Source organism: bacterium (genome assembly GCA_008933615.1).
Classification (GTDB): domain Bacteria; phylum CLD3; class CLD3; order SB21; family SB21; genus SB21.
This window is the reverse complement of the sequence record WBUR01000018.1, coordinates 1-57671: the sequence shown is the minus strand read 5'-3', so window position 1 is coordinate 57671 and position 57671 is coordinate 1. Positions and strand designations below refer to the sequence as shown.

General features: G+C 45.1%; 51 protein-coding genes (1 of these 51 running past the window's edge). 30 read left to right on the top strand and 21 right to left on the bottom strand.

Features of this window, described 5'->3' with window-relative positions; genetic code table 11:
• Positions 1–470, bottom strand: partial view of a translation initiation factor IF-3 gene (locus F9K33_08415; protein ID KAB2879692.1) — the 5' portion only. 22 nt of this gene lie to the left of the window's left edge; 470 of the gene's 492 nt are visible here — the first part of the coding sequence; it begins with the start codon at positions 468–470; its stop codon lies off the left edge, out of view.
• 54 nt (positions 471–524) lie between these two features.
• On the bottom strand, positions 525–2462 hold the full coding sequence (gene thrS, locus F9K33_08410; protein ID KAB2879691.1) for a threonine--tRNA ligase: 1938 nt from the start codon (positions 2460–2462) through the stop codon (positions 525–527).
• 228 nt (positions 2463–2690) lie between these two features.
• Here thrS and F9K33_08405 point away from each other — a divergent pair, with 228 nt between their 5' ends.
• The 10 genes from F9K33_08405 (at position 2691) to F9K33_08360 (ending at position 14066) form a co-directional block, all read left to right on the top strand.
• On the top strand, positions 2691–3377 hold the full coding sequence (locus F9K33_08405; protein ID KAB2879690.1) for a hypothetical protein: 687 nt from the start codon (positions 2691–2693) through the stop codon (positions 3375–3377).
• A gap of 4 nt (positions 3378–3381) precedes the next feature.
• Positions 3382–3777, top strand: a complete 396-nt coding sequence (locus tag F9K33_08400; GenBank protein KAB2879689.1) for a DUF393 domain-containing protein — start codon at positions 3382–3384, stop codon at positions 3775–3777.
• Positions 3778–3822: 45 nt separating this feature from the next.
• Positions 3823–5472, top strand: coding sequence for a cyclic nucleotide-binding domain-containing protein (locus tag F9K33_08395; protein KAB2879688.1), 1650 nt, complete (start codon positions 3823–3825; stop codon positions 5470–5472).
• Positions 5473–5761: 289 nt separating this feature from the next.
• Entirely contained in the window at positions 5762–6826 is a 1065-nt protein-coding gene (gene rsgA, locus F9K33_08390) for a ribosome small subunit-dependent GTPase A (GenBank protein KAB2879687.1), read from the top strand.
• Positions 6827–6897: 71 nt separating this feature from the next.
• Positions 6898–7275 (top strand): sulfurtransferase, encoded by a 378-nt coding sequence (locus tag F9K33_08385; GenBank protein ID KAB2879686.1) that lies wholly within the window; start codon positions 6898–6900, stop codon positions 7273–7275.
• Positions 7276–7324: 49 nt separating this feature from the next.
• Complete coding sequence (locus F9K33_08380) at positions 7325–8605, top strand: amidohydrolase family protein (GenBank protein KAB2879685.1); 1281 nt, start codon at positions 7325–7327, stop codon at positions 8603–8605.
• Positions 8606–8666: 61 nt separating this feature from the next.
• On the top strand, positions 8667–9113 hold the full coding sequence (locus tag F9K33_08375) for a DoxX family protein (protein KAB2879684.1): 447 nt from the start codon (positions 8667–8669) through the stop codon (positions 9111–9113).
• A gap of 40 nt (positions 9114–9153) precedes the next feature.
• On the top strand, positions 9154–9588 hold the full coding sequence (locus tag F9K33_08370; protein ID KAB2879683.1) for a hypothetical protein: 435 nt from the start codon (positions 9154–9156) through the stop codon (positions 9586–9588).
• Between the two features lie 106 nt (positions 9589–9694).
• Positions 9695–12187, top strand: coding sequence for a PIG-L family deacetylase (locus F9K33_08365; GenBank protein ID KAB2879682.1), 2493 nt, complete (start codon positions 9695–9697; stop codon positions 12185–12187).
• A 169-nt stretch (positions 12188–12356) separates the two neighbouring features.
• Positions 12357–14066: a sodium:solute symporter gene (locus F9K33_08360; protein KAB2879681.1), complete on the top strand. Its 1710-nt coding sequence runs from the start codon at positions 12357–12359 to the stop codon at positions 14064–14066.
• A gap of 40 nt (positions 14067–14106) precedes the next feature.
• On the opposite strand, the gene F9K33_08355 is transcribed toward F9K33_08360, so the two are convergent.
• The 3 genes from F9K33_08355 to F9K33_08345 form a co-directional block, all read right to left on the bottom strand.
• On the bottom strand, positions 14107–15201 hold the full coding sequence (locus F9K33_08355; GenBank protein ID KAB2879680.1) for a DUF2911 domain-containing protein: 1095 nt from the start codon (positions 15199–15201) through the stop codon (positions 14107–14109).
• A gap of 114 nt (positions 15202–15315) precedes the next feature.
• Positions 15316–15861, bottom strand: a complete 546-nt coding sequence (locus tag F9K33_08350; GenBank protein KAB2879679.1) for a DUF2911 domain-containing protein — start codon at positions 15859–15861, stop codon at positions 15316–15318.
• 153 nt (positions 15862–16014) lie between these two features.
• Positions 16015–16845 carry a DUF2911 domain-containing protein gene (locus tag F9K33_08345; protein ID KAB2879678.1) on the bottom strand — a complete coding sequence of 277 codons (831 nt, stop codon included), beginning with the start codon at positions 16843–16845 and terminating at the stop codon, positions 16015–16017.
• Between the two features lie 155 nt (positions 16846–17000).
• On the opposite strand from F9K33_08345, the gene F9K33_08340 reads away from it, so the two are divergent.
• The 3 genes from F9K33_08340 (at position 17001) to F9K33_08330 (ending at position 20321) form a co-directional block, all read left to right on the top strand.
• Positions 17001–17678, top strand: a complete 678-nt coding sequence (locus tag F9K33_08340) for an NAD-dependent epimerase/dehydratase family protein (protein KAB2879677.1) — start codon at positions 17001–17003, stop codon at positions 17676–17678.
• An 80-nt stretch (positions 17679–17758) separates the two neighbouring features.
• Positions 17759–19147 (top strand): MBL fold metallo-hydrolase, encoded by a 1389-nt coding sequence (locus tag F9K33_08335; protein ID KAB2879676.1) that lies wholly within the window; start codon positions 17759–17761, stop codon positions 19145–19147.
• Positions 19148–19529: 382 nt separating this feature from the next.
• Positions 19530–20321: a 5'-nucleotidase, lipoprotein e(P4) family gene (locus F9K33_08330; protein ID KAB2879675.1), complete on the top strand. Its 792-nt coding sequence runs from the start codon at positions 19530–19532 to the stop codon at positions 20319–20321.
• Between the two features lie 30 nt (positions 20322–20351).
• Here F9K33_08330 and F9K33_08325 read toward each other — a convergent pair whose 3' ends face one another.
• From F9K33_08325 to gatD, 7 genes are all read right to left on the bottom strand, one after another.
• Complete coding sequence (locus F9K33_08325) at positions 20352–20666, bottom strand: antibiotic biosynthesis monooxygenase (protein ID KAB2879674.1); 315 nt, start codon at positions 20664–20666, stop codon at positions 20352–20354.
• A gap of 130 nt (positions 20667–20796) precedes the next feature.
• Positions 20797–21585: an alpha/beta hydrolase gene (locus tag F9K33_08320; protein ID KAB2879673.1), complete on the bottom strand. Its 789-nt coding sequence runs from the start codon at positions 21583–21585 to the stop codon at positions 20797–20799.
• A gap of 198 nt (positions 21586–21783) precedes the next feature.
• A complete protein-coding gene (locus tag F9K33_08315) occupies positions 21784–22230 on the bottom strand; it encodes an SRPBCC family protein (protein KAB2879672.1) in 447 nt (148 codons plus the stop codon).
• Positions 22231–22512: 282 nt separating this feature from the next.
• Entirely contained in the window at positions 22513–23463 is a 951-nt protein-coding gene (locus F9K33_08310) for a hypothetical protein (protein KAB2879671.1), read from the bottom strand.
• A 308-nt stretch (positions 23464–23771) separates the two neighbouring features.
• The gene (locus tag F9K33_08305) at positions 23772–24752 is read right to left on the bottom strand and encodes a tetratricopeptide repeat protein (GenBank protein KAB2879670.1); all 981 of its coding nucleotides are present in this window, start codon (positions 24750–24752) and stop codon (positions 23772–23774) included.
• 29 nt (positions 24753–24781) lie between these two features.
• The gene (locus F9K33_08300) at positions 24782–24967 is read right to left on the bottom strand and encodes a hypothetical protein (protein KAB2879669.1); all 186 of its coding nucleotides are present in this window, start codon (positions 24965–24967) and stop codon (positions 24782–24784) included.
• Between the two features lie 267 nt (positions 24968–25234).
• Positions 25235–26620: a Glu-tRNA(Gln) amidotransferase subunit GatD gene (gene gatD, locus F9K33_08295; GenBank protein ID KAB2879668.1), complete on the bottom strand. Its 1386-nt coding sequence runs from the start codon at positions 26618–26620 to the stop codon at positions 25235–25237.
• 421 nt (positions 26621–27041) lie between these two features.
• Between gatD and F9K33_08290 the strand changes: the two genes are divergently transcribed.
• The 3 genes from F9K33_08290 to F9K33_08280 all read left to right on the top strand — a co-directional run bounded on the left by F9K33_08290 (position 27042) and on the right by F9K33_08280 (position 30599).
• The gene (locus F9K33_08290; GenBank protein KAB2879667.1) at positions 27042–28148 is read left to right on the top strand and encodes a M48 family metallopeptidase; all 1107 of its coding nucleotides are present in this window, start codon (positions 27042–27044) and stop codon (positions 28146–28148) included.
• A 28-nt stretch (positions 28149–28176) separates the two neighbouring features.
• Positions 28177–28563, top strand: coding sequence for a GxxExxY protein (locus tag F9K33_08285; GenBank protein ID KAB2879666.1), 387 nt, complete (start codon positions 28177–28179; stop codon positions 28561–28563).
• A 122-nt stretch (positions 28564–28685) separates the two neighbouring features.
• A complete protein-coding gene (locus tag F9K33_08280; protein ID KAB2879665.1) occupies positions 28686–30599 on the top strand; it encodes an ABC-F family ATP-binding cassette domain-containing protein in 1914 nt (637 codons plus the stop codon).
• A gap of 216 nt (positions 30600–30815) precedes the next feature.
• Here F9K33_08280 and F9K33_08275 read toward each other — a convergent pair whose 3' ends face one another.
• The gene (locus F9K33_08275; GenBank protein KAB2879664.1) at positions 30816–31490 is read right to left on the bottom strand and encodes a CAP domain-containing protein; all 675 of its coding nucleotides are present in this window, start codon (positions 31488–31490) and stop codon (positions 30816–30818) included.
• Between the two features lie 162 nt (positions 31491–31652).
• Between F9K33_08275 and pbpC the strand changes: the two genes are divergently transcribed.
• The gene (gene pbpC, locus F9K33_08270; protein ID KAB2879663.1) at positions 31653–33950 is read left to right on the top strand and encodes a penicillin-binding protein 1C; all 2298 of its coding nucleotides are present in this window, start codon (positions 31653–31655) and stop codon (positions 33948–33950) included.
• 20 nt (positions 33951–33970) lie between these two features.
• On the opposite strand, the gene F9K33_08265 is transcribed toward pbpC, so the two are convergent.
• The 3 genes from F9K33_08265 to F9K33_08255 form a co-directional block, all read right to left on the bottom strand.
• Positions 33971–34504, bottom strand: a complete 534-nt coding sequence (locus tag F9K33_08265) for a hypothetical protein (protein KAB2879662.1) — start codon at positions 34502–34504, stop codon at positions 33971–33973.
• A 157-nt stretch (positions 34505–34661) separates the two neighbouring features.
• Positions 34662–35123, bottom strand: coding sequence for a nuclear transport factor 2 family protein (locus F9K33_08260; GenBank protein KAB2879661.1), 462 nt, complete (start codon positions 35121–35123; stop codon positions 34662–34664).
• A gap of 14 nt (positions 35124–35137) precedes the next feature.
• The gene (locus tag F9K33_08255; GenBank protein ID KAB2879660.1) at positions 35138–35761 is read right to left on the bottom strand and encodes a hypothetical protein; all 624 of its coding nucleotides are present in this window, start codon (positions 35759–35761) and stop codon (positions 35138–35140) included.
• A gap of 397 nt (positions 35762–36158) precedes the next feature.
• On the opposite strand from F9K33_08255, the gene F9K33_08250 reads away from it, so the two are divergent.
• From F9K33_08250 to F9K33_08235, 4 genes are read left to right on the top strand one after another with little or no spacing between them, the layout of a single operon-like run.
• Positions 36159–37712, top strand: a complete 1554-nt coding sequence (locus tag F9K33_08250; protein KAB2879659.1) for an acyl-CoA carboxylase subunit beta — start codon at positions 36159–36161, stop codon at positions 37710–37712.
• Between the two features lie 21 nt (positions 37713–37733).
• Positions 37734–38075, top strand: a complete 342-nt coding sequence (locus tag F9K33_08245; protein KAB2879658.1) for a hypothetical protein — start codon at positions 37734–37736, stop codon at positions 38073–38075.
• A 1-nt stretch (position 38076) separates the two neighbouring features.
• Positions 38077–38469 carry an acetyl-CoA carboxylase biotin carboxyl carrier protein subunit gene (locus F9K33_08240; GenBank protein KAB2879657.1) on the top strand — a complete coding sequence of 131 codons (393 nt, stop codon included), beginning with the start codon at positions 38077–38079 and terminating at the stop codon, positions 38467–38469.
• 3 nt (positions 38470–38472) lie between these two features.
• On the top strand, positions 38473–39603 hold the full coding sequence (locus F9K33_08235; GenBank protein ID KAB2879656.1) for a sodium ion-translocating decarboxylase subunit beta: 1131 nt from the start codon (positions 38473–38475) through the stop codon (positions 39601–39603).
• Between the two features lie 12 nt (positions 39604–39615).
• Here the strand turns inward: F9K33_08235 and F9K33_08230 are convergent, their stop codons facing one another.
• On the bottom strand, positions 39616–40593 hold the full coding sequence (locus F9K33_08230; GenBank protein KAB2879655.1) for a deoxyhypusine synthase family protein: 978 nt from the start codon (positions 40591–40593) through the stop codon (positions 39616–39618).
• 161 nt (positions 40594–40754) lie between these two features.
• Between F9K33_08230 and F9K33_08225 the strand changes: the two genes are divergently transcribed.
• Entirely contained in the window at positions 40755–41075 is a 321-nt protein-coding gene (locus F9K33_08225; protein KAB2879654.1) for a winged helix-turn-helix transcriptional regulator, read from the top strand.
• A 28-nt stretch (positions 41076–41103) separates the two neighbouring features.
• On the top strand, positions 41104–41913 hold the full coding sequence (gene arsM / locus F9K33_08220) for an arsenite methyltransferase (protein ID KAB2879653.1): 810 nt from the start codon (positions 41104–41106) through the stop codon (positions 41911–41913).
• 46 nt (positions 41914–41959) lie between these two features.
• On the opposite strand, the gene F9K33_08215 is transcribed toward arsM, so the two are convergent.
• The 3 genes from F9K33_08215 to F9K33_08205 form a co-directional block, all read right to left on the bottom strand.
• The gene (locus F9K33_08215; GenBank protein KAB2879652.1) at positions 41960–42691 is read right to left on the bottom strand and encodes a hypothetical protein; all 732 of its coding nucleotides are present in this window, start codon (positions 42689–42691) and stop codon (positions 41960–41962) included.
• A gap of 124 nt (positions 42692–42815) precedes the next feature.
• Complete coding sequence (locus tag F9K33_08210; GenBank protein KAB2879651.1) at positions 42816–44675, bottom strand: HAMP domain-containing histidine kinase; 1860 nt, start codon at positions 44673–44675, stop codon at positions 42816–42818.
• A 108-nt stretch (positions 44676–44783) separates the two neighbouring features.
• On the bottom strand, positions 44784–45788 hold the full coding sequence (locus F9K33_08205; GenBank protein KAB2879650.1) for a hypothetical protein: 1005 nt from the start codon (positions 45786–45788) through the stop codon (positions 44784–44786).
• Between the two features lie 185 nt (positions 45789–45973).
• On the opposite strand from F9K33_08205, the gene F9K33_08200 reads away from it, so the two are divergent.
• The gene (locus F9K33_08200; protein KAB2879649.1) at positions 45974–46327 is read left to right on the top strand and encodes a hypothetical protein; all 354 of its coding nucleotides are present in this window, start codon (positions 45974–45976) and stop codon (positions 46325–46327) included.
• 228 nt (positions 46328–46555) lie between these two features.
• Here F9K33_08200 and F9K33_08195 read toward each other — a convergent pair whose 3' ends face one another.
• Complete coding sequence (locus tag F9K33_08195; GenBank protein KAB2879706.1) at positions 46556–49189, bottom strand: glucosidase; 2634 nt, start codon at positions 49187–49189, stop codon at positions 46556–46558.
• Between the two features lie 448 nt (positions 49190–49637).
• On the opposite strand from F9K33_08195, the gene F9K33_08190 reads away from it, so the two are divergent.
• The 6 genes from F9K33_08190 to F9K33_08165 all read left to right on the top strand — a co-directional run.
• Positions 49638–51443 carry a sodium:proton exchanger gene (locus F9K33_08190; GenBank protein KAB2879705.1) on the top strand — a complete coding sequence of 602 codons (1806 nt, stop codon included), beginning with the start codon at positions 49638–49640 and terminating at the stop codon, positions 51441–51443.
• The gene (locus tag F9K33_08185; protein KAB2879648.1) at positions 51410–52633 is read left to right on the top strand and encodes a hypothetical protein; all 1224 of its coding nucleotides are present in this window, start codon (positions 51410–51412) and stop codon (positions 52631–52633) included. Before F9K33_08190 ends, F9K33_08185 begins: the two co-directional genes overlap by 34 nt.
• Positions 52634–52648: 15 nt before the next feature.
• Complete coding sequence (locus F9K33_08180) at positions 52649–53155, top strand: cyclic nucleotide-binding domain-containing protein (GenBank protein KAB2879647.1); 507 nt, start codon at positions 52649–52651, stop codon at positions 53153–53155.
• A 35-nt stretch (positions 53156–53190) separates the two neighbouring features.
• A complete protein-coding gene (locus F9K33_08175) occupies positions 53191–54783 on the top strand; it encodes a sodium:proton antiporter (GenBank protein KAB2879646.1) in 1593 nt (530 codons plus the stop codon).
• A 114-nt stretch (positions 54784–54897) separates the two neighbouring features.
• Complete coding sequence (locus F9K33_08170; GenBank protein KAB2879645.1) at positions 54898–56565, top strand: amidohydrolase; 1668 nt, start codon at positions 54898–54900, stop codon at positions 56563–56565.
• A 236-nt stretch (positions 56566–56801) separates the two neighbouring features.
• The coding region (locus F9K33_08165) for a hypothetical protein (protein ID KAB2879644.1) at positions 56802–57671 on the top strand (870 nt) is incomplete at its 3' end.

Here is a 57671-nt window from a genome sequence, read left to right as displayed (position 1 = left end):
ACCATATTGCGTCCTTCAAATTTCATCTGGTCGTCCAGTTTACCAACCTCGTCGAGGTCCTTTACCATGCGCTCGGCTAACTCGATACCAAATTCTTTATTCGTAATTTCACGCCCTTTGTAGACGATAACCAATTTGACCTTATAGCCGTCTTTTAGAAAATTAAAAGCGTGTTTCATTTTAAACTGGTAGTCATGGTCATCCGTTGCCGGGCGAAACCGAAGTTCTTTTACTTCCCCCTGATGGGTATGTTTTTTCCGGGCGTCTTTTTCCCGTTTCTGGATCTCGTAGCGGTACTTGCCGTAATCAATGATCTTACAAACCGGCGGTTCCGCATTGGGCACAATCTCCAGCAGATCCAGATTTTCTTCGCGCGCCTTACGAAGCGCTTCGACGGTGTCGACCACGCCGATTTGTTCACCCGTCGATCCGATAAGGCGGACTTTCGCCACACGGATATGTTCGTTCATTCTGATTTTATCTTCTTTACTGATGGCGGTTCTCCTTTTTTAGAATGATCACTATTATTCCATAACTTTATTTTTGATTTCATTCGAAATTTTGTCCAAAAATTCACCTGTTGCCTGCGAGCCCAGGTCGCCTTTGCCGTGGCGACGAACGGATACCGACCGGCTTTGTAATTCTTTGTCGCCGACCACAAGAATATACGGAATCTTTTTTAATTCCGATTCGCGAATTTTATAACCGATCTTCTCATTGCGCGTGTCGATATCGGCTCGTACTCCGGCAAGGATTAGTTTTTCTTTCGTTTCTTGCGCATAAGCCGCGTGATGGTCGGAAATGGGCAGCAGAATGGCCTGCACGGGTGCCAGCCAAACCGGGAAATTGCCGGCAAACTGTTCGATCAAAATTCCGATGAATCGCTCCAGCGAACCGAACGGCGCGCGGTGAATCATGATGGGACGATGTTTCTGGCCATCCGCTCCGGTGTATTCTATTTTGAACCGCTCAGGCAATACATAGTCCAATTGAACGGTGCCCAATTGCCAGGTTCTGCCAAGCACGTCTTTGATCATGAAATCTATTTTAGGGCCGTAGAAAGCGGCTTCGCCAATGCCGACAAAATAATCTAATTTCATTTCGTCCGCCGCTTCCTGAATATCTTTCTGCGCGATCTCCCAAAGTGCAATCTCGCCGCCGTATTTTTCATTACTATCATCACGGAAAGAAAGACGCGTTCTGAAGTCTTTGAATCCGAGCGTTTTAAACACATACTGAATCAGCGATATGACGCGGCACATTTCTTCTTTGACCTGGTCCGGACGAACAAATAAGTGGGAATCGTCCACGGTAAATCCGCGTACGCGGGTTAAGCCGTTCAATTCACCCGATTGCTCATACCGATACACGGTGCCAAATTCCGCCAGACGAATCGGAAGATCGCGATAACTCCGCGGTTTGGATGCGTAAATCTGAATATGATGGGGACAGTTCATCGGCTTGAGAAGAAATTGTTCGCCGTCTCCCATCGTGATCGGCGCAAATTGTGAATCCTTATAATACGGATAGTGTCCGGAGGTTTTATACAATTCAATATTTCCGATATGAGGCGTCACAACCGGCAGATAGCCTTGTTTTTTTTGTTCATCTCTCAGAAAGTCAACCAGCGTCTCACGTAAAGTGGTTCCGTTGGGAAGCCAAAGCGGCAAGCCTCCGCCAACTTTAGGCGAAAGATAAAATAATTCAAGTTCCTGGCCGAGTTTGCGATGATCCCTTTTCTTAGCCTCCTCGAGCATGTGCAGGTATTCATCTAACTGCTTTTTATTCGGGAAACTAATGGCGCGCAAACGCTGAAGCTGAATATTATTTTCATCGCCTTTGTAAAATGCGCCCGCCACGGACATGATCTTGAATGCTTTGACCATCCCTACATTCGGGATATGCGGGCCGCGGCACAGATCGGTAAACTCGCCCTGCGTGTAGGTGCTGATCGTATCGCCTGAAGGAACATTTTCTATAATCGGAATCTTAAAGTCTTCACCGATGGATTTGAAAAATGAAATTGCTTCTGTTTGTGAAAGTTCTTTTCGTGAAGTTGAAAATTTTTCCTTCACGATATTCGCCATTTCCGCTTCGATCTTCGGAAAGTCGTCCTGACTGATCGGTTCCGGAAATAAAATATCGTAGAAAAATCCCGCTTCCGTCGGAGGTCCGTCTTCCAGCTTCGCTTTGGGCCAAAGGCGTTTTACTGCCTGCGCCATCACGTGCGTCGAAGAATGCCAGAAAATCTGCATGCCTTCGGGCGTATCTGTGGTCAATAATTTAACGGATGCATCCTGCTGGATCGGATAGCTCAGATCAACCGTTTTGCCGTTGATCTCCGCGGCAACGCACTTTTCCGCTAAGCCGCGGCTGATGGACGCAGCGATACCTTGCGGCGTAATACCTGCGTCGAACTGTCTTACCGATTTGTCGGGAAAGGTGATATTAATTTGTGCCAAACTCTCTATTCCTTCACCTGAATTATTTGTGACCCAAGAACCAGTAGATAGCCTTGGGTTAATCAAGGTAGTCCGCTTAAGGCGAACATTTTAATTTATTTAGCCCGAACGTGGGTTCAAGCGAGGCCATTATACAGGATTTGCAATCAAAAGTCAAATATAAAATGGCCTTTTTATCCTGTCGACATATATGTATCTTCTTTAAGCAAGAACCCCGGATTTTAGTAAATGAACTACCTTACTCATTACTATTTTAACACTCAACAGCCCGTAGATACCCCCGCTTCGGCTGAATTTCATTTCGGCGTCGTTTTGCCGGATATACTGAGCGTGTACGATCGAACGTTACGCTTTCATGCATCTCAAATTCATGCGAACCATAGCGAACTGTGGCAGGGAATTCTCAACCACCTGGAAATGGATACGTTTTTTCATCGTTCTGATTTTTTCAAAAACTCCTACGACGGCACTCGCAATATTCTGAAGAAGGAAATTTCTGAAAAACTGAACATACGGCCTTTTTTTTTGGCTCATGTTCTGGTCGAGATACTATTGGATCACTTACTGTTGACACAATCATCAGATCTTGCGCGGCGATTTTATGAATCAATCGGCGCAATTCGGGTAAAAGACATAGTTCATATACTGGAAAAACATTTTGATCACAAGCTCGACGGGTTAGATGATCTCATTAATAAATTTCTTGTAACTCGATTTCTTGAAACTTATATTGACCTAAATAATCTTATCTATCCTGTTAATCGTATGCTGACAAGAACGCGCCAAGAGGCGTTTGACGTTCACGACAAAACCTTAGTTGGCAACATTCTGCAGCCGTCGCTGCTCATGGTTAGGGATCATTTTCCGAAACTGATACACCAATTCGGCAAGACGTTTTTGAATTCCCAACAATAGGCGTATGGCTCAAAAACCAATCATTTTTTTTGACGGCGTGTGTGGGTTATGCAATCGCGCTGTAGATTTTCTTATACGGCATGATAAAAACAGAATTTTTCTTTTTGCGCCGCTGCAGGGCGAAACGGCTTTACGCGAATTGCCCGGCTCTTTAACGAATAACCCGGAAACGATCGTATGCAAAGACTGCGGAGCCCTGTATTATAAATCGGATGCTATTCTGCATATTATGATTAAAATTGGCGGAATCTGGAAGTTAACAACGGTGTTCTACATCCTTCCTAGGTTCCTTCGCGATTTTTTTTATGACATTGTAGCGAATAACCGCTATAAAATATTCGGAAAGAAGGCATCGTGCCGAATGCCCAGTCCGGAGGAGCGGGCTTTATTTTTGAATTAAAATTACAACGTTGGAATTTTGTTTATCAAACAAGCAAAACCGCACATGAGTAAAACAGACCCAGCCCAGGCATTGCAAAAACATCCGAAATCTGAAGTGCTTAAAAGACTGAGCCGAATTGAAATTCTTCGCGCACTGCCTGCCGAAGAAATTCTTTCGCTGGTACCGTTTGTGGAACAATTACCGTACGCTGCCGGAACCGTTCTCATGAGCCAAGGCGATTTGGGCGACGCGCTGTATTTTATCGAACAGGGGCTGGCGCGCGTGCATCGAACAGATTCCACTGACGCATGGCATGTAGGCGCCGGCAGCGTAGTCGGCGAGATTGCGCTTCTGACCGGCGACAAAAGAACGGCGACCGTTACCGCTGAAACCGATATGATCGTGTGGAAAATAAATAAGGATTCATTTGATGTTGCCGTAGCGGAGTCGCCGGAACTCAAACGCGCTCTTGAGGAACTTATGGTACAACGGCTCAAGGGCATTGCGGTCACCTTACCCAAAAAGAATGTCTGGTTGTCGACAGCCATGCGCGCGCTCGAGGCCCAGTACCGCGGTATCACCATGTGGCAGCGCTTCATGGGCATCGGTATGATCATGTGGGCCATGGTATTGTATAACGACCTTTTCCCGGTGATTTCAGTCAAAGCATATGAAATAGAATTTGCCGTTTTTCAACTGATCTGCGGTATGTTCATTCTGCAGGGTTCATGCGAAGGTTTCATTATCGGCGTCGAGCGAATAGGCGCGAGATATAAATGGGACGGATTTATTTCAGGTACCGTCGGCTCGATGCTGAGTACGCTGCCGGAATTTGTCGTGATTGCATTTCTCATTCTTATCGATCCATTGGCGGCCTATGTTACCACGATCATAACGATCTTTAACAATGCGCTCGCCTATTCAATTTATTCTTTCTTCCTGCCGAAAGATCACGACGGTTGTTATACCATGCCCCGCTCACTCACGAGGGCCGGAGGCGAACTGCTTATCGCCGGCAGCGCGATCACGTTGATCATCGGTATTGTGATGCTGGTTATGCGCGTGGAGATGTCACGGACGACATTTGTAGGATTTGATCTTATCCTGATCGGAATTATTCTCTTTGTTATTTACGGTTATTATGTGCTGATGCTGGTTCGCTATTACGGCGAAGGTAAAGATGACGCAGAATCCTTTCCTCCCGATCCTGAAAATCTTGGACATGACACAAGCTGGAATGGCATTGCCACAATGTTCCTTCTCGGCGTCTTCGGAGCGTACTGCGGCGGCGACAGTATCGGAGGTTTTGCAGAGACCGCTCTCAATAGCATTGGTTTACCAACTGTTCCGACGGCCGCACTGCTTGCACTTTTCGCAGGTATCAGCGAATACATCATCGTATACAAAGCGCATAGGCGGGGCGAACTCGGAATCGCGCTGAGCAATGTATTCGGCGGACTTACTCAGGTCATGTTTCTTCTGCTTCCATTTGCCCTTCTTCTTATCGGCATCAGCGGCCTTGTTACGGGCAATGCAATATATTCTATTCCGATCAATATCACGACCTGTCTTCTGATGTTGCTGTTATTCCCGTTATTTCACACCCTGCATCAGTACCTCGAACAGGAAAAATCCGTGAACAATCTGGACGCGGCCTCGATGACGGGAATTTATGTTCTTTTGCTGTACTTTTTATTCACGTACACAAATTAGTATTTATTAATTGCTTTAATTCACCCGCTTAAGTAACCTACTCGAAACCAACAAAGGAGTATCTATGCTTGCCGTAAATGTCCGTACCCAAATAATTTACTCAGTTACGGGTAATTGATACGAAATAGGGTTTGAGGCAAATTCTCATTTCACGCATTCCTACTGCGTATGCTGAGATCAGCATACAATTGGACATCGTAATGAAACCAGCTTTTCTTGTCCTTTATCCATTCAATACAGCATCTTCCGTAACTGAAAAACACACAAATTTATAGCGGAGGATACACCGGTGAATTTAAAATCCTTAGGGTGGAACTCTTTTTTTGAAAAACATTTTCAGTCGTTTCATTCCGAGAACTTTTCGGTTGGGCGGGTATTGGTTGAACATAAAGAACGTTATGAGATATATACTGAAATTGGCCAGCTGACGGGCGAAGTGACAGGCAAATTCAGATTTGACGCGGAACGGCGCGAAGATTTTCCGGCCGTCGGCGATTGGGTTGTTATTCATGCCATTCCCGATGACAGCTACGCATCGATCCATGCCGTCTTGCCGCGACAAACCAAGTTTTCGCGAAAAGTTGCCGGCGAGACAACGGAAGAACAAATCGTTGCCGCAAATATTGATATCGCTTTTGTCGTCTCAGGATTAGACGAAGACTTTAACATACGGCGGATCGAGCGTTATATCATCATGGCTCGGGAAAGCGGCGCTGAGCCCGTTATTTTGCTTAACAAGGCGGATATTTGTTCCGACGTCGATGCAAAATTAACGGAAGTAAAATCTATCGCTCCGGGTATTCCGGTTCATGTGTTGTCTGCGATGCTGCACGAAGGTATGGATACGATTCCTTCGAGTATCGGCCATGGGAAAACGGCGGCATTGCTCGGTTCTTCAGGCGTAGGAAAATCGACGATCATCAATAAACTGCTTGGAAGCGAAATTCAACAAGTTCAGGAAGTTCGCCATATCACGCATACGGGAAAACATACGACCAGCCGGCGGGAGCTATTCATCTTACCCGGCGGTGGATTACTGATCGATACGCCGGGCATGCGTGAGTTGCAGTTATGGAGCGGTGAAGAGAGTCTGAGCAGCGCCTTTGACGATATCGAATCCTTGGCGCGCGAATGCCGCTTCAGGGATTGCCGGCATCAGACCGAGCCCGGATGCGCCGTTCAAACGGCTTTGAACGATGGCGTTCTGGATCAGGCGCGGTTCAATAATTATTTAAAGATGCAGAAAGAAATCCGATATCTTGAATTACGTCAGGATGCGAATGCCGCGCGGGCAGAAAAAATACGCTGGAAGAAAATTACCTCGGCGCATAAGCACAGTTACAAAAAAAAATAACGGCGGCAAGGAGCGGGACAGCCGTCCCGCTCTGTTTTTATTTCATATGAAACCATCTGAAGGAACCGGCAATGAAACACCACTCCCCTGCATTTCTGAAACTGATACACGATTCCAAACAACATATCAAAGAAGTCAGCACGGAAGAAACGCTTTCTGCGATGGAAACCGATCCGCAGGTTGCACTGATCGATGTTCGGGAAGAAAGTGAGTATGCCGCCGGACATGTTAAAGGTTCGGAACATTTGGGGAAAGGGATTATTGAACGCGATATCGAAAAAAAACATCCCGACATGGCGCAGCCGCTGTATTTGTATTGCGGCGGCGGTTTCCGATCAGTGCTGGTCGCCGATAACCTCCAGAAAATGGGTTATACCAACGTGTTTTCAGTTGCAGGAGGCTGGGGCGCTTTTAAAGAAATGAATGTAGATATTGAAAAAGGAAAATAATTCAGGAAGAATCGTTTTTTTTCATTTTCACTAATTATGGGAGTTTGTTATGAAAATCATTGAATATATTCTTTTCAGTCTAGTTCTCGCTTTTCCTGCACTTGCGCAAAACACGACTGCCATCAAATGCGGCAGACTCATTGACGGAAAAAAAGATCAGGTTACAGAAAACGCCGTGATCATTGTTGAAGAAAATATAATAAAACAGGTCGGACAGAATCTCTCCATTCCTAAAGGAGCTAAAATTATCGATCTGTCCGGATATACCGTATTACCGGGGCTTATCGACGGACACACACACGTTTTGCTTCAAGGCGACATTACCGAAGAGGATTATGCGGAACAAATACTGAAGGAATCTATCCCCTATCGCACCCTGCGCGCTTCGCTCGCATGTAAAATCGCGTTGATGAACGGGTTCACCACGCTGCGCGACGTCGAAACCGAAGGAGCTATGTATGCTGATGTGGATCTAAAAAAGGCGATCAACAACGGCGTAATAGACGGGCCGCGCATGTATGTTTCGGGGCGCGCAATTAACACCACCGGACACTATATCTTGAGCAATAAGACCTATGCCTGGGAATTACACATGCCGAAGGGCGTGCAGGAAATTACCGGCGCTGACGAAGCGCGAAAAGCGGTTCGTGAGCAGATTTCCTATGGCATTGACTGGATCAAAATTTATGCCGACCGCGGTTACTATCGCCTGCCCGACGGCTCATTCCGCAGTATACCCAATTTCACGAACGAAGAGATCACCGCCATCGGCGATGAAACCAAGGTTTCCAGAAAAAAACTGGCCGCGCATGCGGTAACACGGGACGGAATCATTTATGCGATTAATGCCGGCGCCAATTCCATCGAACACGGCTTCGCGATGGATGACGAGTGTATGCGGCTCATGATCGAGAAAAACATATACTGGTGCCCTACCATATATGTAAATGTCTGGGTCGCGGAAGGACGCGCGGCGGCAGGTAGTCCGATCAATAAACAATTTAATGAAATCCTGCCCACGGTCTTCAATAAGGCATTAAAGTCCGGCGTAAAAATCGTCTTCGGAACGGACGTTGGCGGTTTCCCCTGGACTGAAAATCAGGCGAAGGAATTTTCCTACATGGTTAAATGGGGTATGTCGCCGATGCAGGCGATCAAATCCGCAACCAGCATGGCCGCCGAGATGCTCGACGCCTGGGGAAAGATCGGGGAAATTTCACCCGGCGCATATGCGGATATTATCGCCGTGAAAGAAGATCCGTTAAAGAACATTTCCGTTCTTGAAAATGTAAGTTTCGTTATGAAGGATGGTAAAATATATAAACAATGACCGGGCGCCGCTGCCCTAATAAATCTTTCCTGTCTATTAACTTATTCGCAAAGGAGGATCAATGAAAAAAATGAAAGATATGATCGATTGGATTGAAAAACATCGTGATTGGTGTTTTGACCTTATGCGAATATATTTGGGGATCGGTTTACTCGTCAAAGGAATTTATTTTTTATGGCAGCCGGATTATGTAGCTTCTCTGGTAATGGAGTCCGGCAATTACAGCGCATGGAATACCCTGCTCGTTCACTATGTTGCTATGGGACATATTGCCGGCGGACTTCTCATGGCCATCGGTATGATCACACGCATCGGCGCGGCGATACAACTGCCGATCCTTTTTGGAGCCGTTTTTTTAGTGCACTTGAAAGAAGGCCTTTTTTCAAAAGATCAATCTTTGGAATTTTCTGCACTGGTCTTGTTCTTGGTTTGCCTGATAACCATATACGGCTCCGGAACATTATCGGTGGATAGTTATCTTGATAAAAAAAAGGTCAACAGCATATAATTTAGCTTAAAAAGCTGCTTCTCATAAACCAGGAGATACCATGGAAACGCAGAATTATGCCAATCACCGGCGAATTGTTCCTCTTTTTCATTTCGTTGCTTTTGCTTTACTGCTGGCCCTGGGAATAGGCTCCATCGTACATTTCGGAAACGCTTACAGCCGGGGCCATGGAAGATTAGACGCCGCTATGATGGTGTTGACGTTCATCATCCTCACATTCATTTATTTCTATGCACGTTTGTTTGCTCTTCGCGCGCAGGATAGGGCGATTCGGGCTGAAGAGAATTTACGTCATTTTGTATTAACCGGAAAATTGATGGATCCCCGCCTCACGCTACAACAGGTTATAGGGCTGCGATTTGCCAAAGACGAAGAATTTATTGAGCTCTCAAAACGCGCGGCAGCCGAGAATTTGAGCCAAGATGATATTAAGAAATCAATCCAGAATTGGCGCGGCGATCATCACCGGGTTTAACTCCGGACAGAATGAACCAAACGGGTCAATTCTCACCGCACATGCAACAAATTATTGTTAAAAACGTAATGACTCTTCACTATTCTAAAATATAAATCAATTCATTATGCAAACATGTTTTCGTTTATTGTTTGGAGGTTTCCTGCTTCTCAATCTGATAAGCGCGCCTCTTCAAGGACAAATAATGCCCAATCCTGACGCCGCGCAACTTCAGGCTTCATTAAAAAAACTGACGGCTTTGGGCAGTGTATTATATATCGCGGCGCATCCTGATGACGAAAATACGGCCGTGCTGGCTTATTGCGCCAATCATCGCTTATTGCGAACGGGATATCTTGCCCTTACGCGAGGAGACGGCGGACAAAATCTGATCGGAACCGAGCAGAGCGAACTGCTTGGCATTATCCGAACGCAGGAATTACTTGCGGCGCGGAGACTGGACGGCGCGGAACAATTTTTTACGCGCGCGATCGACTTTGGATACACTAAATCTCCGGAAGAAACTTTCACAATCTGGGACAGACAGAAGGTATTATCAGATGTTGTCTGGGTTATCCGTTCGTTTAAGCCGGACATCATAATTACCAGGTTTCCTTCCACCGGCGAAGGCGGGCACGGTCAACATACGGCGTCTGCTATTATTGCGCAGGAAGCTTTTTCATTGGCCGCCGACGCTTCTCAATTTCCTGAGCAACTGAAATACGTCGAACCTTGGCAGGCCAAAAGGATTTTTTGGAACGCATGGCTTCCGGCATTGCAGGAACGAAAGGCAGATCTAAGTACATTGATACGATTGGATATCGGCGAATATGATCCGCTGCTTGGAAAGTCGTACACGGAATTGGCGGCGGAAAGCCGCAGTATGCACAAAAGCCAGGGATTCGGCGTAAGCGGACAACGCGCAGAAACATTAAACTATTTTGACCTGACCAAAGGCGAGCCTGCGGCGAACGATCTGTTCGACGGGATTGATTTAACCTGGTCGCGTATTCCTGGCGGTAAAGAAGTCGGAGCAATACTTGACGACATTTACAGGAAATTCAATCCTGAAAATCCTTCCGCTTCAATTCCGCAACTCATCAAAGCCTATCGACAGATGAATCAATTACCTGACAATGTCAGGGTCAAACAAAAGCAAAAAGAATTGCGTGAGGTTATCCGGTCATGCGCTGGAATCTGGATGGAAGCGATTGCCGATGATTATGCAGCTGCACCCGGGAACCAAATAAAAATAACGGCGGCGATCATCAATCGTACGACGTATCCGCTCGCACTCCAAAAAATTAATTTTCCGTTCCAGACTCCCGACACACTTGCATCAGTTGAACTTAGAAAAGGAAAATTCGTAAGTTCGTCGAACCAGGTAACCATTACCTCCGATGCAAACTATACAGAGCCTTATTGGATTGCTAAAGAACCAACGAAGGGCATGTTTGCAGTTGATGACCAAAAAAAAATCGGTTCAGCGGAAAATCCTTCGGCTCTGTATGTTGAGTTTATCGTTAAGGCGGACGGAGAACTTCTAAGTTTTCACATACCCGTCCTGTACCGGTGGACCGATCCTGTAAAAGGGGAACGTTACCGGCCGTTTGCCATAGTTCCATCCGTTGCTGTGAACCTCGAAGAAAAGGTTTATCTTTTTTCAAGCAACCTCCCGAAAACTATTACGCTAACATTAAAAAGCGGAGCGGCGAACGTCAACGGGAATCTGAGACTACAATTACCCAAAGGATGGGCCTTATCCCCTGAATCTATCCCGTTTGAACTAAAAAATAAATACGACGAAACGAAATTACAATTTTCCATTCAGCCGCCCGCTTCGAACTCCGACGGATTCTTTACGGCCGAGGCTGCGGTCGACGGAAAAATGTACACACAAAGCATTCAATCTATCCAGTATGATCATATTCCTATCCAAACTTTGTTTCCGCCGGCAAAGGCCAAACTCATTCGTCTTGATATTCAAACCGAAGCGCGGCAGATCGGATACATCATGGGCTCAGGCGATCAGATTCCCGAATATCTGGGCCAACTCGGAATCAACGTGAAGCTGATCAGCGATGAGGAGCTGGAACGCGGGCAATTCGAAGCATACGACGCCATAGTTGCCGGTATTCGCGCGTACAATACGCGGCCGAGATTAAAATTTGCGCAGAATAAATTGATGAGATATGTTGAGAACGGCGGAACGCTCATCGTGCAGTATAATACGCCGCGCGGATTGGCTGTTGATAATATCGGACCTTATCCATTTAAGATTACCAACGAGCGCGTGACTTTTGAGGATGCGCCCATCGGTATACTTTTAAAAGATCACGTCGTTATGCGTTATCCAAACCTTATAACAGAGCAGGATTTCTCAGGGTGGGTGCAGGAACGCGGTCTTTATTTCGCCAACCCCTGGGACGCTAAATATGAAACCGTATTTTCCGCTAACGATCCGGGTGAAACCGCAAAAAACGGCGGTATGTTATTCACCCGTTACGGAAAAGGCGTTTTTATTTATAGCGGCTACTCGTGGTTCCGCCAACTGCCCGCCGGCGTTCCCGGGGCGTATAAAATTTTTGTTAATATGATCTCATCAGGAAAAGCCAAATAATACTGAACAACTATAGCAGATAACCATGCGTGAGACAGAACCAAGTCCGGCTCCCTTTAAAACATGGCGATCATGGTATCTGCTTGTCATTTTCTTTCTGGTACTACTGATAATCATATTCTATCTTTTCTCATCAGCTTTTAATTAATCCCAATCAACCGGTTTTTGTATGACAACGTTCGACTGGATCGTTTTAGTATCATCGCTTGTATTTATTGTCAGCTACGGCGTCTGGAAAGGCCGTGGCAGCAAAGACATGCGGGGATATTTACTGTCCGGTAATGATATGAAATGGTACACGATCTGTCTATCGATCATGGCCACGCAGGCCAGCGCTATCACTTTCATGTCGACGCCGGGACAATCCTATATCGACGGAATGCGATTCGTTCAATTTTATTTCGGACTGCCGCTGGCGATGGTAATTTTATCCGTGACCGCCGTACCGATCTATCACCGGTTGAAGATCTACACGGCATATGAATATCTTGAAACTCAATTTGACCTGAAAACCCGGCTGCTTGCCGTCTTTTTATTTACTATTCAACGCGGGCTGGGCGCCGGATTAACTATTTACGCTCCGTCGATCATATTGTCGGTTTTGCTAGGATGGAACTTGTACTGGACCAATATCATTATGGGCGGACTGGTCATTATTTACACGGCCTCCGGCGGCACGCGCGCAGTGAGTTGGACGCAGACCCATCAAATGATCATCATTACGGCCGGAATGATAGCTGCATTCGGCACGATGATTTACCTTTTGCCGCCGCAACTGTCATTTATCGATGCATTGCACGTTGCGGGAAAAATGGAAAAGCTAAATACGATTGATTTTTCGTTTAATCTGAACGACCGCTATACTATATGGTCGGGAATTATCGGCGGCCTGTTTTTGCAACTCGCATATTTTGGAACGGATCAATCCCAGGTCGGACGCTATTTGACCGGACAATCCGTTACGCAAAGCCGCCTTGGATTGCTGTGTAACGGCCTGGTAAAAGTTCCCATGCAATTTTCCATTCTATTTCTTGGCGTCATGTTGTTTGTATTTTACCAGTTCGTCACGCCCCCTGTTTTTTTTAACACGGTCGAAACGCAAAAACTTCAAACCGGCCGGTATGCAGCAGATTACAAAAAATTAGAAGAACAGCATGTAACTGTTTTTAAAGACAAAGAAATTCAACTTAATAGCCTTCTCACAGCCATTCACGATAAGGACGAAAGTAAGATCGCCGCCATTCAACGGGAATTAAAAATGAGCAACGACGGGCTTCGCGCTATTCGCTCTGAGGCCACGGCTTTGATGAAGGTTAACGACCCGTCGGCCAATACGAACGACGCCAATTATATTTTTTTGAATTTTGTAATTACGTATTTGCCTGTCGGGCTTGTCGGCATGGTGATTGCAGCCATATTCGCGGCATCCATGTCGTCGACAGCTTCAGAACTGAATGCGCTGGCGTCCACGACGGTGGTCGATATATACAGACGTTTAATCAAAAAACAAATACACACTTCCGGCGATGAAAAACAAACGGTTCTTATTACAAAGCTAGCGACCGTTTTTTGGGGTATCTACGCGATCTTCTTCGCGCAGTTCGCAAGCCTGCTGGGGTCCCTGATCGAAGCGGTGAATATTCTGGGTTCTCTGTTTTATGGAACTATACTCGGAATTTTTTTAGTCGGATTTTATATGAAATTCATTCGCGGAACTTCGGTTTTTTTTGCCGCAGTTGTTGCAGAGATCGCCGTGATCCTATGTTTTCTTTTTACGGAAATTTCTTTTCTTTGGTACAATGTAATCGGGTGCGTGCTGGTCATGCTGCTCTCGCTTGCGTTCCAGCCGTTTACAAAAGAAAAAGCCCGTGAGTATTAGTACCTCACAGGCTTTTCATAACTTCAACCCAAATCAGATTCTACTTGCTTGCGTTTAATCTTTTCAGAATATCCCCGATTCTACCTTTATTCCCGTCATCCGTTACCAGCTTCAAAGCTTTATTGTAATTTTCAATTGCCAACTTCTTCTCGCCCTTCTGGTCATAACCGTCGGCAAGGCTGTCCCAGACATTCCATGATTTAGGAAATCTTACCGTATTGGTTTTAAAAATCTCAATTGCCTGATCGAACTTTTTCTGGCCGAGCATTTCATACCCGTAAGCGTTCATCTCAATTTCATTGGCATTCTCTGCAGTCGTCTTACGCAGAGCGTCCGCCTCAGCAATTTTACCTTGTTTCTCGAGTATCGTGGCCTTCGCAAATCGCGCCCCGTTACCGCCGCCAAACGCAAAGGCTCGTTCGGCCCATAGCGCAGCCTGATCCAGCGCTATATCGTTCTGAAGGCAGTAATTGGCTGCCCGAATCAACATTGCTCCGCTAAAAGCATTTCTGTTGCGTAATTGGTTCTTCAGGTTCTCGACAACAATAGCCGGTGTGTCAAAAGTTATGGTGAAAGGAACTTTCAGTTTTTCCCAGCGCAAATAAGCCGTGGTTTGTTTGGTATTAGTATTATCGAAACCGTAACTCAATCGATCTTGCGATTCACTTACTGCCACCGGCTTTACGGTCACGCGCAAAGCGTCTTCGGATTCCTCATAAAAGAATTGTCCCCAGGAGGTTGAATTCTTGCTGAATATGACCGTCCATTGATCCGGTCCGGTCACCATAAATAATCCATACGTGCCTGCGCGCAGAGGCTTGCCTTCAACCATCGCATCGTGCGTAAACGTAATGCTTGTGTTTTCATTTGCTCCGGCGCGCCATGGCGTTGCTTTACCGTTTCCAAAAGCAGTTGGCGCCTCCCAGCCATACGGAACCAGTTTGCCCCAAACCTCACGGCCATTGACTGCGGGGCTGTGGTAACTGATCTTTACTTTGGAAATACCGACCTCCTGCATGACCATGGCCGCGGGACTTGCGTCCGGCAGAATCAGCAATTCCTGCGATGACAAACTTGTTAGGCTCAGAACTGAGAGCATGGCTACGAACCATGCCGAGTGAATAATTACTTTCATTTTTTCCTCCTATTATTAGTATGTGATTAGTTAGGAACAAATACTTTCGATTATTGCGGTCAATTTTTTATTTTAAGCCCGCCTTTAACCGCTCCTTCATTGGTTAATGAATTACTATTCAACATTTTCTATGGTGAATGCAATTTTTAGTTTTTCCCAGGCCAATACGGCTTTTGCTTTTTTATTATCGGCCTTGTCAATGGTATAGACCAACTTTTCCTGCAATGCGTTTGCCTGCGGCTTCACCGTGACCCGAAGCGCATCACGTTCCTGTTTATATTTGTAACTGCCCCATTCCTTAGCATCGTTGCTAAAAATGATGATCCATTCGTTTTTTGATGGAATAGTATGAAAGCCGTACGTTCCTGCGACCAGTTTCTTACCTTCGATCATAACAGGTTTTGAAAACGAAATGGTGGTGTTCTCATTCGCGCCCGCCCGCCATACTTTATCGAAAGGAACCAATTTTCCCCATATCTCGCGGCCCTTAACGGACGGACTGGAATAGTCAATGACAATATCATTTCCATTTAAATTGAATGAAACTTTTGCAGGTGGGCTCGGCCTAACTTCTTTTTCCTGGCCAACCAATTCATACTGCATGATCGCTAAACACGATAGGATGACGATCCAAAAACTGAAATCCGTGAAACGCTTCATGATAACTCCTCATTTTAATGCGATGAAAAAAAGAATGGCATATAAGATATGAATTTATTTGAATGGCTAGTTTACGCCCACCGAGCGCTTTTGTTACAAAAAAAAAGCATACACACTGTCGTATGTATGCTTTTGACCCTTATGGGTTATGAATTATTTCTTCTTTTTCCATTCGGCCAGCATATCTTCCGTCTGTTTCATATTAAACGGCGGTTCGGGCATGGACTTCGCAAACTGTAATGCTTTTTCCATCGTCTTTACAGCATCTGCCTGTTTATTGAATTTGGTCAGCAATTGCGCTTTGACTCGGTGATTCCAGTAATTTTCCTGGATCGTTATAGAAATATCGATCCATTTCATCGCCTCATCGAGATTCACGTTGTTTTCTAAACAATAATTTGCTGCCTGCATTGTCGGCTGCCATGTAATGGCTGAGCGCGCTTTAGCAAGAGTAAAAACCTGGGTTTCAACTTCGATCTTGAACACAACTTTTAATTTTTCCCATTGCAACGTCACCATGGCCGAATTATCCGTAACATCTTCAAATGAGAATCGCATACGTTCTACTATTTCAGCAGACTGCGGCTTCACTTTAAAACGCAGAGCGTCATTTTCAGGTTTATAATTAAATGCGCCCCAAAGTTTAGCGTCTTTACTCAATACAATCGTCCATTCGTCCGTGTTCGGAATGGTTTGTAATCCGTACGTCCCGGGCGCAAGTTTCGTTCCCTCAATCTTCACGGTATCGCTGATCGTGAACGTCGTATTCTCATTGGCCCCCGTTCGCCATACTTCGTTGTATGGAACCAGTTTGCCCCAGATCTCTCTGCCTTTTACTGCAGGGCGGCAATACGAGATCGAGACTTCGGTGATACCGACCGTCTGTGTAACGGTAGCCTTTGGGCTCTGGCGGGGAATCGCAATCTGTGCATCCAATGATGGGATCAACGCGATGGCCAGCATGAACATAATCATGTTTCGCATGATAATACTCCTTTTGTTTACGATGTGAATAACTCTGTGTTTTGTGAATGACTCATAGTAATAAAACTTTTCTGAAAAGACAACTTTTTTACTGTAATTACTGAAAAAATTGTGTAAAATTTAATAAGTTTTTGATCAAACTATTCACGGTATATATGCGAACTGCTCTACTTGTCGGCGCCGGCGGGCTTATTGGAAGTTCGTGTTTAGATGCCCTTCTGCGAGAGGAACTCTATTCCAAAGTCATCGTATTCGTGAGAAAAGCACTGCCGCTCCAACATCCCAAGTTGCAGCAACAAGTGGTTGATTTTGATAATTTGGAATACCATGCGCACTTAATAAAAGCGGACGAGGTGTTTTGCTGTTTGGGCACGACCATAAAAACAGCCGGATCGCAAGATGCGTTTTACAAAGTTGATTTTACATACCCGTATAACATCGCAACCATTGCATCACGAAATGGCGCGGGGCAACTTCTCATTGTCACGGCGTTGGGTGCGTCATCCAAATCGGGTGTTTTTTATAATCGGGTCAAAGGCAACATAGAAGAAGCCGTTTCAGGATTGAAATTCAGCGCCATTCATATCTTCCGCCCGTCGCTGTTGCTGGGAAACCGCGCGGAATTCCGGCTTGGCGAAAAGATCGCCATGTTCCTTTTCAGGATCTTCGGCTTCATTCTCATCGGGCGATGGCGGAAATACCGCGCGATCCGGGCATTGGTTGTGGCGGAGGCAATGGTCACCATGGCGAAACTCGACTTGCAGGGCAAGCGCACCTATGAATCCGATGTGATCCAGACTATTTATGACGAAAAAATGAAAACGAAAACATAACCGCACAGTACGTCAAGCATTTTCTTAGCGGCCTTTGCGCTCTTTGCGGTTAGCCGTATTCACTAAATTTAGAGGAGATCATGGACATACAATTCTGCGGCGCTGCAAAAAGCGTAACCGGCTCACAACATCTTCTTACCATTGGAGGGAAAAAACTTCTCCTTGATTGCGGCCTTTTCCAGGGACGACGTGACGAAGCATTCAGCCGAAATAAAAATTTCCCATTCGATCCGGCGGAAGTGGATGCCATGGTTCTTTCCCATGCTCACATTGACCACAGCGGAAATATTCCGAATCTCGTTCAGCAGGGATTTAACGGAGCCATCCATTGTACCGCGCCCACGGTTGATCTCTGTACGGTGATGCTGCAGGATTCGGCGTTCATTCAGGAACGTGATGTAGAATTCATGAATAAGCGGCTTGCCAAAAAAGGCGAAATGCTCCGCAAACCGTTGTATACGATCAAAGACGCAGAGGCCTCGCTGAAACATTTTAAAGGCATCGATTACGGACAAACGTTTCAACCCATTCCGAATGTCAAGGTAACTTTTTTTAATGCGGGCCACATGTTTGGTTCCGCGATGCTTCTGCTCGAGATCGTTGAAAATAGCAAAACGTTGCGTATGGGATTCACCGGCGATCTCGGAAGGTCCAATCTGCCGATCATCGAAGACCCCGATCAGATCACATATTTGGATCTTTTGATCTCGGAAAGCACTTATGGAAATAAGCTTCACGATCCGGCAAAAGAAATTCAAGGCGATCTGGTCAGAGTGATCAAAGAAACCGTTAAGAAGAACGGAAAGATCATCATTCCGGCTTTCAGCGTTGAGCGAACACAGGAAATTGTATATCATTTAAACAAACTGTATGAAAATAAACTAGTGCCGGGGATACCTGTTTTTGTTGACAGTCCATTGGCGGTAAATGTGACCGAAGTGTTCAAGAAATATCCGCGATACTACGACGCTGAAGCGCAATACTTGCTCTCGAAAAACGATAACCCTTTTAGCTTTGATGGGTTGCGTTACATCAAAAAGGCCGACGAGTCTAAAAAGTTGAATGACCTCAAGGAACCGTGTATTATCGTATCCGCCTCCGGTATGTGCGAGGCAGGCCGCATTCTGCACCATCTCGCGAACAATATCGAGAATTCAAATAATACGATACTGATCGTAGGGTTCATGGCGGAACATACGTTGGGAAGAAAATTAGTAGACAAAATCAGTCCGATAAAAATATTTGGCGAGGAGTATGCAGTAAATGCAAACGTCGTGAAGCTCAATTCATTCAGCGGGCACGCGGATAAGAACGATCTGATGAAATTCGTAAAAAAAGTTGGCAAGCAGGCGTCTGTTTTTCTGGTTCACGGTGAAGAAACGCAAAGTCAGCCTTTCGCAGCGGCACTTCGCGTCGAAGGATTCAACAACGTTACCGTTCCGGATCGGTTGGGGACATTTGAATTTTAGTATGGGCATTAATTGCGCAATCATGAAACATTTCGGGAAAGCTTGAGTTTATTCGGGAAAGCTTGAGTTTATTCGGGAAAGCTTGATTTTATATTAACCGCTAAATTTTTGTACCCACTAATTCCCCCTTAGCAAAGGGTGTACACCCTTTGCTAAGGGGGAATAATACCGAAACCCTTTGCTGAGGGGGAATGATACCGAAACCCTTTGCTGAGGGGGAATGATACCGAAACCCTTTGCTAACGGGAAATAATACCGAATCCCTTTGTTAACGCGGAATAATACCGAATCCCTTTGTTAACGGGGAATAATACCGAATCCCTTTGCTAAAGGGGAAATAACACCAATACCCAAACCTAATATCACATAAGGAGAAACCGACATGAAACACATTTTCATACTGATCTTCTTCACATTTATTTCCTGCACAGCCTTGCGCACGCAGACAAATACCATCGAACGATCAAAGAACGCGATTGCGGTCAATGCTATGCTATGGCACCAGACATCGGGAGAATACCGCGCATTGTGTTATCAGGCCTACGCGCTGGCAAAGTTCAGGCTCGACGAAGCGCTTCAGAATAAATTCGATAAAAAACCCGCCGTGATCGTGGACATTGACGAAACGGTTTTGGACAACAGTCCATACAACGCAAACCTAATCGTTACGGATGGATCTTTTTCGCAGGCTACGTGGAAAGCATGGACCCAGGGCGCGCAGTCCATTCCGGTTCCCGGCGCATTGGAGTTCATGAACTATGCCGTATCCAAAGGCGCGGAAGTCTTTTATATTTCCAATCGTAAGTCCGAAGAAAAAGAAGGTACGCTGGCCAACCTCGTCAAAATGGGATTCCCGCAGGCTGATGACAGCCACGTATTGCTGCGAACAGAACCCGGCGGCAAGGAAAAACGCCGATTGAAAGTGGCCGAGACGCACGAGGTCGTACTACTTTGCGGCGATAATCTTAATGATTTTACGTACATTTTTGAAAAGAAGAGTATTGCGGAACGCTTTGACGGTGTGGAAAAACTGAAAGATCAGTGGGGCAGTAAATTTATCATCCTCCCCAACCCGATCTACGGCGACTGGGAAGAAGCAATTTACGATTACAAATACGGACTGCCGGATAGTACGCGGGATGCGAAACAAAGAGCGGCGCTTCGCGTGAAGTAAATATTGAGTTCTGTAAGGGTGACCGTTGGCTCAATAATCAAACGTCTCGCAATGAATAACGTTAGGTTCAAATTCTAATAAATAGTTCTTATCCTCTGGATAATAATGCGCCTTTTCGTAATCCTCGCCGGCGAATTTCTTGATATTCTCCACGCTGTTCCATCGCGTCACCGTCCAGAAATGACACTCTGCGCCGTCGATGCGCCTCAGGATCTGAACTGAAAGATTACCCGGCGTTTTTTTGTAATCCCGCACGCCCGTTTTGACAACAAATTCCAGATATTCCTCGGCATGCTCGGCTTTGGTCTTACCGTGCCAGATGCGCGTTATGACAGATCCTGACATATCTTGTCTCCTTTGAAAATGATATCTGGTAATAAACCGGCCAATAATATTTTTCGTATTCCGCTGCCAAAGAGTGACATTATTAATTCTCCGCCCTGCTTCGACAGGCTCAGCATGACGATCCGTCTATTTACTCATACAAAAACTCTTTGATCGAACGCCAATAAAAATCGGGGTAAACATAATCCAGGTTATTGTGTCCACCGCCCGGAATGGAAATAAATTTTTTCATGCCCGAATATGCCTTATACAGATCCAGGCCGAGCCTCTGCGGTATCACTTCGTCCGCGTCGCCGTGAATAATCAACAGCGGGCATTTTACATTATTTATTTTATCGATGGATGGAAAGGGCTTTCCTACCATGAATTCCAGCCACTCCAAGCCTTTCGCTTCTGCATACGCGGCGCCGGAAGATAGTGGTGTGATGAGAATAAGTTTCGCAATATCCAGCCCCTGCGCGGCGTCGATCGCAACCGTCGTTCCGATAGAGCGGCCATAGATCACTGCGTCGTTCATCTTATATCCGAGATCGCGCGTGACGAAATCCAACGCCGCCCTGCCGTCGGTATAGATCCCCTGCTCCGACGGGCTCCCTTCACTGCGCGCATAGCCTCGGTAACTCACGACCAGCACGTCGTAGCCCAACTCAAACAACTTCGCGCCTTCCGTAATTCGATGATACATATTCCCTGCATTGCCGTGAAAATAAACGATGATCTTCGACTTGACGGAATCGTTTTTATCCGAAAAATAAAGCCCCTGTATCGTAAGGCTGTCCGACGTGCGTATCTTAACTACATGAACATACTCCGGCAGGTCTTTTTCTGCTATATAGGTATTCGTGTCCGGGTGAAAGGACATCCAATTGACGATGCCGTCGCAGGAGGAGAGGCATAAAAAAACAATCATTACAGGCATGAATATTGACCATTCAAGCAATCCCCCTAACCCCCTTTGCAAGGGGGAATGGTTAATGCAGTATTCGGATTTGTCCCCCTTGAAAAGGGGGATATAGGGGGATTTCATTTCGGAAATTAGAATATTCATAACACACGACGTGCAGTTAGTTTTTATGAAATAATACTATTCCATTTGTTGATTTGTCGCCCGGAAAAATTAAGCATCCGGAATTTCCGGTTCAACTAACTTTGCTAATTTTTCTAACGACTCTTGCCAGCCGAGATAACACATCTCTGCCGGGATGACCGAAGGAATGCCCTCTTGAACGATTTTTAATTCGGTGCCGCAGGAAACTTTCGTGAGCGAAATCGACGTGATCATTTCACCGGGCAGGTTCGGGTCGTCAAATTTATCGGTATGTTTTATGAATTCATTCGGTTTTATTTCCAAAAACGTTCCTCCAAAAGAATGTCCGTTTCCGGTTGAAAAATTAATAAAGGACATTTTATAACTGCCGCCCACACGCACATCCATCTGATGCACCACGCATAAAAATCCATAAGGCGGGATCCAAAACGACATGGCATTAGCATCCGTAAAAGCCCGGTATACTTTTTCAGGAGTTACTTTAAGAACCCTATGCAAGGTTACGCTGTTGGTCATACTCATTCCTCAATTCGTCCTACTCGTTTGGCTTTTCGGTGTCGCCCGTTTTTGGAGTGGTCGCTGCTCCACGTATATTTTTAATTGTCGTTTTCTGCAAAGATAACGCTGAGCGGCTACACGCAGTAGCTCGCACGCAAGGAAAATTATAGTTAATTAAGAACATACTCAATACGTGAGCGAGCTACTGGCGAAGCAACGCCCACAATCTCTCTATCGTCAAATCAAAAGGCGTCGCGAAGCGGCTCGTGGAAGCCGCATGTTATACGCTGTGTGCCTCGCTTAATGTTTCATCTCGAAAACCGAAATGGGCGTGTCAGTCAAATAATGGAAACTTCCATTCTCAAATGTAATTGAATTTCTGATTGACGATTTTACGGTAGTTACTTGGTCGGTAGACCAACTTATTCGATTCAAAAAGTGAGTGAATAAATCAGATTTTCTTTGTTCAGTTTGCGACGGTACAGGTTTGATTGCACACTTTGCAAAATTAAACCCAAAATTTGCTATGGCATCAACCACTCCAATTCCAGGAGAAACTTTGTCCGATACAATTGAAAAGTTGGATATTTTGCATTGTTTTTTTAAGCCAAGTTCGATAAGGATATTTAATAACCGAGGAATTAATTCTGCCGCATTGTAAAAATTCGATACATGATGGCCAGATAAATATGTCTTCTTGTTCAGTATTGTTGAATCGAGTTCGTCTTTTCTATCAACTTGCAAGTTAATGCTAACAGTGCTGTCACAGTCTATTTTGTGTAAACTCTGATCTACTGGAAATGCAACATATTGATATAATTTCAAAATCTCTGTTGGGAGTGGTTTCCCACGCATTATAACACTGCTATCCTTGAGAGTATCAAAATGAAATTTGTTTACCTTATCAATTATCTTCTTAGAAGCTAAAATGGATCGTAGATAACAGTAATTGGCTTTTTCCAGAACACTAGCGAGGGAATCCAAAATAGTAGTGTAGAATGTATCGTATGTGTTCATATCATCAATTAATTGTCCTTCCTGATGTAATTTCATGGCATGGAGTTCTGTGATATTGAACTGTTTGCAAAGGGAAAAAACCTGTGATTCAAGTGATTGAAAAGAAAATTCGTCGATCAGCAAGGTAGTGAAACCATAATAGTCAGCTTCTCGTTGGCCTCCATCATCTAGGAAGATGTAAATCGTTTTTATCGTCGGACGATATAGTCCATCCTTGTATACAAAATCGGTCATGCACTAAGATGTTAGGATTGAGAGGCACATAGCGTATAACTTATACATTACCGAAATTGCGTGTATCGCTGTAAAAATGGGATATATACGCAATTTCGTTCAAACAAAATTTCGGTTTCTGAATTGATCATGATTGAAGTCTCCACGATGAAAAAGAACCACGATGAGACGCTCACAATGTACACACCCGACAGAGATTTGTCAAGGGATTCGTGGGCAACCGCCCCCTTTTCTCCCCCGCCTTGGCAAGGCGGGGGTCGAACTATTGAAGTTTTGAGAAATATTCCAAGTGGGGGCGGTTTGAATCGTTACTTATTTTTCTGAAAATCGACCGCATATTGGATCCAGCCATTCACATAATCCGTGGATCTTGGATCCATTTTCTTCACTTTTTCCCACAGTGAGATCGCTTTCTTGTAATCTTTTTTCCCGTAATAAGCGCGTCCTTTCATGAAAACGGCCTGCGCATTCTTTTCGTCATATTTGATCGCCAGGTCGAGGGCTTTCATCGCTTCGTCGTATCGTTTCAATTCTACCAGGCATGTCCCTTTGATAAAATGTGCTAGATACCATTCTTTGTCCAGTTCCAGTGTCTTATTCACATACGTAAGCGCGGTTGCAAAGCTGTCGATCTTCGAATACAGTTCACCCTTCAGATAATATATAGAAGGGTCGTTGGGATGCATGTGTTCCAATCTGATAAAGTCGGTCAGGGCGGAATCGTACATATTGAGGTGCTGCCGGGCCATACCTCTCTCAAAATACAATTCATCAAGGCCTAATTTAGGATTCCGAGCAGCAAATTCCTCTAAGTAATATAATTTCTCGCCGAGACCCTTTGTGTTCTTGGCAAGGATGAAAAAAATGTAAGTCGAATCCCCCGATCCCATTACTTGCGCTTCCGCTTTTTTATCTTTTTTATTATTGAGATAGTTCTCAAATGCGAGCTCACCTGCTGAAACAAACCGGGTCTTCATAACCATCGAGGTGTCATACACGGTTTTCAGTTCCATACTTTTTAGCATGAGGAGAAACTCTTCTTGTACAGTCGGGAAAAGATCCGTCGTTACATCGGCCACTATTTGGATTCCGTTCTCACCATTTACCGCGTAAACAGCATAGATCGTATGTTCAATGTCGTCGTATTTATAAGTTCCACGGTACCCAACGGCATATCTCAAACCCATCTTTCCGGATTCATGAATGAATGTTTCCTCCACGTTAAAATGCCGGTATTTCAGACTGTATTTGATCGGATCAAGGTTAACGGGTACTTTCTCAAAGACCATTGAAAATGTCGGTACGACGCTCCGGTTCTTTAAGTCGCTGAAGCTTCTCTGGCGATGGTCACAAGCCGTACTCCTTTATTATTTTCGTCGCCGGCCATTTTCCATTTGGCTGGTAGCGTCAGCTTAATATCACTGTCATTGATGTCGAGAGTGGTCTGGGATCGTAATACGTTTGTAAGTGTGAAAATAAGTAAGAGCAACAAAATCTTATTCATCGATCATTTCTCCTTAACCGTTAATGTTTTTAGGCAATTTCGTTTCAGCAATATTACAGTTATTAAATTTATCATGATTTTAAGTTCTACGATAAAATGGCGCCGACAGACGTTATGAATTTAACCATCCGATAGAGATTAGTCAGGGTATTCGTGGGTTCGGCAACCTCACCCTGTCCCTCTCCTTGGTAAGGAGAGGGCACGTACTAATCGAATTAGTACGACCCCCGCCTTGGTAAGGCGGGGGAGACAGGGGGCGGTTCGACCCTACTTATGCACCTTCCTCACAAACTCTTCTACCTCCGGCACGCCGCCCTGCAGGACGAGATAACCGTTGTACGGTTCGCGTTCAGTGATATCTGAACAGATCGGCGTGAGCATCATCTTTTTCACTTCGACGGGATCTTCGGCCTGCCCGAGCACCCAGCCGAGTTTGATGTACGCTGTCTCAGGTAACATATTGCCCAGCGGCACGACGCCTTTGGCCATCATGTCGCGCCCGGTATCGTACACAAACATGTGCACATAACCCCAGATCGTCTGCACCACCATGAATACCGAAACGCCTTCTTCTTTTGCTTTGACTATCGCCGGATACAGTTCCTTATTCACATGCCCCAGGCCCGTTCCGACGATGATAATGCCTTTATAACCCGCATCGATCATCGCGAACATCACATCTGGTTTCATCCCCGGATAATAATACAGCATCGTCGCTTTTTCGCTGAAGAATGGAAAAAGATCCACGTTCTTGTCTTTTCTGCGATGATTGTATTCCTTTTTGATGTGCGTGATTTTTTTTCTGGTAACCATTGCCACGGGCGTGTCGCCGATGGTTCTGAATGTGGAGCGATAGGACGAATGCATTTTTCTGACGCGCGTTCCGCGGTGAAGCAGTCCGTACTCGTCGGACGTCGGGCCGAACATACACACCATTACTTCGGCAATGTCCGACGTGCCGGCTGTAAACATCGCATGCATCAGATTCAGCGCGGCGTCGGAACTCGGACGGTCGGACGATCGCTGGGAACCGACCATGATGATGGGCACGGGAGAATTTTGCACCATATACGTCAGCACCGCGGCGGTGTGCTGCAAGGTATCGGTGCCATGGCCGACCACTATGCCGTCAATGCCGCTTCTGATCTCTTTGACGATGGCGTGAGCAAGCGCGATATATTGCTTCGGTCCCATATTCTCGCTGAACACGGCAAATATTTTCTCGGTATCTACATTGCAAATATCAGCCAACTCAGGCACCGCGCCGTACAGTTCTCCCGGAGAAAACGCCGGAATAACTGCGCCCGTCCTGTAATCGAGACGCGAGGCGATCGTGCCGCCCGTTCCGAATAATTTGACGTGCGGCAGTCCTTTGGTATTCGGAAACTGTTTTTCAGGAATCTGGTAATTGGCTTTTTTAAATCCGGTTTCATGTATATCGGTGATCGTATTGACGTCCAGGCCGATATTATATCCGGTGCTGATCTTCAAAACGATATGTTCATCGTCCGTGTTTTCCGCGCGCGGCAATATAGTTCCCTGAAAGAGTCCGCGCGTCGTTTCGACATCCACGGCCGCCCAAACTCGCGCGGTGTATTTTTTCAGTACTTCTAATGCGTGTCCACGGTAGCCTTGAAAAATATTATCGCTCATATTGTTTTTAATTCCACTTTACTGAGAATACGGTAAGTTTAAAAAGATTCTGGATTTTTTTTTGGCTTCGAGGAAGTAGATGAATTTTTTCATAGGAATCAATAATCATAAAATTAGAAAGAGCTACGATTTGCTCTTGAAAAATTTACAATGCCCGAAATCAAATGTCAATGAGATTTATGTCACAATCTTTGCATTGAGTCTTTCGGGCTTATTTCGCGATTTTAAGTCCACTCTATTAATCAGCCATTTGAACTGGAAACTGTATCTGTTCTAAGAAACTATATTGGTTTAATGCACAAGTCTAGCCCGTTAATGCCGAAGTTTCCATGGAGTATCTTCGCGTACCCTCTTTCAAGGTTTTTTAGTTTGTTATTGGCTGATATTTTTTTAAATTGCGCCCTCAAAAAGAAGGAAGCAAATGAACGCGGATACCGTTGACAAAAAAAAATATAACCGAATCAAATTAACCCTTTCTTTATTCAGTACGGCGCTCGGCATCGCTTTTATCATAGCCATCGTCATGACCGGATTCAGCAGTGCGATCAGCCGCTACGTGGAATCTTTATCCGGCAATATGTACACCCGGTTCGTGTGGTTTGTGGTCATCATCGGATTTATTGAAAGTGCGTTGACATTTCCGATCAGTTACTACACCGGATATCGGATGGAACATCAATACGGTATGTCCAATCAGACTTTTTATCAGTGGATAAAGGAAAATCTAAAAGGCGTCGGAGTTGGAGCCGTTATCGGTCTGCCGCTGCTCCTGGTGTTTTATTATTCCCTAAACGTTTTTCAGGGTAATTGGTGGTTGCCCGTTGCAATAGTTTTCTTTTTGTTTTCCGTTCTGCTAGCGCGAATTGCGCCGACCGTGATATTCCCGTTGTTTTATAAATTCAAGCCCATCGAAAACGAATCGCTGAAGAATAAATTGATCCGGCTTTGTTCCGGCGTAAATATGAACATCTCGGGCATATTTGAATTTAACATGAGCAAAACCACCAAAAAAGCGAACGCGGCTTTTGCAGGAATCGGGAAATCCAAAAGGATCATTCTGGCGGATACGTTACTCGAAAATTTTTCCGATGAGGAAATCGAAGTTGTTTTCGCGCATGAAGTTGGCCACTATTATCATAAACATATTACCAAGAGCATGCTGCTGAGCATGGTCAGTATTTTTCTCGGGCTTTTTGTTACGTCATGGTTATACGAACTTCTGCTTCCCGTTTTCGGGTTAACGTCTATCACGGACCTTGCCGCCCTGCCTTTGCTAGGATTACTTCTGATGCTGTTCGGCTTCATAACCGGCCCGATCAATAATGCGCTGAGCCGTGTGTATGAACGACAGGCGGATGCGTATGCACTGAATAAAACCAAGAACAAAACCGCCTTTATCAGCGCTATGCAGCGGTTGTCTCTAATGAATCTGGCAGACGACGAGCCGCATCCCGTGGTGGAATTTTTGTTCTATTCTCATCCGGCGATATCAAAACGTGTTCGCGCCGCAGAAGCTTTTGTATTGTAGGAGGCCACAGATTCACAGATCAGAAAATATGAAATACACCGAAGATAAATACCCGTTACAGGAACAAAGCTATCAGATCATTGGTCTATGCATGGAAGTTCACCGCACTTTAGGCAAAGGGTTACTCGAAATAGTTTATAAGGATGCCATAGAACATGAGTTCAATCAAAACAACATCCCGTATGCCCGTGAAAAACAATTCAAGGTTGAATATAAAGGAGTGATCCTGCCCCATTTTTTCTATGCTGATTTTGTAGTGTTTAATAAAATCATATTAGAAGTCAAGGCTCAAAAAGGAATAGTAGACGAACATTACGCTTGGGTGATAAACTATCTCGCCATATCGAAGTGTCCCTTGGGTCTAATTGTCAACTTTGGTGAAAATTCGTTAGTTACAAAAAGAGTTATCTTATAATCTGTAAGGTTAGTTTCGAATTTGGTTTTTAATAAAAAACTTTCTCTTAATCTGTGAATCTGTGGCAATTTGGTTTTCAATAACAAATTTTCTCTTAATCCGGGAATCTGTGGCAATAATATATGCTTCAACTTGTTAACATCACCGTCGACTTCGGCGGACGCGCACTCTTCCGCGATCTAAGCTGGCAGATCAACCGCAAAGACCGCGTGGCTCTCATCGGCGCCAATGGTGTGGGAAAATCTACCCTGCTCAAGATCATCAATAAACAATTTCAGCCTACCTCCGGAGTCGCGGCGCATAATAAAAATCTGCAGATCGGCTATTTGCCGCAAGACGGGCTGCATGCACACGGCAAGGAGTTGATCCATGAGGTAATGACCGCATTTGAGGAAGTGATCGACGTTCATGAAAGAATGAAAAAGATCGAAATCGCGATGACCACGATCGACCATGAATCGGACGAGTTTCATAAAATGATCGATACGTATGGAAATCTCCAGCACCGTTTCGAAGACCTCGACGGCTTTTCGATCGAGTCAAAAGCGGCAAAGGTTCTGGTCGGCCTCGGTTTTAAAGAATCCGATTTTACAAAAATGTGCGAACTCTTCAGCGGCGGCTGGCAGATGCGGATTGCGCTCGCCAAATTGTTACTGCAAAATCCCGATCTGCTTCTGCTGGACGAACCCACGAATCACCTTGATATCGAATCGATCGAATGGCTTGAAAATTATCTGAATAATTATGAAGGCGCTATCCTGCTCGTTTCACATGATCGCTACTTCATTGACAAAGTTTGCAATCGTATTACCGAGTTGGATCGCTTTGTTCTGACGGACTACTACGGCGATTACGAATCATTTGAAGAACAAAAAGCGATGGCCGAGGAACAACTGCTCAGTTCATACGAGCGCCAACAGAGCGAGATTCAGCGGATTCAGTTATTCATCGACCGTTTTCGTTACAAAGCTTCGAAAGCCCGACAGGCGCAAAGCAAAATAAAGTTTCTCGATCACATGGACAAGATCCAGCTTCCCGATGATGAAAAAAAAGCTATCCAGTTCCGCTTCCCTCAACCTCAGAAAAGCGGCCGCGTAGTACTGGAAATTCAGGATATCTCCAAGAGTTACGACGGCCGAACCGTTTTGAAACCTCTCAACCTGACGCTGGAACGCGGCGAGAAAGTTGCGCTCATCGGGGCCAACGGCGCGGGAAAATCTACACTGCTGCGCATCATCTCCGGTTTTGAAACGCCTGACAGCGGATCGGTTTCACTTGGGCATAACGTCACGCTCGAATATTTCGCGCAACAGCAGTCGGATAAATTGGATGCGGCGAAGACGGCCTATGAAGAAGTGGCTTCGTCGGGCTCCAATCAGCCCCCGCTGGTATTACGAACTATTCTAGGCGCGTTTTTGTTTTCAGGCGATGATATTTATAAAAAGGTCGGCGTATTGAGCGGCGGTGAAAAATCGCGTCTGGCTTTTGCAAAAATGCTTTTGAATCCGGCCAATTTCATCATTCTGGACGAACCGACCAATCATATCGACGCGCAATCCAAAGAAATTCTACAGGGCGCGTTAACGGAATTTCAGGGAACCTTGCTCATCGTTTCTCACGACCGGCATTTTATGAATAATCTGGTCAACAAAGTGATCGAGATAAGAGACGGTAAAATTAAAACGTATCTAGGAAACTTTGATTACTATCACGACTGCAAATTGAAAGAAGTTGAAGTGGTTGTTGAAAACGCCAAGATATCCAAGCCCGTTATCCCGGAAGACAAGGCTAAAAGAGCCGCAGAACGCGATGAGAAAAAAAAATTAGCGGCGGAAGAAAAAAAACATCAAAAGAAAATTGCCGATATTGAACGGGCTATTCAGGAACAGGAGAAACTAAAATTGGAAATTGAAACGGAATTGTCGGATCCTGAGGTTTACAAAAAGGCTGAAAAATCGCAACATTTGCAGAATCAATACCACGTGGTTACTGAAAAGATAACCAAACTCTACGAAGAATGGCAAAAACTGATGTAAAATAGAAAGCCCCGCAGTTTTAACGCCGCGGGACTTTCTTATGAGGAGGAGAGGAGAAATTTGAAGTCTTTAGTAAATCTAACTACTTCTACGAAAAATTATTCCAAAAGGTTTCAAAGTATTTATCATCGCTGAAAAACCAGCTTTAATACAAGTAACCCATAGGGGTCATGGCCGAGGAAGCAGAAATGTGATGATTGTAGTCTCTTCTCCCTTCTAATCTTCACCTCGCACAGTCGCGCCTGTCTTCTTAGCTTTAAATCCTCCCGCCAGATCCATAACACACATATAACGATACTGCTGATGCGGCCCGCACGCAATGCCAACCACTTTGAATTGCGGATTAAAAATGTTTTTTCGGTGGCCGCGCGACGGTACGCCGTCGTCGATAATCAACGATAAAACGATTCGACGCGCGATATTATTTCCATAGTCCACGTTCTCGCCTGCCGTTGAAAGCCATTGCCCATAGCGTTCGATCCGGTCAAACGGCGAGCTCCCGTCGCGGCCGGTGTGTCCTGTTTCTGTTGTCTCACCCTGATCGTCGGCATGATCCCTCGCCGCCATTGACAAGCCGCGTGATACGCGCAATGTATCGACTGGTTCTGCCGCCATCAAAAAATCATAACATTCTGCCGCCGCACTCTCGCCTTCTGTTGTCATGATCGCCGTTTCTCCGGGATACTTCATGAGATTACCGTCAAATAATCCCATGACTCTCTTAACATGCTTCGCATACTCTTTCGGGTTAGAGCGAACCCGGTTCAGTTCATAATAAACCTGTTTTTCTAAGTCACTCAAAAAATTCATCGATACGGGTTTCGCCTCATTCTGGGCAGGCAGATAAGTTGTATTAATTAAAATAAAAAGAGCGCCAAACCATGATTTCATGTTTTTTCCTCTCAAATAATGAAGATGATAAAACGACGCAATGTCTATAGTATTCCCGCAGATGACACAAATCTTCGTTGAGTACGTTTACCGCGTATATCAGCAAAATCAGCGGGTGATAAATTCGTGTTTTTTGCTTTTTAGATCAATCTCGTGTAATTTATGCAAATCTTCTCCCGATATGAAATGAAAAAAAATCAGAAAATTGATGTAGTTTTTGCCTGCTTACTGGGATTATTATCTTTTTTCTATCCGATTTCCGGAAGCGATCTCTCATTCGATGAAGTGGCTTCGATTAAAATCTTGGACCGTAACGGGTACTTACTAAGAGAAGTTCTGTCTATCCAACAGGGTAAAGGCCACTGGACGCCGCTGGCGGAGATCAGTTCACGCGCCGTCGAGGCCGCGATCACAGCTGAAGATAAGAGGTTTTACGCCCATGGCGGCATCGACCCGCTTGCCCTTGCGCGCGCCTTCTGGCAGAATCTGTCATCCGGTAAAATTGTCAGCGGCGGCTCGACGATTACGCAGCAAGTGATTCGTAACATGTTCCGCTTTCCCAGAAATATTTTTTATAAGACGATTGAAATGTGGTATGCCGTAAGACTCGAACATACGCTTTCAAAAAACAAAATTCTGGAACATTATTTTAACCGCGTTCCTTTCGGCAATCAAACGTTTGGAATCGAAGCGGCCTCGCAACTCTATCTCGGCAAAACAGCCAAAGACCTCACTTGGGCGGAAGCGTCTTTTTTAATAGCATTACCGAAGTCCCCGACGCATTATAATCCGTACAAAGACGCCTCCGCGTCAAGGCAGAGGCAATCTTTCATACTGACAAAGCTCTTTGAAGCTACAATAATTTCTAAAGACGAATGGGACCGCGCACGGAACGAGCCCGTCTTTTTGTTCCCTAAATCTTCCGCATTTTTCGCGCCGCACTTCTGTGATTATCTTATTCAAAACGGCTATGGAAGCGGCGGCAGCATTCACTCGACTCTCGATCTGTCGTTGCAAACAGAAGTTGAAAAAATCATACAGGGCCACATCACGAATCTGCAACCCGAAAATGTAACCAACGCCGCCGTGGTCATTTTAAACAATAAAACGGGCGACGTTTTGGCGCTGGCAGGTTCATCCGACTATTTTGATGAACGGCATGACGGGCAGTACAATGCTGTTTTTGCAAAACGCCAGCCCGGTTCGGCATTGAAGCCGTTCACGTATGCCGCCGCGATGAATAAAGGACTGACAGCCTCGACGATCGTTCCGGACATTGAAACGGTGATCCCGTCGGAAAAAGCTAACTTCACGCCGCACAATTATGACAATCAGTTTCACGGACCCGTTCGCGCACGAATGGCGCTGGCATGTTCCTACAACGTATCCGCCGTTCGCGTTCTGCAAAATATCGGCGTCGAATCTCTGCTTTCGACTTTGCATGCGTGCGGCGTAAACTCCCTTACTGAAACGCCGGAATTCTACGGACATGGATTGACACTGGGAAACGGTGAAGTTACATTGTTTGAATTGACGCGCGCTTATTCTATTCTCGCTAACCAAGGACGATGGATCGAGCCTCGGTTTATAATGGAACAACCGGTTCACACCGTACGCGATAATATTTTCTCACCGCAGATCAGCTTTTTGATCACTGATATTTTATCCGATAATAACGCGCGGACGCCTGCCTTCGGTTTTGATTCCCCTTTATCGTTGCCTTTTCCCTGCGCTGCAAAAACCGGGACGTCTTCCGATTTCAAAGATAATATGACCGTGGGATATACTGCGGATTATACGGTTGGAATTTGGGTTGGAAATTTTGACAATACGCCTATGCGCCAGATATCGGGAGTTACCGGGGCAGGGCCGATCTTTCATGATATCATGATGCATTTATACAAGGATCGCAATCCCACAATAATGACGGTGCCGGCAAGCATAGTGAAAAAAAACGTATGTTCTATGTCGGGAGATTTGCCGCACATCGGATGCAGCGCAGTGATCGAGGAATTTTTCATTGGAGGAACCGAACCGAAAACAATGTGTGCTTTTCACCAATCGAACGGAGTTTTGAATTACTCCGTTCTCACGCCGGTATACCAAAAGTGGCTGACCCAATATTCCGGCTATAATTTGACATCCTCCGAAGAGAAAAAGTTATCCGTGGACATACTACAAGAGAAAACGGGAATAAGAATAATTTATCCTAAAAATAAAGCCATTTTCAAAATCGATCCGAATTTGAAACGATCCTATCAATCTATTTATTTTGAAGCTTTGGCGCCCGAACAATTAAATGAAATACGATGGTATGTGAACAATAGCTATTATCAGGCCGCCTCTAAACCTTTCAGAGTCACGTGGAATCTGTCGCCCGGCACATACCGGATACGGGCAGAAGGAGATTTTAATCAAAAAACAATTGTAGATGAGTTGTCGTTTGAAGTTCTGCCCTAATCCGCCGCAGGAACGAATGTTTAGCCGTTTTTTCTCTTATAATGAATTTTCCAGGCGACCGTCCATGTTTTACCTTCGTCATCCGATTTTTCCCAATTCCAGTCCATTTCATTTTCCGTAATATTATAAAATATCATACGTTGGGAAATCTTCTTTCCTTTGGGCGTGGTAAAACTGCGTTCAAGAACCATCTTTCCGTCTTTGAACTCGCCAACAAAATCAAGGTAGGCTCCCTGATTATCGACCCATGTTTGCTGCCATTTATTCAATAGCGTACTGTACATGGACACACTCATGCCAAAAAAAGACTGCGTTGTATCTTTGAAATTTTCCTGAATCGCGCACCCGTCAAAAAGTTGCGTGACGGAATTAGAACCCACGGTCAGCCCGCCCTTCCCGTCGCTCCAAGTCAGTTCCCATTCGCCAACCCAAAAATCAAACTGGCGCGCTTCGGGCGTGGAACATGGCTTCACATTGGCCTGAGCAGCAGCATTTGAATATAATGCCTGCAAAGCGACAAGTAAGACCACGCATTTTGAAATAAATGAAATCATACAACATCCTTTCTTTTGAAGAAACAAATTGAACAGCCATTTGATATAAAAATTTATTTACAAGCAGCTTTGGAAATGGGTTGAGGCTGTTTACTGAAGAGAAGTGAGTTTTGTTTCATTTTTATTATTAACAAAAAGCAGGAAGTTCATGTAAGCTTCAATCGTTGGGTTGTGCCATTTGCATTTGGATTTTCCAGCTTCCGTCCGATTGTTGTTTCCAAATCATCAGATATTTACCGGACAAAGCAATGGGGCTTTTGCCCTCCGGATGCAGCGTGAATCCGTACTGAATTAATTCGTACGCCTGATTTCCGCTCACCGAGAAAGTAAGGCTGTTAAGCTCCCAATCTGTAAATTTCGACTTACTCATAATGCGCGCGACTTCGGCTTTTATATGTTCTTTTCCGCGGATCGGCTCCACGTTGGGATGAACGATCATACCGTCGTCGGTAAATAGTTTTGCAAACATCGCTGCGTCGCCCTTTTCATTGGCGCGGATGTAGGCAGCATTACCTTCGTTTACCGCCGTCTTAACTTCAGCCAGATTTGTATCCTTTTTATCTGAATTGCTGCACGAACTTAACAAAATAAAAAAACAGGTGAACGCCACAAATTTCATACAATCTCCTTAATTTACCAGTAGGGACTGATGGGGTCGAGCAAAGTTAGAATTAAACTGATAACTATCGTAACGGAAATCAGGACAACATTAAACACCGCCAACAAAGTCAAATTTCGAATATACGTTTTTTGAATTCTATTCACCATCTTCTTTGTGCTGATAATCGTCAGGAAAATAGAAATACTTACAAAAACCATGAGCAATGCAAACCGCGCCGTCGTGGATCTAAACATGCCCTCGAGAAACAACAATCCCGAATCCCGGGACGATCCTACAAAAACCGCATTAAAATAATCGGACAAGGAGGAAAATAAAATTCCGAGTACCACCGACTCGACAAAAACAATGCTCATAAAGACCGTAATATTGGACCGCTCCGATGTGCTATTGATCTCATTGTCAACTTCTCTGAGTAGGGAATTTACTTTTTCTAAAACAATAGGAGATGAATGCTCGGATTCCAGTTGAATTTTGATCTGCTTCAATTCTTCCCAGGATTTGACCAGTTCAACAAAATATTTTGTTTTTTGCAGTTTATCTTTTTTTTGAATCCATATGACGATGAGCGGCGCGAGCACCGCAAGAAAAGGCCCAATCGCTTTTAAAAAATCAATCGTCTCTTGAGTAGAATCCATTTAAACTATCCGCTTTGTATAATAAGCAAATGTATAAAGCTTCGGGATTTGAATCAAGAATTTCCTTCATCGCAAAGCTGCCTTTTCAGTTATCCCTAAAAAAAACGTGCTTATCGGGTTGGCTCACAAATAAAATAGCCTTCAGGCAGAGCGGAGTCGAAGGCTGAATTTACTGTACGTTGTCATGGTTCGACAAGCTTGTCCTGAGCCCCCGAAGGGCTCGCCATGATGCTTGTGAGTAAACCCGATAAGCACAAAAAAAAATTAAACCCAATATCACCTAACTATTTAATATATTTTAGCTTACCAATTATTTAAACCTGATTTATATCATTTTTTTTGAGACGGAAGATGATTACCTTGATTCCGCCAGCATGCGATATAAAGGAATATTAAAATGCCAACCGTAAAGAAAAAATTAGAACTGCTAAAATCAAAAAACGAACATATACAACTAAGCGGAGGTATTGATCGGATCGATACGCAACATAGCTTAGGCAAACAGACTGCGCGCGAACGGCTGCAACTTTTATATGATCAGGGGTTTTACGATGAACTGTACCGTTTTGCGGAGCATCAGTCCCATGCATTCGGCCTGGATAAAAGAGATCTGCCTGCCGACGGCGTGGTTACTGGATTAGGCGCCATTGGCGGGAGACTGGTGTATGCTTCATCGCAGGATTTTATGGTCATGGGCGGGAGCGTCGGAGGCACGCATGCGTGGAAAATATGCGAAATCATGGACATGGCTCTGAAAGCCGGCGCGCCGTATATTTCCATCAATGACAGCGGCGGTGCGCGAATTCAGGAAGGCGTGGATTCTCTGCGCGGATACGGCAGAATTTTTTACTATAATACCCTGCTCTCGGGCGTTGTACCTCAGATTGCTATCATTGCCGGACCCTGCGCAGGCGGTGCGGCGTATTCGCCGGCGTTGATGGATTTTATCATTATGGTCAAAGATACCGGGCAGATGTTCATCGCCGGCCCGGAAGTTATCAAGGCGGCAACGGGTGAGATTATTTCCGCCGAGGAACTCGGCGGCGCGGCGGCGCAAGCGTCTCAAAGCGGTAACGTTCATTTTATCGCCGCTAATGATCAGGAAGCTATTCACATTGCCCATACGCTTTTAAGTTATTTGCCGACCAATAATACGGAAGACCCGCCGTCATTGCCGATCGACAGTCTTCTCATGATCGAGGATGAGGCGTTAAATTATATAGTACCTGACGACTCGCGTGAGCCGTATGACATGTACGACATTTTGCGGCGCGTGTTTGATTCAGGATCGCTGTTTGAAGTGCACAGCCATTATGCCAAAAATATTATCTGTTCGTTTGCACGTATCAACGGCCGGGTTGTAGGAATTGTCGCAAACCAGCCGATTGTGAAATTCGGCGCCATTGATATTGACGCATCGGACAAATCCTCCCGGTTTGTCCGTTTCTGCAATGCATTTAATATTCCGCTGGTGTCTTTTGTAGACGTACCGGGATTCTTACCCGGTGTGGAGCAGGAATTCGGCGGTATTATACGCCACGGCGCAAAAATGTTATTCTCATTTTCAGCCGCAACCGTTCCGAAGATCTCAATCGTCGTTCGCAAAGCCTACGGCGGAGCGTATCTTGCTATGTGTGCCAAGAGTCTCGGCGCAGACCGTGTGGTGGCTTGGCCTACGGCGGAAATTGCCGTTATGGGCGCAGAAGGAGCGGTCGGCGTTCTCTATAAAAATGAAATCAAAGCGGCTGCCGATCCGAAAGAAAAAAGAAAAGAATTGATCAAAGAATATAAAGAAGAATTTAGTACGCCGTACGCCGCGGCTTCAAAAGGATTGGTAGATTCCGTGATCGAACCGAAACAAACCCGCGGATATTTATCCGTGGCGCTGGAATCGCTGCGCAATAAACGCGATCTGCGCCCTCAGAAAAAACACGGATTAATTCCATTGTGATCAGGATAACCTGAAACGTTTATGATCGAAAAATTATTAGAAGCTTCTTTATTACTCGTCGCCGGCATGACTTCGGTTTTTGTCTCATTGTCCGGACTGGCTTTCATGATCTGGCTTATAAAATCGGTTGATGAAAAAATCAATGCACTGCGCATTCGATGGTATTCAAAAAAAGTAGAAGTTCAGCCGGAAGAAGTTCACGATGAACTGGCGGCGGTTATCTCAGCAGCCGTTTTCACTACACTGAGGAAGCCTATAACAATTCGAAAAATCCGCTTTCTTGACAATAGAGGCGAGGACGCCTGGGCTGTCACCGGACGCCTCAATATTATGGCCTCCCGCCCCATACGAAAAAGGAAATAATATGAAACGACTGATGATCACCGTTAACGGCAAACGTTATGAAGTGGAAGTGGAAGTAGTTCATGACGATGATGCGATAGATAACCCGCAGATTTATCGTTCCCCTGTTCCAACTATCAATAGTTATGTATCGCCGGTGAATACCCCACTCCCAAAAAAAACGAAAACATCCGCTGCAACAAAAAAAACGCTGACGTCTCCGATTAACGGCGTCATACTGAGTATTCCGGTAAAAGAGAACGATGCCGTCAAGGCCAATGACGTTCTATTCACGGTCGAGGCCATGAAGATGAAGACCAACATTGCGTCCCCTCAGGACGGTAAAATAAAAACCATTCACGTCAAAGTTTCCGAGACCATCACGGCAGGGCAAATTTTGATCACCTTCGAATAGACGATGTTAGAAAATCTGGAAAAATTTATTCACGGAATGGGTTTTTGGTCGCTGACCTGGGGCAATGTCGTCATGCTCGCCATCGCCGTTCTGCTGATCTACCTAGCCATCAAACGAGGATTTGAACCGCTGCTGCTGCTGCCCATCGGGCTTGGCGCTTTTTTGGCCAATCTTCCGGGAAGCGGGTTAATGAATGAACCGACGGGGTCAGAGATCGGCGGATTATATTATTATTTATCTCAAGGCATCGAATTAGAGATTTTTCCTCCGCTAATATTTCTGGGAATCGGCGCTATGACGGATTTCGGCCCTTTGCTTGCAAATCCGAAAACATTTATTCTGGGCGCCGCCGCTCAATTCGGCGTTTTCATGGCGCTGATGATGGCTGTGATACTCGGTTTTGATTTGAAAGAAGCCGCAGCCATTGGCATTATCGGCGGCGCTGATGGACCCACGGCTATCTATCTCTCTTTAAAACTGGCGCCGCATCTGCTCGGTCCTATCGCCGTGTCCGCGTACTCCTACATGGCGCTCGTGCCTTTGATACAACCTCCGATCATGCGTTATATGACAACGGAGAAAGAGCGGCTTGTTGTGATGGAAACGCCGCGGCCGGTCTCCAAAAAGATCCGTGTTATTTTTCCACTGGCCGTAACTTTCGTCGGAGTTTTGATCGTTCCTCCAGCCGCGCCGCTGCTTGCTATGCTGATGGGCGGAAATTTATTGCGGGAAAGCGGCGTCGTGGAGCGATTGACCAACATGGCTCAAAATGAACTGATCAATATTGTTACCTTTTTTCTTGGAACCTGCGTTGGAATCACTATGAGCGCGGAAGTATTTCTGCGGATCGACACGTTAAAGATTTTATCGCTTGGAATCGTTGCTTTTACTTTTTCAACTATCGGCGGGCTTTTATTCGGAAAAATAATGTACCGACTCACCGGCGGTAAAGTGAATCCTTTGATCGGTTCAGCCGGCGTATCCGCCGTTCCCATGGCGGCGCGCGTATCACACAACGTCGGCCAGGAAAGCAATCCGCATAATTACCTGCTTATGCATGCTATGGGGCCAAATGTTGCCGGCGTGATCGGAACGGCAATTGCCGCAGGAATATTACTCGCTATTTTGGGTTAATCCAATTTTTCTTTACCAGCCTAACACATACGCAAAAATAAGCGGCGCAACGATTGTCGCGTCGGATTCAATGATGAATTTTGGCGTGTCCACGCCAAGTTTTCCCCATGTTATCTTTTCATTGGGCACGGCGCCGGAGTAGGAACCGTAACTCGTCGTCGAATCGCTGATCTGACAGAAATACGCCCAGAGCGGCACTTCTTCCCTTTGAAGATCCTGATGCAGCATCGGAACGACGCAAATCGGAAAATCGCCCGCAATGCCTCCTCCAATCTGAAAAAATCCTAACGAAGATTTTTTAGTCGTTTCGGTATAATATTCCGCCAATGACATCATGTATTCAATGCCGGTGCGAACGGTGTGAACGTTCTTCACATCGCCGCTGATGCAGTGTCCGGCATACATATTACCAAGCGTTGCGTCCTCCCATCCCGGAACGAACATCGGCAGATTTTTTTCCGCCGCGGCCACCATCCAACTATCCTTAGGATCAATTTGATAATGTTGTTTCAATTTGCCGCCTTGAAGTATCTTGTACATAAATTCATGCGGGAAGTATCTTTGCCCCTTTTTTTCTGCGGTAACCCACTCCTCCAGAACGGCAACCTCGATACGCCGCATAGCTTCCATCTCCGGAATACATGTGTCCGTTACCCGGTTCATGTGCCGCGATAACAAACCGGCTTCATCTTGCGGAGTCAGGTCACGGTAATGCGGAACACGTTCGTAATAATCGTGCGCAACTAAATTAAATATATCTTCCTCAAGATTAGCACCTGTACAAGTAATGGCATGAACTTTATCCTGCCTGATCATTTCAGCAAGGGATAGCCCCAGTTCCGCCGTACTCATCGCTCCGGCTAAAGTCATAAAAAATTTACCGCCATTATCTAAATGGCGTTTGTATGCTTTCGCGGCATCAACCAATGCTGCCGCATTAAAATGCCGGTAATGATGGTCTATAAATTGTGTTACGGCTCCGTTTGCCATGATTCCTCCTCTCACGTGTGTTAAGTACAATTACCCTACCGACAACAAAATACACGATTTTTTGTAAGAATAAATGTTTTTTGAAATAATTCTTGACAAAATGAAACTTATCCATTAATATATCGTATATCTACGATATACAATAAAGAAAGGAACGTGCCATGGCGGCGCAGAAAAAAGATGCTTTTGATGCAGAAGACATAAAGCTGGCGGCATTTGCCAAAGCCCTTGCCCACCCGGCCCGTATTGCCATCATGAAAAAGCTGGCGGAACAGAATGTATGCATTTGCGGCGAAATCGTCGACGTGATCCCGCTAGCGCAGGCCACCGTATCCCAGCACTTGAAAGAATTAAAAAACGCAGGTTTGATTCAAGGAACGATCGAAGGAGTAACTTCCTGCTACTGCATTAATACCAAAGCAGTTGAAGGATTTGATAAACTACTGACTAAACTTTTTAAGAAACTGGATAAATGCTGTTAACCTAACGTAAACCGAAAGGAATTGAAATATGGAAACTTCAGATAACGTAAAGAAAATGGTCAAAGAAAAATACGGCCAGATTGCCCTGCAATCTTATTCAGAAAATGCCGGCTCCTGTTGCGGAGCGGGTGGGTGCGGCACAGTGGACTATACTGTTTTCAGCGACGATTATTCCAAATTAGACGGATACAACCCGGATGCCGATCTGGCGCTGGGGTGCGGCATCCCGACGGAATTCGCACAAATTCGCGAAGGCTATACGGTGGTGGATCTCGGGTCGGGAGCAGGCAACGACGCTTTTGTCGCACGCAAACTGGTAGGACCTAAGGGCAGAGTGATCGGCATCGATATGACCGAGGCCATGATCGAGAAAGCAAATATAAACACCAAAAAGCTGGGTTTTACCAATATGGATTTCCGTCTCGGCGATATTGAGAACATGCCCGTTGAAGATAATTCCACCGATGTGGTGATCAGCAATTGCGTTCTCAATTTAGTTCCGGACAAAAACAAAGCGTTTTCAGAAATATTCCGTATTCTCAAACCGGGCGCGCATTTCAGCATATCGGATGTGGTTCTGGAAGGAACACTGCCGCCGGCCATAGAATCAGCCGCAGTAATGTATGCCGGCTGCATCTCAGGCGCTTTACAGAAAAAAGATTATACGGGAATAATTGACAGAACTGGGTTTACAGAAACAAAAATTCAAAAACAAAAACAGATCCATGTTCCTGACAGCATATTGCGTGAGTATTTGAGCGAAAGGGAATTAGAGGAATTCCAAAAATCCGGGGCATCGATCATTAGTATCACGGTGTTTGGCAAAAAGCCGGCTTAGAATTTTATGATACAAATGGCAGAGCTGGAAATCATTTAATCGGTGATCAAAACTCTGCCAATATTTTTTGAGTAACCTGTTTGCGCCGGGCGTCGCTCGCTAATTGAATCGGCATGGAGTTGGCAATTTTTAATTCTTTTTTTGCTTCCTCTTTTCTTCCCGATTCGTAATACAACATGCCAAGTTCAAAATGATGGCGTAAAACATTTGGAGAAATTTGTATAGCGTTTTTGAATGCCGCCTCGCCGTCTTTATAACCGCCGTCCGGTAAGCCGCCGAGCAAAAGATTAGCTAATTGATGTTCGACCCAGCTGATGCCTCCTAATGCGCGATAAAAGGAACCCATAATCGTGTAAGCCACATCGTCCTTTGGATTCAGTTTAACCGCGAGATCGAGTTCGCTCTTGATTTCACGGCACAATTCGACCTTTCTTCGGCTTCCTTCAAACATGGCAATACTTCCCAGGCTTGCAGCCAGCCATGAATGCCCTTCTGACTTTTCATAATTAGCTTCAATGCTTTTCCTGGCATATTCCACAGCCTTTCGATAGTAAGTTTCGCGCTGATGGTCCTGCGTAACATCGCCAATACACACATACACCCGCGATAATCGCCACAAGATGTCGGCGTTTTTCGGCGACTGCGTTAAAATGGAAAGATAAATGTCTTCAGCGGCGGGATAATTCATCCGGACAAATTCCTGATCGCCGTCAGACATCGTGCCGGCAATCGCCGATGTAGAAATTAATAAGAAAACAATTACCAAGTATTTAAACATTCCGAAACCTCACTATTAGTAAATTTCAACGCCGCCTAATTTAATACATTAGCGGAATTTTGCAATAAGAATCTGCATCATCCTCCGCTTCAACTCAACATGTTACGTTCTTAACTTCTTTTTGTTACAACACATCTTTCTCATGACGAGTCAAAGGCAAAGAGATACTGAATGTTGACCCAACGCCCTTGCGGCTTTCAACTTGGATGGACCCGCCATGTTTATCTAAAATCTTTTTCACTATCAACAACCCTAAACCAGTACTCGTTTCACCGCCGGTGGGCTTTGCGCTAAGCTTCTTAAAACTACGAAATATTTCTTTAAGATCCGTTTCGTCCAAGCCCAAGCCGGTATCGGATACGCGCATTACGATACTTCCCTGCCAAACTTGAAACGTCACATCAACCGAGCCGCCGGAAGCCGTATATTTAATAGCGTTATTCAGTAAATTATCAACCACGTCAATCATCCGCGTGCGGTCGAAATACAGATTGGGAACTTGCGTCCTTCTGTCAATGCTTAGTTTAATATTTTTCTGTTGCGCGTGCCGTTGATGCATTTCGATGGATTCAGACAGGATCGATTGTAAGTTACCGTATTCCATTTCTAATCGGATTTGACCTGACTCGATAGCTGATATATCTAATAATTCGTCCAACATACGGCCCATCCTGAGGGTGGACTTACGCATGCATTCAAGATCCATCAGGGTTGAATCGGGATCTAATTTCTCCTGCCGGATATCAGTGATCATCATGCTGATATATCCAGACAGACACTGCAGCGGATTCCTTAGATCATGCGCAGCCATACCGAGAAATTCGTTTTTCTTTCCGTTCAGATCGGTTAATTCCTCCAACATACGAATTTTAATCAGAGCAGAATGAATATGGGACTTCAATAATGCAAGAAGCCTTATGTCCTGATAGTCGAATGCGCATTGATCGTTCATGTTGTTAAAAATAAGATAACCCGTTACGGCTTCCTGAATTGTAATTCGCATAGCAAGTATGCTTGCCGGCAATCCGAGATGAGCAACCTTGTGCTCTGCGCATCGCCCCTTGACGTGTGAAATAATATAAATATCGTCATAAACTTCCTCATTACCTTCCACATATCTCGCGTGCGCTTCTGCCGGTGTCAACTCAATGTGCAGTTCTTTGTTGATCTCCGGGTCGGTGCTTGCCGTCAGTCGAAACGCCCCGGAGTTCTTATCGTACAGAATCGCGGTCGTTTTATCTACTCCTTGGATAAATTTAGTATGCTCCAAAACCGACTGAAGTAAATCTTTTGCATTCAATTCAGAATTGATAGCCGATACGATTGCATTAACTTTCTCCAACTCCTCTTTTTTCTTTTTCAATTCGGCTTCCGATTCTTTATAACGGTCTATCTGTTCCGCTATTCTTCGATCATCCTGCATGCGTTGCATTTCACTTTCAGCGCGCAACGCGAAAACATGCAGGACGTTCAGGATGAACGCTTCATCGTGGGCTACGTTTTCATCCAAAACGGCCAAATGTCCTTTAACTTTGCCGTCCTTATCTCTGATTGGGATACCGACGTAACTCCCCGCGTTCCATTCGGCCAGAATCAAGTCACGAGGATATTTTTTTTGTATATTATCGGGAATATAACAAACGTTTCCGTTGATGACGTCTTTGCACGGGGTGTCCATAACGTCATATTCGAAATTTTGACCGAATTCCGATCCGGTCCATACGGCAAGAGTTTTGACGCGCCCTACAGTCGTTTCATCACATTCGGTAATGTAGGCGTAGCGCATGTTCAGCGCATCGGCAAGACGACAGACTAATAACTGCAGGAATTCCGCACCCGTCACGCGCGAGGTCGTTTCCAATACATGCCGCAAAATTGTTTCTTGCCGTATGTAGGAATTTAGATCCTTTTCCAATTCAGTAGCCTTCATAGAAATGGCAGCCGCTTCATTCAACCTATTGGCCGTCAATATATATTCAATCATTCATAACCTTTTTTTATGATCGTCTCGTGCATAACAAGGGATAACAACCGTTGATCGGGTGGTTTATTCCCGAGAGAATAAAAATATTTCGGAAAACGGATCGGAAGGCTACTTTAGATAAGACATTTTTTTAGGGGGGATCAGAAAATATACACCGCCAAAATTTAACCCGGCGAAAATGCGATCATGCAGCAGTATAATGGAATTTACATCCGGTAAACCCTGTGGATAAAGGCCGTTGTCAGAAACAAACCATGTGTCACCGTTGTCCGTAGAAGACTGCACCCCGCCAAACCCTCCGGCAATCATTACGGGGCCGCTAACGACAAGACAGGTAACGGAACGATCCTTGAGGCTCATACGTCGCCAGTTGTCGCCATAGTTGGTAGTGACAAAGACTCCACCACTATCGCCATCCGCGCTTACCAGAAGAACATTGTCGCGAATAACGACCGAAGTGAAATCCGCGTGATCGGGAGGAAGGCCGCGGCTGATGTTGAACCACACGGAACCGTTATCATTGGTCATAAAGACGCCGCCGGTGTCACTGTTGATACAGGCAAAAACTTGTTCCCCGTCCGCCGCTAAGGCCGTAACGTCGCCAATCGTCGCCGGCAGTCCTTTGTTGGCCGCGCGCCAGTTTAGCCCGTTATCCTCTGAAACAAAAACGCCATACCCAAACGTTCCTGCATATAGCTTCTGGCCGCTAACGGCGAGTGAACTCACCGAAGTATTCGGCAATCCGTTTTTTGCATCGCGCCAACTTTTTCCGCCGTCGCGCGAGACGGAAACGCCGCCTTCCAGAATTCCTCCTCCCAAGAAAATATTTCCGTCTTTTTCAACCATAGCACGGATCGTCGTCAAGGTTATTCCATCTTTGGAGATCACCCAAGTTTGTCCGCTATCCGTCGAGACGAACAAACCATGATACGTTCCTGCAAATAACGTCGCCCCGACATTCAGTAAACAATATACACGATCATTTATGTCTCCGGCAGATTCCCACAGTATGTCGTATTCCATGGGAACATTGGAAGCGGTTGATGAAGAAGACCGTTCGCAGCTTTTAAAAAATAAAAATAAAACCAAACTAATTTTTAGATACATGAACATATAAAGAAATTCTGTCGGTTATAGTATTGTTGATTTTATAGAAAAAAAATCAATTTGGCAAAAGAATTCAAATTTTTGGATTCTATCCTATATTTAAAAAAAAGAATATTTCCTTTGAAAGTTTCATTTTTCATTGTTATGTATACCTACACACATACTTTAACTTAACTTGAGTGAGACAAACCATGGCAAAAAAGAAACCAGCCAAAAAAAAAGCGGCTAAAAAAGCTGCGAAGAAAACCGTAAAAAAGGCCGCGAAGAAAAAACCGGCAAAAAAGAAATCGGCGCGTAAACCCAACGCCGCTTTCATGGCCAAGCTGACGCCCAGCGCGACGCTTGCAGCGGTTATCGGCAGCCAGCCGAGGCCGAGAACCGAGATGATCAAGAAGATCTGGGATTACATCAAAAAGAACGGCCTGCAGGACAAGACGAACCGGCGCATGATCAACGCCGACACCAATCTTCGTGCGTTGTTTGGCGGCAAGAATCAGGTATCCATGTTCGATCTTGCCAAACTCGTGTCAAAGAACGTTAGCTAGTCCTTTACCGCTATAACATAAAAAAACCCGCTCATGCAGCGGGTTTTTTTATTTTTTCCTACGACACAGCATTCGTACATTAGAAATTGCACCCAATTGTTCGATAAACTTGAGGAAATTTGACGACACCTTTATGTTTCGCCGTAATTTAGCCAAAGGAGCATTTATGAAAAATGAATTATTTGTTATCGAGCGGGTTAATGGTCGTTAAATAACGCGTAAACGAACTCACTTCCTCCACTCCTGTATTAACGTAGCAATGAGTCCTGTCCAGCCTGTCTGATGCGACGCCCCGAGCCCCTGCCCGGTCTCGCCATGAAAATATTCGAAAAATTGCAGATAATCTTTCCAATGCGTGTCTTCCTGAAATTTTTTGATATTACCGTACACGGCTCGTTTACCGTTCTTATCCGGCACATAAATTTTGATCATACGCTCGGCCAATTCTTCCGCAATTCTGTGCGGTGTGATAAATTCTCCATCCACCGTAATTCCGAAATCTTTTCCAAATGCTTCGCCGAATTTAACGAGCGAATTGATCATCAAATAACTGGTTGGAAACCAGATCGGGCCGCGCCAGTTGGAGTTACCGCCTTTGATCTTGCTTATCGCTTCGCCGGGTTCGTATTCTACTTTTTTCTGTCCGAAAAAATACGGATCTTTTGCGTGGTGCTTCGATAAACTGCGTAATCCCGCAGGGGAGAGAAACTCATCCTCATCCCACATACGTTCCATGATGCGTTTGAGCTGATGCGAATCGACTATCGACAGGACGTGCCTGCGCTGGCCGTCAACTTCATCACTGTAAACGCAACGCCGCACAATATCCGGGCGGTTGCGTATGAACCAGTCAAGATTGGAAACGAACTCCTTGTTCTGTTCTACATCGGTGTCCTTCAACGTGTCGATGGCATACATAGCGATCAACCCGACCAACGAACGCACGCGAAATTTTTCGTGGCCTCCGCCGTTGGGATAAACCAGCACGTCATAAAAAAATCCGTCCTCTTCGTCCCACAATTCAATGCCCTGCCCGCCCATGTTTTTCATGGCAGAGCCAACGTAGATGTAGTGCTGAACAAATTTCGTCGCAAGTCCTTCGTAAACTTTATTATGTTTGGATAATTCCAGGCATATGCGCATCAGGTTGAGGCAGAACATGCCCATCCAGCCTGTCGCATCGGACTGCTCCAGCACCGCACCGTCAGGAAGTTTTTCACTGCGGTCCACGACAGTAATATTGTCCAGCCCTAGAAAACCGCCTTCAAAAACATTGTTTCCCGACGCGTCCACCTTGTTGATCCACCAAGCAAAATTCATCAGCAGTTTATGGAAACATTTTTCAAGAAAAACGAGATCGGGTTTTCCCGTTCTATCCCGGTCCATCGTGTACACCTTCCACACTGCCCAGGCATGCACCGGCGGATTGAGATCGGAGAATTCCCATTCATACGCCGGAATTTGCCCGTTAGGATGCTGGAACTGTTCGAACAACATGATCCACAGCATTTCCTTAGAATATTCGATATCAAGATCTGCAAAGGCAATTGTGTGGAAAGCAAGATCCCACGCGGCAAACCAAGGGTATTCCCATTTATCCGGCATGGAAATAATACGCATAGAGTTCAAATGGCGCCAGTGATGATTTCGGATTGACCAGCGAGAATCTGGAGGAGGTGCGCTTGGATCGTCCCCGAGAAGCCAGTGATTGACATCATATAAATAAATTTGTTTGGTCCATAACAAACCCGCATACGCTTGGCGCAAGATACGTTTTTCTTCTTTGCTGGCCCGGGGTGGATATACCGTTTCATAAAATTCGTCCGCCTCCTTCAGCCGTTGATTGACCAGCTTGTCAAAATCTTCGAACGGCTCACTCAAAGTTTCTGAAGTCAAACGTAATCGATAAACCTTCGACTGTTTAGCCGGAATCATGTCGTTAAAATGAAAACAGGATTTAGTTCCTATCTTCTCCGGATTAACGCAATTTTCTTTATTAACGATATGCCTGTGAAACGCATCTTTGACGAATGCCTTTGAATTCGGCACACGATACAATTTCTCTAAATTACTTTCGTTGTCGGTAAAATAAGAATCCGGCTGGCCTTCTGCATACAGATACCGCTTACCCAACTGGTATTGAAACGGCAAATTATTGAACGGCTCCATAGTCGAGTCGTCGCTCATAATGCTGACGAAATTTTTTCCTTTCGGCCCGGGCTGAATGCTTGGTTCCCCTGTTCTCGGATTGGTCCAGCTCCAGCGGTTACGAAACCACAAATTGGGCACAAAATGAAACGGCGCCGCCTCATTGCCGCGGTTAAACACTTCGATCCGGATATAAATATCTTCGCCGGTCGCTTTGGCATATTCAATGAAAACATCAAAGTATTTATCCTGATCAAAAACGCCGGTATCAATCAATTCAAATTCATCGCCTTGTCCGTTACGTTTTTTGTTTTCTTCAATCAACTGCCGGTAAGGATATTCGGACTGCGGATATTTGTACAAATATTTATTGTAAGCATGCGAGGGAACGCCGTCGAGGTAGAAATAATATTCTTTGACGTCTTCGCCGTGATTGCCTTCGCTGGATGTTAGTCCGAACAATCGTTCTTTTAGTATAGGATCATTTCCGTTCCAGAACGCAGGCGCAAATGTAAGTACCTGATAACGATCGCAAAAGCCGGCGATGCCGTCGTCGCCCCAGCGGTACGCTTTGCTGCGCGCCATATCGTGCGTAAGATAGTTCCATGCATCGCCGCTCGCGCTGTAGTCTTCGCGAACGGTTCCCCATGACCTCTCAGCCACAAAAGGTCCCCATCGCCGCCAGGGTGGAACTCCGGGCGTGAATTCCTTCATTCGCGTTTGTTCCGCATTCAGAGATTTTGCATCACTTTGGCCGGTTGCTTTTTTCAATTCTTCCATCCCGAATATCATAGTTTTGGGTGAAGTTTTTTTTGAAAATGGCTTGGCCTTGCCGGAAATTGCCATAAGCACCTCAATTTAAAATTTGACTGGAACCGAATGACTTGATTTTCGATGGGTTGGATAAATGTAAACGGCGGAGCACTAAATTGCAAGTCTAATTCTCAGAGCCAAATGAATTTTATTCAATCCAGTTTCAATTTTATTATTGCAACAAAGTCATTTTGTACATAAGTTTAATCAGCAATCACCAATCCTTTTCTTGACCATACAAATCCTGTTTAACAACCTGGAATTTATTATTTAATTTATTACATACTTTGGAGAAAAACCGATGAAAATATGGCCAAACCGTGTTAGTTATCTGTCCTTTTTTGCTGTAATGTTCTGCTTGTTACTGCCATCCGTGCTGATGGCCGGCGGAGAAGGAGACGGCTCAGGACACCACCTGGTGTCGAGTATTGGTATTAGTATTCTCGCTGCGACCGTGTTGGCATTTCTGGCTCACTTCGCGAAACAACCGTTACTACTGGCGTACATTGCAGCAGGAGTCGTGATAGGTCCTAAGATCGGATTTGCATTTGTCAAGAGTGAGGAGGATATAGCCGTGATTGCGGAGATCGGTTTGATTCTCCTGCTGTTTATGATCGGACTTGAGATCGATATGAAAAAGCTGAAGGAATCCGGCAAGGCGCTGATCCTATCGGGCGTTTTTCAATTCATCATATGTGTCCTTCTCGGCCTGGCGTTCTTTCCTCTTCTTGGGTTTACGGTGGGCGGCGGAAATTACGATCTGCTGTACCTGACGGCCTGTTGTGCACTCAGCAGCACGGCGATCGTGGTCAAATTATTATATGGCAAATTTGAGCTCGACACATTGGGCGGCCGCATAACCCTCGGCGTTTTGGTTTTTCAGGATCTTTGGGCAATAATCATACTCGGCGTCCAGCCTAATCTTGCCAATCCTGAAATTGGAACAATTCTGTTTTCATTCGTAAAAGGCGGCGCATTAGTCGCCATGAGTCTTTTGATCAGCAAGTATGTCCTGCCAAGACTTTTCAAATCCATTGCAAAGATCCCTGAATTACTCCTGGTGGTCTCTCTCGGCTGGTGTTTTTTTATATGCGGTGTTGCCGGATTACTCGGCCTGTCTATAGAAATGGGCGCTCTGATCGCGGGTATATCTATTTCGACGTTTCCTTATAATCTCGACGTTATCGCCAAAGTTATCAGTCTGCGGGACTTTTTTGTTACTTTATTTTTTGTCGCTCTCGGTATGCAGGTCCCGAACCCGTTTGATGATCTGGGCGTTGTCGGAGTCGCGTTCATCGTGGCGGCATTTCTTATTCTCAGCCGGTTTCTTTCCGTATTTCCGGTGTTATACAGCCTAAAACAAGGGCATCGTATCAGCCTCCTGCCGTCGATCAATCTCGCAAATCTCAGCGAATTTTCTCTGGTTATCGCGGCTATCGGATTCAGTTCGGGACATATAGGAAATAGTACCTTATCGATCATTATTTTTGTCTTCGTTATTACCTCCGTATGCGCCCCTTACCTGATCAAATATAATCAATCGATACAGAGCAGCATATCGGGGCTATTGTCGCGAATTGGCCTGAAGGATGCCGGCGGCGTAATTGAAACAAAGGCCGAGGAAGAGGGAAAAGAGATAGCCATTCTGGGATTCTTTCGTGTGGCAAGTTCGCTGATCCGTGACATCCAGGAAATTAACAACTCGGAAAATACGGAGGAAGCTAATTTACTTGAAAAAATCGTTGTGGTTGATTTTAATCCTAACGTGCACTCCAAGTTAGACGCCATTGGCGTGAAGGCCATTTACGGCGATATCAGCCACATGGATACGCTGCATCACGCGGGAATTCATGACGCCAAAATTGTGATTTCTACGATTCCGGACACGGTATTGGTCGGAACGGATAATCTTAAAATGATCAAACAACTTCAGACTATTTGTCCGCACGCGAAAATAATTGTTACAGCCGAGAGCGCATCCCGCGCATTAAAAATGTACGCTGACGGCGCAGACTACGTTTTTCTTCCTCGTACGCTTGCCGCATTGCATCTGATTCCCGTAATACGCGATCTGTTAAACGACCATGAACATGCCGCGGTGCTGAAGAAAACACAAGTAGAATGGCTGCAGCAACGAGAAGAAATTATCAGCTAAAGATATCTATGAGGGCCAAGAAACTACATTTTAAAAAACGCCTCAAACGCAGGTTACTCGCTCTTAAAGAGAATACGTTGTTCCAGATTTTTATTGCATTATTATTCTGCGTCCATATCGGCGGATTTATCATTTTTATTTTGGAAACAGATCCGTCAAAAACTGCGGGTAACATTATTCAGGATTGGGGAGTCGGCATATGGTGGGCTTTCATTACTGTTTTTACTATAGGATATGGTGATTTTTTCCCTGTTACCACGGCGGGCCGGGTTACAGCCACTTTCATCGGTCTGTTTGGAATATCCATTATTGCCGTACTGACCGCTACGATTTCTTCAAAATTTGTTGAACAAAGACTTAGAAAGGGCCAAGGATTGGAAAAAGTAAAACTCAAAGGACACATTGTGATCTGCGGATGGAATTTCAATATAGAGAATATCATTTTGACACTCGAAAAAGAATTGGACTATCCATCCATCGTTTTAGTCAATTCCAGCGATCCTGGACCGGTAAGCGAAATAATCTCACGACACACTGAATCTGAGATCAGCTTCGTTGCAGGAGATTTTTCAAAAGACGCGATCTTAGAAAAGGCGTGTATCCGGCAGGCGGAATCCGTGATTATCGTAGCAGACATTAATGAAATCAGCGTCAATAAAACCGATGAGAAAACTATCATCACATCATTGACCGTAAAAAACATGAATCCGAAAGTGCGTTTGTACGCTCATATTATCAATCCTGATAACGTGTCCCATTTACGGCGAGCTAAGGCCGACGACGTTGTTATCAGTGACAAATATAGCGGTTTCCTGCTCGCCATGCATGTGACGGGCCCTGGCGTCCCTCGCGTGGTTGATGAACTGCTGACTTTCTCTTATGGAAACGAAATTGTGCGCATGGACATTCCGGATGAATTCATTGGTAAAACTTTTGGCCAACTGTGCTCATATTTCAGTGAAAAAAAACGCGCCATCCTCATCGGAGTCACCAGAGAATCCAAAGGCATGGCGCTGAATGATTTGCTTTCTGATGATAACTCGTATCTCGATCAATTCATCCGAAAAAAACTCCAAGAATCCGGCAAAAAATTTGCCGAAGAGGAACGCCTGGCCGTTAACATTAATCCGGGTTCGGATTATATAATCGAAAAGAATAATGTTGCGATTGCTATCGCTGAGAAATATTAAATCGAGAAATTCACTATGCTTGAAATTGAATTCCTAAAGAAGTTTCCCATTTTTGCCGGGCTAACCGGCGAAAAATTAATCAAACTTAAATCAATCATGAGGGAAATTGAATATTCGGCCGGAAGCGTGATAATCCATGACGGAGACCGTGGCGAGGAAATGTTCATCTTACTCGACGGTGAAGTAGAAATTTCCAAGCTCATGACAATCAAAATGGAAAATTACGAAGCCAGTACTAAAGATAAGTCGCTTATTCGACTGAGTTCCAAGTTTTTCGCGTGTTTTGGTGAAATGGCTTTGTTTGAAGAAAAAAGCGAACGGTCCGCCACGGTAACGGCTGTGAATAAATGTCAATTGGCCAGCATTTCCAGATTGGATTTTACGAAACTCGTAGAATCCGATTATGAAATCGGGACAATTATATTCCGCAATTTGGCAAAAATTATCAGCGAGCGCCTAAAAAGGGCAAATAAGGATATTCTGAAACTTACGACGGCATTTGTGCTGGCTGTTGAAAAATAAAACATTCGTATTCCAACTCTTTTCCTACGATCTCAATGCAAACCCACGACACCCTTATATCCGTACTGATACTTCTTTTTATCGCGATCATCGTTTCCATCGCTGTACGTAGGGTCAAATTGCCCTACAGCATCGGATTAGTTTTGGCTGGATTCGGGCTCGGCTACTCGAAGTTATTTCCAACGATGGTTATCGATCCTTCGATCATCATTTATATTTTTCTGCCGGCGCTGCTTTTTGATTCGGCCTTTAACGCCAGTATTACCAACCTGAGGCAACATTGGAAGGTCATATTTGCTCTGGCCATTCCGGGGACGATCATTTCTATTCTTGTTGTGGGCGCGATGGCGCATTTAGTGATGGATATTCCGTGGATGTCTGCCCTGCTTTTCGCTTCGCTGATCGTGCCGACGGACACGATCTCCATTTTATCTGTATTCAAAGAACTGAAGATGCCGGCGAAACTGACCACGCTGGTCGAAGGCGAAAGTTTATTTAACGACGGCACCGCGATCATCATTTTCAAATTGATTCTTTCCCTGATCTTGGTGGAAAACTTAAATTTGCAGGAACTCAATTACACCAGTTTTACACTCAGCCTGATTCTGTCGTACGCAGGCGGTTTTGTGCTGGGCATGGCCGGCGGATACGGCGCGGGCTGGGTCATGAAAAAAGTCAAAGATCATTTGGTGGAGATCATGTTCACCGTCATGGTTATCTACGGCATATTTCTATTAGCGGAAGAATTAACCGTCTCATCCATCGTTGCAGTCGTTACCACGTCGCTTATGCTGGGCACGTTTCGCCAACGAATGGCCATTTCAGCCACAACACAGATCGCCTTATCTTCTTTTTGGAGTTTCGCAGCATTTACGCTCAATTCCGTACTGTTCATCATCATAGGACTACAAGTTAATTTTACGATGCTGCTGGATCATTTCGGAATTATTCTGATCGCGCTGTTTGCCGTCAACTTTGGCAGGGTTGTGTTTATTTATCCGTTTTCATTGCTTGTCAATATCTTTGGCAGACGAAAAATGAAGGAGTTGCCCGACGAAATTCCGTTCAAATGGCAGCACGTATTGGTGCTGGGAAACCTAAAAGGTTCCTTGTCCATGGCATTGGTCATCAGTCTTCCCGATTCGTTGGTCTACAAGGAACAATTGACGGTATTGACATTTGGAATCGTATTTTTATCTCTTATTCTTCAAGGTACCACGCTGCGCCCGATCCTCAAACTTTTCAAATTACAAACCATCTCCACCGATCAGATCGAGTTTGATAAACGCCAGGGACTTATCATTTCTGCAAAGTCAGTATTGACCGCCTTAGATACGGAATTCCACAGCGGAATGATTACCTCCTCGGTGTACCAGAGCTTAAAAGAACAGTACGAGTTCACGATCCAAAATGCGGAACAAAGTCTGACCCGCCTTCAGACAAAAAACCCCGCGTTGGCCGATTCACATTTGCAGAATACCTATTACCAGATGCTCACCCTGCAGCGCACCGTGATCCGTAATGCTTACACACAGAATATTATCTGTGAGGACGCCGCCATTGACCTTATGAAAAATTTTGACGCGCAGATGGCAACCATTAGTTGGACACGGAATGAGGATAAATAGACTAGCTCCCCACCTTGCGAGGTTGACCAAAACCATTATTTTCGAATTTTTCCGGCGTCAGGCTGTGTAATGTAGGACAACATATTTAAATAAACCAACTCCAACAAAGGTATTATGTTATCACGAACAATCCTATTACTCTGTCTTACTTTAGCCGGTTGCGGCCTTAGAGAAAATGCCGATCTATTACTGCTCAATGGCCGCATCATTACGGTTGACGATAAAAACCCGAATGCCGAAGCCATTGCCGTTCGCGATGGCCGAATCATCGAAGTTGGAAAAAATGAAACTATTCGATCCAAATACGTTGCTTCACGCTCGGAAGATCTACAAGGCGCTTCCGTTTTTCCCGGATTTATAGACGCGCACCTGCATATGAATAGCCTCGGCCGTTTGTTGTTAGAACTCGATCTCACGGGCACTGCTTCTTACGATGAGATCTTAAAATTAGTTGAAGCGAAAGTCAAATCGTCACCAAAAAACGAATGGATATTTGGGCGCGGCTGGGACCAAAACGATTGGGCTGTCAAAGAATTTCCTACTGCGGAAAAACTGAATGCATGCTCAGGAAATTATTATGTCATGCTAAAACGAGTCGACGGCCATGCCATTCTAGTTAATCAAAAAGTGCTGGATGCCGCCGGCATTACAAGAAACACGCCCGATCCTGCAGGCGGATACATCATCAGGGATAAGAATGGCAATCCGACCGGCGTTTTGGTTGATAATGCCACTTCCCTGCTTACTAAAATTATTCCCATTCCGACACGCGAAGACGACAGCCTGGCGCTGGAACTCGCCATGGAGTCATGTTTAAAAGCCGGATTAACCTCCGTACATGATGCCGGCGTCGGGCCGCGGAAAATAGAGTTGTACAAAAGTATGTCGAAACGCGGTAATCTGACAACACGAATTTACGCTATGTTGGACGGCTCAAATCAAGCGTTGATAGACGAATATTTTCAAAAGGAACGCGATACGACTCATGTCGACAATTTTCTAAAAATTACTTCGGTGAAATTATATGCGGATGGCGCTTTAGGTTCACGCGGCGCGGCTTTACTTGAGCCTTATTCCGACGACAGTCAAAACAGCGGCCTTGCGGTTACCGATCCGGACAGAATACAAAAGATTACAGAACGTGCTCTGGAAAACGGCTACCAGGTATGCACGCATGCGATCGGCGATCGCGGGAATAGAATGACGCTGGATGCCTACGAAAAAGCTCTTCTGCGCACCAATATGTACGGCATTAACAAACGCTTGCGAATTGAACACGCTCAGGTGGCCAATGAGTTTGATATCCCGCGTTTCGCCAAACTCGGCGTTATAGCATCCGTTCAGCCCACGCATTGCACATCGGATATGTACTGGGCGGAAGCTCGCGTTGGCCCAAAACGAATTCTCGGCGCCTATGCGTGGCAACGGTTCATACATAGCGGCGCGATATTATGTAACGGTTCCGATGCGCCGGTGGAATCCAATAATCCATTGTGGGGATTTTATGCAGCAATCACCCGCCAGGATCAACAAGGATATCCCGAAGGCGGATGGTTCCCCGATCAGAAAATGAATGTAATGCAAGCGCTCAAAGGGTTTACGATCAATGCCGCTTATGCTTCTTTTGACGAAGAGTTGAAAGGTTCAATTGAAAAAGGGAAACTCGCCGACTTGGTTGTCTTGGACAAAGACATTACATCAATAGAACCAAAAGAAATATTGAAAACGTCGGTAATCTTAACGATTGTCGGAGGCAAAATACTATACCGGAAAACGCCTTAGCTCGTGAAACGGAATTGTCATTAACATTGTCGATATTTAAAGATCGCTCAGCCGGTTAAACTAAAATTATCTTCAAGAGTCTAATCGTTTCGGGTTTCTCAAAATAGAATTTATTCTGCCCGCACATTCTCTGCCGAAACATCGGTAACACGGCCGGCAACTTCGGAACTTCACCTTGATTTTCATCAAAAAAAAACCCTTATTTGTTGCCGGTAATTTTGTAAATTCTGATCATAATGAAAATTAGAGTCCGAGCCGGGGATTCCCTGCTCATCATCATTCGTACGCCGCAACTAAGCAGTTCACAGAAGCTGTTATTATTGGGTATTTTGCTGTCCGTTATCGTTAATCTTTTTATGATTTTCTCATTGAAATTTATCATTAAAGATGAGGTAGCTCCGATCAAACCATTGTCTAACGACGAAAAGATGGTGATTCTGAATTTGATGGAGGACAAGGAAATTGAAAAGGCAAGAGAGCTTCTGGAAAACCCCAAAGCTAATGAGATCAAACCGGAAGATGCAAAAATCCTATCCGATCGCGACTCTAAAAACGAGTTATTGGATATTCCCGACCATTTAAAAAATTCAAAAAACGTAGCCGTGGTTGAGAACAAAGAGTCAGCGACAAAAGACGACATGGGCGAGGATTCAAAGACTGAAAAAACTGAAGATGATCGATTTCAGAATAATCAGGTTGTACAACCCGTATTTCCATTTTTAAAAAAATCGGACGGCAAATCCGTTAAAGAACAAATCACCGGGGAGGCGGAAGTCCCATCCCAGGGGTTTTTATATGAATTGAGTTCGTATAAATGGGAATTTGCCCCGTACATGCTGAAGTGGAAGAATAAGATGGTAAACAAATGGTATGCTATTACATCGAAGATCTTTTTCAGTCCATTTGCAAAGCTGGGCAGTATGCGTATCCATGTCAAAATGAACCGGCAGGGACAACTGCTTGAATCGCACGTGGTCGATTATGATTGCGATAAATCGTTTGTTACTCCGGCCTATGCCTCGGTTGTAAATTCCTTCCCTCTCGACCCGCTTCCACCGACGTTTCCAGAAGATATGTTGGAAACGACTTGGACCATCACTATAACC

Coding starts and splice junctions, on each gene's coding strand:
- F9K33_08405 (KAB2879690.1), top strand. CDS start 2,691: ATGAACTACCTTACTCATTACTATTTTAACACTCAACAGCCCGTAGAT.
- F9K33_08400 (KAB2879689.1), top strand. CDS start 3,382: ATGGCTCAAAAACCAATCATTTTTTTTGACGGCGTGTGTGGGTTATGC.
- F9K33_08395 (KAB2879688.1), top strand. CDS start 3,823: ATGAGTAAAACAGACCCAGCCCAGGCATTGCAAAAACATCCGAAATCT.
- F9K33_08385 (KAB2879686.1), top strand. CDS start 6,898: ATGAAACACCACTCCCCTGCATTTCTGAAACTGATACACGATTCCAAA.
- F9K33_08380 (KAB2879685.1), top strand. CDS start 7,325: ATGAAAATCATTGAATATATTCTTTTCAGTCTAGTTCTCGCTTTTCCT.
- F9K33_08375 (KAB2879684.1), top strand. CDS start 8,667: ATGAAAAAAATGAAAGATATGATCGATTGGATTGAAAAACATCGTGAT.
- F9K33_08370 (KAB2879683.1), top strand. CDS start 9,154: ATGGAAACGCAGAATTATGCCAATCACCGGCGAATTGTTCCTCTTTTT.
- F9K33_08365 (KAB2879682.1), top strand. CDS start 9,695: ATGCAAACATGTTTTCGTTTATTGTTTGGAGGTTTCCTGCTTCTCAAT.
- F9K33_08360 (KAB2879681.1), top strand. CDS start 12,357: ATGACAACGTTCGACTGGATCGTTTTAGTATCATCGCTTGTATTTATT.
- F9K33_08355 (KAB2879680.1), bottom strand. CDS start 15,201: ATGAAAGTAATTATTCACTCGGCATGGTTCGTAGCCATGCTCTCAGTT.
- F9K33_08350 (KAB2879679.1), bottom strand. CDS start 15,861: ATGAAGCGTTTCACGGATTTCAGTTTTTGGATCGTCATCCTATCGTGT.
- F9K33_08345 (KAB2879678.1), bottom strand. CDS start 16,845: ATGCGAAACATGATTATGTTCATGCTGGCCATCGCGTTGATCCCATCA.
- F9K33_08340 (KAB2879677.1), top strand. CDS start 17,001: ATGCGAACTGCTCTACTTGTCGGCGCCGGCGGGCTTATTGGAAGTTCG.
- F9K33_08335 (KAB2879676.1), top strand. CDS start 17,759: ATGGACATACAATTCTGCGGCGCTGCAAAAAGCGTAACCGGCTCACAA.
- F9K33_08330 (KAB2879675.1), top strand. CDS start 19,530: ATGAAACACATTTTCATACTGATCTTCTTCACATTTATTTCCTGCACA.
- F9K33_08325 (KAB2879674.1), bottom strand. CDS start 20,666: ATGTCAGGATCTGTCATAACGCGCATCTGGCACGGTAAGACCAAAGCC.
- F9K33_08320 (KAB2879673.1), bottom strand. CDS start 21,585: ATGCCTGTAATGATTGTTTTTTTATGCCTCTCCTCCTGCGACGGCATC.
- F9K33_08315 (KAB2879672.1), bottom strand. CDS start 22,230: ATGACCAACAGCGTAACCTTGCATAGGGTTCTTAAAGTAACTCCTGAA.
- F9K33_08310 (KAB2879671.1), bottom strand. CDS start 23,463: ATGACCGATTTTGTATACAAGGATGGACTATATCGTCCGACGATAAAA.
- F9K33_08305 (KAB2879670.1), bottom strand. CDS start 24,752: ATGGTCTTTGAGAAAGTACCCGTTAACCTTGATCCGATCAAATACAGT.
- F9K33_08300 (KAB2879669.1), bottom strand. CDS start 24,967: ATGAATAAGATTTTGTTGCTCTTACTTATTTTCACACTTACAAACGTA.
- gatD (KAB2879668.1), bottom strand. CDS start 26,620: ATGAGCGATAATATTTTTCAAGGCTACCGTGGACACGCATTAGAAGTA.
- F9K33_08290 (KAB2879667.1), top strand. CDS start 27,042: ATGAACGCGGATACCGTTGACAAAAAAAAATATAACCGAATCAAATTA.
- F9K33_08285 (KAB2879666.1), top strand. CDS start 28,177: ATGAAATACACCGAAGATAAATACCCGTTACAGGAACAAAGCTATCAG.
- F9K33_08280 (KAB2879665.1), top strand. CDS start 28,686: ATGCTTCAACTTGTTAACATCACCGTCGACTTCGGCGGACGCGCACTC.
- F9K33_08275 (KAB2879664.1), bottom strand. CDS start 31,490: ATGAAATCATGGTTTGGCGCTCTTTTTATTTTAATTAATACAACTTAT.
- pbpC (KAB2879663.1), top strand. CDS start 31,653: ATGCAAATCTTCTCCCGATATGAAATGAAAAAAAATCAGAAAATTGAT.
- F9K33_08265 (KAB2879662.1), bottom strand. CDS start 34,504: ATGATTTCATTTATTTCAAAATGCGTGGTCTTACTTGTCGCTTTGCAG.
- F9K33_08260 (KAB2879661.1), bottom strand. CDS start 35,123: ATGAAATTTGTGGCGTTCACCTGTTTTTTTATTTTGTTAAGTTCGTGC.
- F9K33_08255 (KAB2879660.1), bottom strand. CDS start 35,761: ATGGATTCTACTCAAGAGACGATTGATTTTTTAAAAGCGATTGGGCCT.
- F9K33_08250 (KAB2879659.1), top strand. CDS start 36,159: ATGCCAACCGTAAAGAAAAAATTAGAACTGCTAAAATCAAAAAACGAA.
- F9K33_08245 (KAB2879658.1), top strand. CDS start 37,734: ATGATCGAAAAATTATTAGAAGCTTCTTTATTACTCGTCGCCGGCATG.
- F9K33_08240 (KAB2879657.1), top strand. CDS start 38,077: ATGAAACGACTGATGATCACCGTTAACGGCAAACGTTATGAAGTGGAA.
- F9K33_08235 (KAB2879656.1), top strand. CDS start 38,473: ATGTTAGAAAATCTGGAAAAATTTATTCACGGAATGGGTTTTTGGTCG.
- F9K33_08230 (KAB2879655.1), bottom strand. CDS start 40,593: ATGGCAAACGGAGCCGTAACACAATTTATAGACCATCATTACCGGCAT.
- F9K33_08225 (KAB2879654.1), top strand. CDS start 40,755: ATGGCGGCGCAGAAAAAAGATGCTTTTGATGCAGAAGACATAAAGCTG.
- arsM (KAB2879653.1), top strand. CDS start 41,104: ATGGAAACTTCAGATAACGTAAAGAAAATGGTCAAAGAAAAATACGGC.
- F9K33_08215 (KAB2879652.1), bottom strand. CDS start 42,691: ATGTTTAAATACTTGGTAATTGTTTTCTTATTAATTTCTACATCGGCG.
- F9K33_08210 (KAB2879651.1), bottom strand. CDS start 44,675: ATGATTGAATATATATTGACGGCCAATAGGTTGAATGAAGCGGCTGCC.
- F9K33_08205 (KAB2879650.1), bottom strand. CDS start 45,788: ATGTTCATGTATCTAAAAATTAGTTTGGTTTTATTTTTATTTTTTAAA.
- F9K33_08200 (KAB2879649.1), top strand. CDS start 45,974: ATGGCAAAAAAGAAACCAGCCAAAAAAAAAGCGGCTAAAAAAGCTGCG.
- F9K33_08195 (KAB2879706.1), bottom strand. CDS start 49,189: ATGAAGGAATTCACGCCCGGAGTTCCACCCTGGCGGCGATGGGGACCT.
- F9K33_08190 (KAB2879705.1), top strand. CDS start 49,638: ATGTTCTGCTTGTTACTGCCATCCGTGCTGATGGCCGGCGGAGAAGGA.
- F9K33_08185 (KAB2879648.1), top strand. CDS start 51,410: ATGGCTGCAGCAACGAGAAGAAATTATCAGCTAAAGATATCTATGAGG.
- F9K33_08180 (KAB2879647.1), top strand. CDS start 52,649: ATGCTTGAAATTGAATTCCTAAAGAAGTTTCCCATTTTTGCCGGGCTA.
- F9K33_08175 (KAB2879646.1), top strand. CDS start 53,191: ATGCAAACCCACGACACCCTTATATCCGTACTGATACTTCTTTTTATC.
- F9K33_08170 (KAB2879645.1), top strand. CDS start 54,898: ATGTTATCACGAACAATCCTATTACTCTGTCTTACTTTAGCCGGTTGC.